This window comes from Halobacillus faecis (genome assembly GCF_007991335.1).
GTDB lineage: Bacteria > Bacillota > Bacilli > Bacillales > Halobacillaceae > Halobacillus > Halobacillus faecis.
In genome coordinates this window covers 1-57,671 of the sequence record NZ_BJYD01000003.1, presented here as the reverse complement: position 1 = coordinate 57,671, position 57,671 = coordinate 1, and the positions used below count along the sequence as shown (strand labels likewise).

The following is a 57,671-nucleotide window of genomic DNA, read 5'->3' as shown; positions in this document are numbered from 1 at the left end:
TCTTCAAAATAATAATCACTGAAAACTTCCGCCATAACATCTGCCGAACGGTACAATTCGTCTAAATGATTATAAACACCACCAAATTCAATGAGTATGGCATTCGGATGTAAGTCCTGGTTATAGATGCCATCTACACCTGAACCCTTTTTCGTTATAACACCTCGGCTGATCCCTGGATATTTCTCCTCCAAAAGCTGATGGATTTTGGATGCGAGTTGCAAGTTTTGTTCATATTGGGGGTGTTCAGCCCCTATGACGAAGGCAAAACGCGCGTAGTTCTTACCATTGATCGTCGTTGTGGTGTGTTCCTTGGAAAGGGAATCCCTATGAAGGTCAAACAAGTACTGGATGCCTCCATTCTGACTGATGGCTTCTTCCACCACAGGCCTCATCGCATCGTAAGATTGATAATATTTCATGCCTTTTTCATTTCTTAAAGCAGCTACATCTGTCGTATCAACAATTGCTCCAATCCCTCTTTTTTCTAACCCTGCACCAAGACGTTCTCCGATAAGAGTAATATTCACTTTTCCATCATGGTCCGTGGACTCATCCGGTAAGTGTGGATAGAAGGATTCTGTGTTATGGGTGTGGTAAATATAAACACGATCTTCACCCACCGGCCTCTCTTCTTGCTTTCCTTCATCTTCGTTTGTTTCTTCCACCTCTCCTTCCTCTCCGCGGTCATCTACAATCATAGGAGGTTCTGACTCAATAGGGAGTGTAGAGTAGTCTGTCCCTTTACCAGCAATGATAATTTGACTGTTATAAGAAGATAATCCCGGAATTTCTCTTCCTAGGAGGCTTCTTGGATCATTGGGTGTAAGGCTTGTAAGTAATTGAAAAGACAATGTCGTTAGACTAGGGATTCGATTCCCTTCAGGGTGGGCATCTTTGAATGCGCGGTTTTCCATTTCAAAGAGATATAAAAAAGCACTGCCTTCAAGCTTGGTTGTCCATTCTTGTATCGTACTTGAATAAATACGATAGGTCGTTTTTGCACCTGTAAGAATACCAATACCAATAAACAATAAAAGCAAAACGGTGACTGCGATGATGGTCCATCTTGTCCCCTGCTTCATATAGCTTTTCTTATTTTTCTTCATAATTGGGTAACGAGACATGAAAAATCCTCCCCCTCATCCACTATCTAGTAAATGGTATGAGAGAGAGGAATTTAATAGAACCTCTCTATTAAATCATTATTAAAAATTAGATTGTGCTTCGCCATCTTCTATACCCGGATGCAAAGCCCCATTGATCCCCTTCGCGATGACATGCGCCATATCCTGAATGAAGCTGTCCACCTCTTTAGGGGTAACCATCAAATTATGGCCAAGTGGGGTCAGCACTTCCTTAATCAGTTGTTTCTTTTCCACCTCTTCTAATTGGCCAAACATGCCCATAACCGCTTTGCTTTGCTCCTCATTCGGATGGTCTTCATCTGTCAGCGTCTTTCTTTCAAACGGGTTCATGGCGGGCGACAATGCATTTGAAGGGCGATCTTTTTCCCGCCACTCTCTGCCAAAATGTTTTAACACATAATCAATGGCATCACTCGTAATTGTCACGGCATCTACTACTGTTGGCACTCCAATGGAAATCACAGGGATGCCGTATGTCTCTCTGCTGATTTCTTTCCGCTTGTTGCCTACCCCGGACCCAGGATGAATCCCTGTATCAGAAAGTTGTATAGTCGCATTGATACGATTGATCGAACGTGAAGCAAGGGCATCGATGACCAAAACAAAATCCGGCTTCGTCTGTTCAATGATCCCATGAACCATATCACTCGTCTCAATACCTGTTACGCCCATAACCCCGGGAGTGAAAGCAGAAACAGGTCGGTAACCATCAGATACGGTTTCGGGATGAAGCTCAAATAAGTGGCTCGTAACATAGACTTCTTCTGTCACTAATGGTCCCAGAGCATCTGGCGTCACATTATGATTACCAAGTCCGACAATTAAACCCCGGTCCATTTCTTTTATTCCACATTCATTCATTAATTTCCTTAACTGTCCGGATAATGTCTTTGCTAAGTTCACTTGTAATTGCTGATCCTGCTTACGAATAGCGAGTGATTCCAACGTGACATAATGCCCCGCCTTTTTCCCGATCCGTTCAGCTCCTGCTTCATCTACCGTTACATACGTAATCTTAATATCGTTTTTTTCGTTTTCATGGACCTCCACCCCATCAGAATCTGAGGATCCCGGTTCATCTTTCACATTCATCTCCTGAGCTTCAAGCGCCAGGTCCGTTCTTAATGTGTAGTCGAAATTTTCCTCCATTCAACTCAACCTCCTTAAGAAAATCTTCTCCCAAGCAGATAAAAACTATGCAAATGAAGGGATTCATATATAGATAAGTATTGAAAACAGCGTACCGCTCTGGTAAAATGTCTCTTGTTCGATATGAATGAGTCTTTTGTTTTTACCTAGGAGGTGAAACTATGCCTAATATTAAATCAGCGAAAAAACGTGTACGTACGAATGATGACGCTCGTTCTTTGAATGCAGCTTTCAAATCTGACATGCGTACAGCGGTTAAACGTGTAGAAAAGCTTGTTGAAAGCAAGGATGTGGAGAACGCGAAAGAAGCACTTCCTACAGCGGTTAAGAAAATCGACAAAGCTGTTCAACGTGGTGCCCTTCCTACAAATACAGGGAACCGTAAAAAATCCCGCCTAACAAAACTAGTCAACGCATTATAATTCATTCGTAATTTATGACCAACAGACGATCCTTCTTTTTGGAATGGGTCGTTTTTACATGAACGAAGCCCTCCGAGTTATCGGAGGGCTTCTTTTCATTATTTTTTCACTGACAAATTATATTGGAGACACAGCTTTTAGAGAAGAAAGTTCAAAACGATCCGCCCAACTCCAACTCACAACAAAATTTTAATTCGTCCGATATGGAGATTACGAAGAGACAGGGGTGTTTTGCTTAATGTTGATCAATCGATAGAGGAGCATTTCAAAAGCCAAGGCTTTCTCCATTTTCCCCTGTTTCAGGTTGTAATCCGTTTCTGCAAGTTGATTCATAATTTGATCCAGTTCCTGTTGAGTGAAGGCACGCTCCCTTTTCAACGCCATTTTTATGACGTATGGATGGGCCTTGATATAACTTTTCATTTGATTCTGGCCGTACCCTTTTTGCTTGAGGACTTTCGCTTGACTGATAATCCTGAATTGAGATGCAAGAAGGGCCGTTAAAGCAATCGGCTCTTCATTCAGTTTTTCCAGATCCTTATAAATCCGAATGGCTCGGCCCAAATCTTTTTCCATGACGGCATCGACAAGTTTAAGCCCTGATGCTTCTGCACTGTGGGAAAGAAGCTGTTCTGCGATTTCTCTTGTGACTACTCCGCCTTCTCCGACATACAAAGCCAGTTTTTCCATCTCTTTTCTAAGCGCCATAAGATTTGCACCAATCTCCTGAGTGAACAGTTCATGAATTTCCGAGGGGACGGTGATATGTAAATCGTTCGCTAAAGTTTGGATCCATTTGTCAACGTCCCATTCTTTCACCGGCTGGCAACTGATGGCTTCTCCATTCTTTTTTAATTGTTTAAAAACTTTTTTCCGTTCATCCAGCTTTTCATATGGAGCAATTAGAATTAACACGGTGTATTCAGCAGGATTTTGAAGGTATTCCAAAAGTACTTCCGTGTCATGTTCAAACGGAAGTTTATCCGGTTTCGCCTTTAAAAAGACGGGGTGATTGGCAATGACAATTTTCCCTTCACCAAGGAATGGAAAGGTTTCTGCATCTGTAATGACATCCTCGATGGGGGTCTCCTCTAAATCATACTGGGAGATGTTAAACTCCCGATCTTCTTTCTTTAACGTTTTTTCAATGATTTTATTTTTATGCTCCTGAATTAAATAGGATTCTTCTCCATATAATAAGTACACTTGTGATTGTTTTACATTGACCATAAAGTGGTTGTCCTTCCTTTATAAAAAAAGAGTACGGCGCCCCATAATGGGGAACTCAGTGTCACCATTTTATGTTTCTTTAGAAATTCTGTCAAAATGGTGTGCTGATGTCGCCGTATGAACCATCTATATAAACGCCATTCCAAAAGCCCCGGGAGCTCTTGGAGAGGACGATGTTGTTCCTCTCTTGCGTTTAGTTTGACCGCTTACAGGAGAATTATCTGTGACAAGTCTTGCTAGGAGTGGGAAAGGTATGAATCATCGATAAAATTCGTTTTCATGCCCGGTAAATGTAGATTTTTGGTTAAAAATGGACTATACTTAATAATTGATATAGGAGGGGTAACAGTGAACGAGTTTAAAAACGATATTCAATCCAAAACTAATGATGTGATCGACTCTGGGTTAGGGTTTGTATTTTCATTTGTTTTCTTCTTCGTCATCTTCTTCATCGGTGTTTTGTTTTCTTTTCTTGGACAGTAATGAAATGCAAAACCGGAAGGCTGCTGTTTTCGGCAGTCTTTTTTTATTCTCTGCTCGCATTATACGGGATAAACGTTGAAAACGTTCCACTTTGCCCAGAAAAAATGTATTGAACGGAACCATGCCGATTGGTCTGAAGCAAAATGACCCCGTGTTCGGATAACCTTTCCACGACCTCTTCGTGAGGATGGCCGTAGCGATTGTCCACTCCCGCAGAAATCAAGCCGATTTTTGGCTGCAGCCCATTCAGCAGTTCCTCTGAAGTGGATGTATGGCTTCCATGATGAGCCACTTTTAAGACATCTGTCTGCAACGACAATTTCCTCTTTACGATGTCCTTTTCAATCGGAGCAGATATATCTCCTGTAAAGAACCACCACTTCCCTCCCAACAGGCTATTCAACACGAGTGAATTGTCGTTTGGGTCCCCTTGGTCTTCACCCTCGACCGGATGCACCACATGAAATTCATACCCTCCAATCCAAATGCTCTGTCCTGAGCTTACTTTCTCAATGCCAACTCCGTATTCCTCTGAATGAAAAGGACTTACATAAATGCGGCCAACACTCATTTCATCAAGGATGAAAGGGACACTTCCACTGTGATCAGAATCTTCGTGAGTAATGAACAGAGCATCAATTTGCTGAATACCTCTTGATTTTAAAAACGGTAGAATCACCTCAATTGCCGTTTTTTCTTTATTCGTAGAAAAAACCGGTGGCCCCGCCGCATCAATCATAATGACTCCATTTCTCTGTGGAAGCTCTATCACAAAGGAATCCCCCTGCCCCACATCCAACATGGTTACGACTCCTTCCTTAGTAAAATATGGAATCAAACTATAATAAACAAATACAAAAACAACGGCCAGGGATGCCAGGAATGCTTTCCCCTTTTCCTTCCGTTCCCATTTTTTCATCATAATTACGAAAAAGGCTGTGTACAAGAAGATGTATATGGAGGGAAGCTCACCAATGACCCATGGGTAATCGAAAGGATCGGATTGTGTGATGAGGAAAGATACAACAAATTCATGAATGATTGAAAAGGCATCGGAAAGGAATGTGCATAGAGACGGAAGTAAAAAAGAAAGGAGAAAAATAGCCATCAATAGGGGGATGACAAAGAATGAAAAATACGGGACAGCAATCATATTAATCCATAAAGAAAAAGGCTGAAACTCATAAAAATAATGGACCTGTAGAGCAAGGAGGGAGAGCTGGCTCACCAACCCTATAATCGCAGACTGCATCCACTTACTCTCATATTGCTTCAACACCGGAGTTGTAAGCAATAAACTGAAGGTGACTAAAAATGAAAATTGAAAACCTAGATGATAAAAATATGAAGGGGAAGAAATTAACAAGAAGAAACAGGTGAAGGATAGAAGGTCAATAATAGGGATCTTTTTTTGGAATGAAGCTGTGGAGATAAGAAGAACACCCATAAGTCCAGCACGCATGACAGATGGAGCACCACCTGATATAAACATGTAAAAAGGTAAAAGGGCAAGCAAGAAGAGCTTGGATTGCTTCTTTGTTGCTATGCCTGTCCGGTAGAGAAGAAAGTAAGTCCCTCCAAGTGTCAGTCCAACGTGCAATCCTGATATGGCGAGGATATGGGATAAATTAAACTCTCTAAACCATTCAATTGTCGAAGAATCGATCAGCCTGGTATCTCCGAAAATCAGAGCCTCCATCCATACATAAGTAGTTGGGTGGACACGCTCCTTCACAGACATTTTTAATTGTTCTCTTGTGTCATACAAATGACTGATCCACGATTCTCCTTGACACTGTAGAAACGCTTCATCTTGGAGTAGAATCTGAACATAAATTCCTTTGCCTGCCATATGAGCACGATAATCGAATTGACCCGGATTGCGTGCACTATCGAAAGGCTTCACCTCTCCTTTCACCTTACAGAGAGCCCCATGTTTCAAACTTTCGGGGGGAGGATCATTTGGTTTTTCTTTCACATACCGAATGAGCATTTTACCAGCATCCCCTTCCAATACGACGGTGAAAGCATGAGTACTTTCCGTCACATCAGATACAATTTCACCTTCCACGGCATCGTCATCAAGGGATTGAGGAGAAAAAGGAGAGGAATCAAGTGAGAGGTGGAAGTACCCACCTATCCCGAATAGAAGGAGGAAGAAGAGAAAGAGGAGGTTTCGACGAAAACTGAACAACCAAAAAACAAAAACAATCCCAACGACATAAAAAGGAAAACCTTGTTGAATAGATAACACCCCGCCAAGCACAAAGGCTATGACGGGAAGATGCCAGGACCCTCTCACGATGATCACTGTTTGTCCAATTTTAAAAGTTGTGAAGCTTCGTGTACGAGTTGTTCTGACTCAGGGTCGCCGTTCGACTCGAGTTTCTCAAGCATTTGCCGTATGAGAAGCTTTTGTTTCTGTTGGAGTGGCTCCGTTTCTACAGGGACCTTTTGCATACGGACACCTGCCTGTTGCAACACCTCAATCGCATAGGGGTCATTTTTATAATCTTCGCTATAATAGACGGCTTTCATTCCTGCTTGAATAATTGCCTTCGTACAGTGCAAACATGGAAAGTGAGTGACATAGATCTCTGCTCCTTCTGTAGCAACACCGAACTTGGAACACTGAAGGAGTGCGTTCATCTCAGCATGTATGGTACGGACACAATGACCATCCACAACATAGCAACCCTCATCGATACAATGTACCCCCCCTGAGACGCTTCCATTGTATCCCCCGGCAATCATACGCTTATCTCTTACAATGACCGCTCCTACAGCTAACCTTTGACAGGTACTGCGTGATTTTAATAAATAGCTTTGTGACATGAAGTATTGATTCCAAGTAATCCGCTCCATTATGTAACCCCCACTTTTTTCATCAAGTTTACTCTGACCTCTGGATTCCGTCAAACTTATGGAACAGTGATCAGCTCCTTTAGGCTTTCTAACGTTTTCTCACCGATACCAGGCACATTCACAAGATCTTCCACAGAAGAAAATGGGCCATTTTCTTCTCTATACTTAATAATACTAGCAGCTTTTGAAGGACCAATTCCATTTAAAGTTTCCATTTCACTGGCTGAAGCTCGGTTGATACTCACTTTTTCTTCGGTTAACGAATCCACTTCAACTGATTTATTCGATGACGATTGGTGAGAGGCTATAAAAATCACCATTTCATCCTGTATTTTTTGCGCAAGGTTTACACTGGTGGGATCCGCTTCATCTGTCATGCCTCCAGCTTCAATAATCACATCATCCACTCTCGTTTCTTCTGGCATTGTATAAACACCAGGGTTGTGGACTTCCCCTTTCACATCTACTTTTACAGTACCGAAACCAGCATTTTCTTCAACTGTATCCTCAATCGTCACTTCCTTCACCTCCGTCATTTGGGAACCTTCATCATTTGATGGATTTAAAAAATACAGGACGCCAATCACTGCGATAATCAAGATCATCCAAGAGTATCTTTTTAATACGCTCATGCTCTGACCTTCTTTCATAATTATTGTTTTTCAGAATAAGGATATATAGGTAATCAATAAGGAGGGATTCCAATGAAATGGGGAATCATCGGCACAGGGAATATGGGAAGTATGCTCATTTCTACGCTTATAAAGAGCGGAGCCGTACCTGCTGAGCAGTTGACGATTTACAATCGGACGTTAGAAAAAGCGGAGAAGATCCAAGAAGAATTTCCAAACCTTAAAGTAGCGCAGGATTTAGCCGCACTCCAAAATAACAGCGATATCATTTTCATCTGCGTTAAGCCGCATCACTACAAGAACATTATTGATGCACTAGAAGGAAAATGGTCTGAAGAACAATGTCTTGTTTCCATTACAAGTCCGGTCGCTGTTGAGCAGTTAGAAAAAGTCACCCCCTGCCAAGTGGCGAGAATTGTTCCATCCATAACAAATCATGCTTGGTCTGGTGTAAGTTTGTTCACGTTTGGATCTAAAATAAAAACCGAAAATCGAGAATTATTGAAGCGGACTTTCCAGCATATCTCCACTCCCATTGAAATCAAAGAAGAGCACATACGTGTAGCGTCCGACATCGTATCATGCGGCCCTGCATTTATTAGCTATTTGCTCAGCCAATGGATTGCAGCTGCTGGTGATGTTGCGGGCCTTCCTAAAGATAAAGCTACCTCGTTGACAGAAAATATGATGGTTGGGTTGGGAAACCTCTTGGCACAGAAAGTGATGACTTTGGAAGAATTAATGGAAAAAGTTACGGTGAAAGGCGGAGTTACAGGTGAGGGATTGCAGGCTTTAGAAGATCACATTGGACCTTTGTTTCAAAAAATGTTTGAAGCGACCCAAAAAAAACATAAAGAGGATAAAAAACATATTGATTTATAATCATATATTCGACAGAAATTCACATTATCCTGCATAAAGTTACCCTAAGCCCAACGTTTAAAAAAGCTCAAAAAAAGAGTCCGATATTTACGGACTCTTCCATGATCTCTATTCCTTTGTACAAACAAACAACCAGCGTTCTCCGTCTAAGGATGGCTCATCACTAAAATCAGAGAACACCCCTTGGACCTTAAAACCTGATTCAGAGAGCCAGGAATGCAAAACCTTATGGTCATACCCTCGCTGTTCATGAATTTCATCAAATCGTTGATACTTCCCGTCATCTTCAACAAAAAATGTCAAATCGTGTATGAGACTGTTTTCCAGTTCTCCCGAATCACAAAACCAGATGAAAGATAGATCATCACGGACTTCAGCAAATGTTGCACCACTAAGATCCTTGTGAATATGATCTATAGAGTGTACATCAAATAAAAACACTCCCCCTTGAGTAAGGGTTTGGTAAATAGAATCGAAAGCTTGCTGCACCTTCTGATCATCAGTTAAGTAGTTGACGACATCACAGTAACTGATGACGCAATCATAGCCTGACAATCCTTCCAATGCTGTCATATCCTGTTGAAGCCATTCAATTGAAGCTTGAGGGTTTTTCTGTTGCGCAACGGTTAGCATATCAGAAGACAAATCGATCCCCGTCATTTGATACCCTTCATTATGCAGGCGATGGGTAATTTCCCCTGTACCACAACCTACATCGAGGATCCTTCGACCTTCCGATTGATTTTGTTGAAGCATTTGCTTCGTGAAATTCACCCACTGTTCATAGGGTGCATCCTGCATGAGAAGATCGTACACGCGCGCCATATCCCCGTAGCTCATTTTAGTTTTCTAATCCTTCTACAACCACCGTATCTGCATCGCCCCAAAGTCTTTCTAGGTTGTAATAATGGCGTTCATCTTTGTGGAAGATGTGACAGACGATATCGTTAAGATCGACAAGTACCCAGCGTGCCTGCTCAAATCCTTCCATTCGCTTCACTTCTATCCCGTGTTCTTCTGCTTGATTTTTCAACTCTCTAGCTATTGCTTGCACTTGTCGTTCGTTGGACCCTTCGCAAATTAAGAAATAGTCCGCAATCAGAGAAACTTCTGACATATCTAAAACGACAATATCTTGTGCTCTTTTCTCATCACACGCTTGTGCTGCTAAATTTACTAATTCTTTACTTTCCATGGGTTTCCTCCCTATTTCATCTCTATCTTTTCCATGATCAAAAGATCATATTAAATCATTATATGCATGAAACGTGTCCGGATAAACGGTCCTTTCCTTACCAATAAGAAAAATGATTGTATTTTTCAAAGCTAAAGCGCATGCTTCATCCAAATCATCTTCAGCTTTCTTCCGTACTTGATCCACTCCGGGAAAATCACGACCAGGTTCGATATAATCAGCTAAAAATACAACTTTATCCAAATTAGACATGTGCTTTTTTCCTGTCGTGTGGCAGCTGATAGCAGAAATGACCTCAGCATCCATAAGACCGACCTCCTGTTCAAGCATCAAAGCACCTACTGGACCATGCCAAAGCTCATGATGATAATCCAGCAGATCTTTAGGAAGACGACGGTCACTTTTAATCCATCGTTCCATAAGCTCCAGCGGTTTATATTTCGCATAATCGTGGAAAGCAGCGGCCAGTTCCGCCTTTTTAACATCTACTTGAAACCTCTCAGCAAGTTCAACCGCCTTGTCTGTTACCCTCACTGTGTGTTCGTATCTAGAGTTTTTCAAGGCAGGACGTACATATCCTAGTGCCTCTTCACGATTCATTTTCATACAGGTGATGCTCCTTTATAAAAGAATCAACAACTTCCGGCAGTAAATACCGGACGCTTTTTCCTTGTGAAATACGTTTCCGTATCATAGTGGAAGAAACATCGATTGAAGGAATATCAACAAAATGGACAGGAATGTCATCGTTCCACCCATAACCAGGCCTCTCAACTCCAATAAATTGGACCATCTCTGAAAGATCTTCGACCCGGTGCCACTTTGGTAAATGTTCAACCATGTCGCCTCCAATGATGAAGAAAAACTGATGGTCAGGGTATTGATCGACCAAATCAGTCATCGTATCAACCGTAAAAGATGTACCCTTCCGTACTAATTCCACATCACAAATTCGAAATTGTGGATGTTCCCTGATGGCTGTCTGCACCATAGCCAGTCGTGTTTCCGGATTAGTAGTAGACTCCTGTTTATGTGGTGGGATATAGGAAGGCATGAACCACACTTCATCAAGGTCCATAGCTTCACGGGAAAACTCGCCCATAATCAAATGACCTTGGTGAAGAGGGTCGAACGTTCCACCAAGAATTCCGACTTTTTTCATTGACCTTCCCCTTTATGGTAACTCGATTTGTTTATTTTCTTTGGACTCTTTATAAAGGATGATCGTATTTCCTATCACCTGGACAATATGAGCATTTGTGGCTTCAACAATCTCATCTGCAACGACATGATTGTCTTCAAAGCAGTTTTGTAAAATGCTCACTTTTATCAGTTCCCTCTTTTCAAGGGCTTCATCAATTTGTTTCGTCATATTTTCATTCACGCCGGCTTTCCCTACTTGAAAAATCGGCTGTATATTATGAGAAGCCGCCCGTAAATGCTTCTTCTGTTTACTTGTTAACATTCTATACCCCTTTCAATTTCTGTTCGAATTCATTGAGCAGTAGCGTAGACTCAGGCTCGGTGTCTGTCCATATTTGAAAGGCATAAACAGCTTGCTGCAGCAGCATTTCATGTCCAAAATGGAGCCGCGCTCCTCTTTTTTCTGCTTCGTTTAAGAATTTCGTTTTCATAGGACGGTAAACAATATCGCTTACAACAGTCCCTTTTGTCAAGTGATCCAGTGATACGATCATTTGATCATGATCAGGGTTCATCCCGACCGTCGTGGTTTGGACAATTAAGTCGTAATCCATGAGGGTGTTTTTCGCCTGTTCAAGTGTTAGAGCACCAGCATACGCCTTTGAAGGGATGTCCTGAATAACGTCTTCCGCCCTCTTCAACGTACGATTGGCTATGTCTACACGATTGATGGTAGATCTCGTAAGAGCTTCAAATATTCCTCTTGCCGCTCCTCCGCTTCCTAACAATAAGGCTTTAGCGTTCTCGTGAAAAAGATCAGGGTAACGGTTTTTCAGAGAATGAACGAACCCTCTTCCGTCAGTGTTGTACCCAATCCAACCGTGATTTGTGTGATGAACAGTGTTCACTGCGCCCAAATGCCGGGCGCTGTCATCCAGACCATCAAGGTAAGGGATAATTTTCTCTTTATATGGCACGGTTACATTGAAACCATCCAGCCCTTTTTCTTTCAATAAATTGATTTTTTCATCAAACTCATCCGGCTGGATTTCCAGCAGTTCATACTTCCCTTCGATCCCCTGCTGCTCCATTAGTTTTTCATGGATCCATGGAGACATGGAATGACCAATCGGGTGGCCGATCAATCCTAGTTTGTACAAATGATCCCCTCCTATATGAGTGACTCTCTCAAGGACACTTTCACTCCTTCAGGCACATGGGCAGTAACCGTGATGCCACCTTCTGGAACCGTGACCCAACCGAGTCCAGAAAAGACGATATCCGTTTTGTCTTCTTTAATCTTTAACGTATGACCTTTTAACGGAGGGAGCTTTGTCATTGTATCTGGGTCTGGGGGTGATAAAAGTTCCCCTAAATGATTTTCATACAGTTCATCTGCTTTTTCCAATTTTGTTCGATGAATATTCAATTCATTAGAGAAGTGACAGACAAAAGAACTACGTTCGCCTGTCTCAAAATCCAGACGGGCAAGACCGCCTACAAAAAGCGTCTGTTCTTCATTCAACTGATACACTTTCGGCTTAACTTCTTTCCGTGGTGTAATAAGTTTCAGATCCTTATCAGACACATAGTGAGCCATTTGATGGCGCTGGATGACCCCAGGTGTATCATATAGTGAGCTTGTTTCGTCTAGAGGAATATCAATAAAACCTAAAGTCGTACCAGGAAAATACGAGGTCGTAATGGCATCCTTAACGCCAGATGTATTTGAAATAAGGGTATTGATAAAGGTTGATTTCCCAACATTCGTCGTACCCACCACATATACATCTCCACCTTCACGATATTGTTCGATGGCTTGTGACAATTGCTGAATCCCTTGATTCTTCTCAGCTGAGATTAAGTACACATCTTCAACCTCTAAGCCATTCTCTTTAGCAGAACGTTTTAACCAATGTTTGACTTTCCCGTGGTTCACTGACTTTGGAAGTACGTCCATCTTGTTTCCTACGAGAATGACAGGGTTGTTTCCAGTCAAACGCTTCAATCCTGAAATAAAACTTCCATTGAAATCGAAGATATCTACTAGCTGTACAACCAGCCCTTTCGTATCACTGATCTGGTTCAACATCTCAAGGAAGTCATCATCTTGAAATGGAACGTCCTGCACCTCATTATAATGTTTTAAGCGGAAGCACCTCTTGCAAATGATGTCTTCCCTTTCTAGTGCTGACGCAGGTGCATATCCTGCTTCTTCTGGGTTTGTCGTTTGAATGACGGCTCCGCATCCTTGACATTGTATTTCACCCATCACTGATCTCTCCTCTGCCATGTAATCTTCCCTTTTCTTCGCATCCAATTTAATATTCGCCTTTCAATCTTTCTGTTGAACTTCGTAACAAATCCGTCCGTTTCCACGATAGGAACAACTAAGATTGTATGGAACCCAGCAGAATTCCCGCCCAGGACATCGGTGAGCAGCTGATCTCCAATAACAGCGACTTCATCCTTCTTGAGCTTCATCTGCTTCTGAGCCTTCTTGAAAGCCTTCGATAATGGCTTCCTGGCACTATGGATAAACGTAGTATCCAGAGGTTCAGAAAAAAGCTTCACTCGAGCTTCATTATTATTAGAAGCAATTGTAACCTGAATGCCGTGCTCGCTCATTTTATCGAACCATCCTTTGATGGCTTCTGTTGCATCCGGTTCATCCCAGGCAACAAGGGTATTATCTAAATCGGTAATAACACCTTTGATTCCTTTTTCTTTTAAATGGTCCGGGTCGATATCAAAAACGCTCGGCACATGTTCATCTGGTAAAAAGTTTTTTAGCATCTATCAGTTCATCTCCTCATACAACCGCAAAATCTCCTTCACCATCATATACAAAATCGAAGGATGTTTCAAAAAGACTTACGATAAGAACAAAAATCGTTCGACAATTACCGACAATAATAGGTTGTGGATAAGTTTATTCACATATTCCACACAGTAACTTCTTTGTTATCACTCATCTAAACCTCTTTTTTCAAAAAGTTATCTACAATTTTATGTAGATAACTTCCATATTGTGGCGAAATAAGGGTCGTGATAAGGTAAGAATACATTAAAAATTCGAACGTTCAATGATTCAATTCAAGCGGGAGGTGACTGTCACATGTGTGACAGCGGCATGAAGCAATTATCGGATTCCCTACTAATACAATCTTACCACAAAGCCATTGAACTCAATCTTTCAGATGAGTTTATAGAACAAATTAAACGTGAAATAAACTCGCGGTCCATCCAGCACCTTTTAGATAAGCATATCTCACATGTAGGCTGACCTTTACATTTCACGACAAATAATGACATTTCTTCCCATGAACACTCGTCCATCCAGCAGAGGACGAGTTTTTTTATGACTTTTTTTATTTAACTAAATGATGTCTTCCTTCTTATTTATAAGGACAGACTAAATAATGCCTACCGCCACATATCCCCGGTATGCTACAGTTGAATAATGAACCTTTTTTTGATTACAATTGAGTGAACACATTGTTACGAACATCCAAAATCCAATTAAAATATAGAGGAAAGTTACGTCAAAGGAGGAACATACCACATGTTGGTGGCTGTATTATTGCCCTTTATCATTGCAATTTTTATCCCATTGTTAAGTAAATGGAAAGAAAAGATTCACACAGGATTCTTCGTTACGATTGTACCTGTGTTGATTTTTATTTATTTTGCCCGCTTTTTAGGTACTGGTTTCGAACCGGTCGTCCATGAATATTCCTGGATCCCGTCTCTGGATATGAATATGGTCTTTCACCTGGATGGACTAAGTTTACTATTTGTTCTATTAATCAGCGGAATTGGCGCCCTAGTTGCCTTCTATTCGGTTTTTTACCTACATAAATCGGAGCAACTGGGACATTTTTATGTGTACTTTCTCATATTTATGGGCTCTATGTTAGGAGTTGTATTGTCTGATAACGTATTTGCCTTGTACAGTTTTTGGGAATTCACTTCTCTATCATCTTTCTTATTGATCGGATTTTGGAACTATAAGAAAGAATCCAGATACGGTGCATTAAAATCAATGCTTATTACCGTCTTTGGTGGGTTAAGTCTATTGGGCGCTCTTATCTTTATGAGTGTCTTGACGAACACGTCAAGCATCCGAGGAATGATTGATCAGCAACAATTAATTCTTAACAGTGAATTCTTCCCACTGATCCTCGTTCTTTTATTGCTTGGTGCTTTTACAAAGTCTGCTCAGTTCCCATTCCATATCTGGCTGCCGGATGCTATGGAAGCTCCAACTCCGGTGAGTGCTTACTTACACTCAGCAACAATGGTGAAAGCAGGTATCTATCTTGTGGCCCGCTATTCCCCGATGCTTTCCGCAAATGAATGGTTCTTCATCATTGTATCGATGGCAGGAATTATCACATTATGCTGGGGTTCTTATATGGCTGTAAGACAAACAGACTTGAAAGGAATTCTAGCATTCTCAACAATCAGTCAGCTTGGAATGATTATGGCTATGCTCGGATTCGGCACAAAAGCAGCAATCTTTGGGGCTGTTTTCCATATTCTTAACCATGCCACGTTCAAAGGTAGTCTATTTATGGTTGCCGGTATTGTGGACCACGAAGCAGGAACGAGGGACATCCGTAAACTTGGCGGATTGATGACGTTCATGCCGATGACAGCTACTCTTGCACTGTTTGGCTCGTTCTCTATGGCTGGCGTACCCCTGCCATTCTTAAACGGGTTCTATAGTAAAGAGATGTTCTTTGAGTCTTCGTTACATTTGGAGGCAGCTAGTACCGGCATTGCTGGAATATTGCAAACGAGTGTGCCTTACTTAGCTGTATTCGGCAGTATATTCACCTTTGTATATTCCATGTACTTCTTCTTCGGCACTTTCCGTGGTCAATCACACCTGAATGAACTGCCTAAAAAGCCGCATGAAGCTCCCATCGGTATGCTCATATCACCGATTGTTCTTGTAGCAGGTGTAGTGGTCATTGGCTTGTTCCCAAGTGTGATCAATGAGCCATTTATTGCCCATGCTGCTGAAGCTGTCAAAGGTGCCGCGTTAGAAGAGAAACACATTTATTTCTGGCATGGATTTATTCCACCATTCATTATGTCCCTTACTGTTCTCGTCTTTGGAAGTATCTTAGCCCTTTCCAGAAAGGTATGGGCGCCGGTGTACAATGTTGTGCCCGGGGTGCTAAGTATGAATAAAGTTTATGACGGTACCGTTGATCGAGTTGAACGATATTCTACGACAATCACAAAAGGATATATGAATGGTTCTCTTGGAAGATATGTCAGACTGATTCTAGCGGCGATCATCGTCATTTCATTTGCCTTTATGGCCATAACGGGCGGATTTACATTGGATACATCGAATGTAGCTGAAATTACGGCTGCTGAAATACTTGTCGCTGTTACAATGGTTATCGCAGCCATAGGTACCGCTCTTACCAATAACCGAATTGCCGCAATTCTTATATTAGGTGTCGTAGGTTATGGATTATCGATGCTATTCGTCCTTTACCGAGCACCTGATCTCGCTCTTACTCAGTTGATTGTAGAAACAGTAACTGTCGCTTTGTTCTTGCTTGTTTTTTATCATTTACCGAAGCTACGTAAAAAAGAAGAACCCGTAAGTACCAAGGCACTTAACCTCGTTATATCGATCGGTTTTGGTGCGTTGATGACGATGGTAGCTATTTCTTCTCACAGCAGTAAGTTCTTTGAGTCTATATCTGATTATTTCACAAAAAATTCTTACAAGCTTGGCGGAGGGGACAATATCGTAAACGTCATCCTTGTAGACTTCCGTGGATTGGATACATTGTTTGAAATTGTTGTACTAGGGATTGCCGCTATGGCAATTTACGGATTGATCCGTTTTAGAAAGAACAAGGAGGAGGAATAATACATGGAAATTATTATGGCCGTTCTAGCCGGCATTCTCTTCACTATGGGTGTCTACAACCTCCTTCAGAAACAATTGTTACGTATTATCATAGGGACAGGCCTCATTTCCCATGGGGCCCACCTGTTCATCCTGACAATGGGAGAGTTGAAAACAGGAGCACCACCAGTACTGACTGAAGGAGTAGAAAACTACACGGATCCACTCCCGCAGGCATTGATCTTGACTTCAATCGTCATCAGTTTCGGTGTAACAAGCCTACTACTTGTATTAGCTTATCGTGCTGCAAAAATTAACGGCACTGATAATATGGAGCAATTAAGGGGTAACGATTATGAGTAATTTAGCTGTATTGCCTATCCTGCTGCCTTTAATAGCAGGCATCTTCTTAGCTTTCATACACAAAAAAACAAAATTAGTCCGCATTCTTTCCAAAGCTTTCGCGATGATTAATCTTCTCGTTGTCGGGTTGATTTTCATGCAAGTGAGAGAGAACGGGAACATCGTTCTTGAAATGGGTAGCTGGCAGGCACCCTTTGGGATCGTCCTTGTCGCTGATCTACTAGCCATGACGCTTGTTCTTACGACAAACATCATTGCGGTGGCCAGTGTTTTCTTTGCACCTCAATCCTTATCAAGAAAAGAAGAGTCTTTTTACTTCTATACTTTCTTCTTTATGCTGATTTCCGGAGTCAGTGGTGCATTTTTAACTGGGGATTTATTCAACCTTTTCGTATTTTTTGAAGTCCTTTTGATGGCTTCCTATGGATTGATCGTACTTGGGAATGGGAAGGCACAACTTAGGGAATCGATTAAGTATGTATTGATCAACTTATTTTCTTCCATGTTGTTCGTAACGACCATTGCCTTTCTCTATTCGGTTGTAGGAACAGTCAACATGGCTCAAGCCGCTCAGCGTGTCCAGGAAGTGGACCAGCAAGGGATTTTGACGACCATTGCCATTTTGTTCTTTTTTGTATTTGCAACAAAAGCGGCCGTCTTCCCTCTCTACTATTGGCTGCCACGGCCTTATATATCTCCAAATCCGGTCGTATCCGCTTTGTTCGGAGCGCTGTTAACAAAAGTAGGGGTTTATTCCATCTTGCGGACGTTCACCTTGATCTTCAATCACGAGGTGGAATTGACCCATACCTTGTTCATTTACCTAGCAGCTTTGACTATGATTTTTGGAGTTGTTGGTGCTTTGTCCACGAACAATATCAAGCTGATCGTTGCGTATAATATCATACCAGCCGTAGGCTTTATGCTTATGGGGATTGGAATCTTTACTGAGGTTTCCATAACCGGTACGATCTATTATCTTGTTCATGATATGGTGATCAAAGGAGCTCTCTTCATCCTTGTGGGAGCCACTGCTTATGTAGCGGGCACATCTGACCTTCGTAAAATGGGTGGCTTGATCCATCATTATCCCGTCCTCGGATGGCTTATGTTTCTAGCCTCTTTAGTGTTGGCCGGAATACCACCATTTAGTGGTTTCATCGGTAAACTATTATTGTTGCGCGGCGGCCTGGGCGAAGAAGAAATTTTCATCGTCATTATCGCTCTTATTTCAAGTCTATTGATTCTGTTCTCGATGATCAGAATTTTCATTCGAGGGTATTGGGGAGAAAAAATGGACATTCCTGTTCCTGATCGGGAAAAGAAAGGAAAACGAATGGCTATTCCTGCTGCTGGGCTACTTACCGTTTCCATCCTCCTCGGCGTAGGTGCTGAATGGTTCTTCCCGACAATAGAAACCATCGCTCAATATATAATGGATCCAGAACTCTATATTGATTCTGTGTTAAAGGAGTAGAAGCTGATGCCTTTACAAATCGTACTGAACATCATCATCGCTATGATGTGGATGTTCCTGAGTGAAACATACAATTTCACAACTTTCTTTGTCGGATATATTTTAGGAATCATACTTCTCTTCGTCCTTCAGCGTTTTATACCAGATTCATTTTATATGAAACGGGCGTGGAAGTTTTTCCTTCTCATTCTTTTGTTTATACGAGAGCTTGTCCTTTCCAACATCGACATTGTCAAGCATGTGTATAAGCCAAAAATGGATATGCAGCCAGGGATATTCGCATTACCAATTGACGTGAAAACAAACTTTGAAATTACACTTCTTGCCAACTTGATTTCTTTGACTCCCGGGACATTGTCGGTGGTCGTGAGTGAAGATCATACGAAAATCTTTATTCATGCGATGGATATGCCGGATGTTCAAGAATCTGTCAGTGAAATTAAGAATTCATTTGAAAAGCGTATCTTGGAGGTGACCCGTTAAATGGAAGATATCCTTGATATGACACAAACATGGATCCAAATATCAGCTACCATCGCTGTTGTAGCTGTAGCAATCTCCGTGATCCTCCTTTTATATCGCGCAATTCTCGGCCCGACGAATCCGGACCGTGCGGTTGCCCTTGATATCATTGGAATCAATCTTATGGCCTTAGCAGGACTAATCGCCGTCCTGCTCGTAACAACAAGGTTTAATGATGTCGTCCTGCTGATTGGTATTCTTCTCTTCATCGGTACGGTCGCACTGGCGAAATTCTTAGAAAAGGGTGTTATCATTGAGCGGGACGTGGATTAATTTAATTTTCGACATCACCATATGTCTGTCTCTATTGATCGGTGCCTTTTTCCTTATCTCTGGTTCTATCGGTATTTTGCGTTTCCCTGATGTTTACACACGTCTTCATGCAGCCACAAAAAGCTCGACCCTCGGTGTCGCTGGAATCATGATTGGTGCCTTTCTATTTCACTATGTTGAACATGACATCGTGAGTGGTAAACTGCTTCTTGGCATATTCTTTGTCCTGTTGACAGCCCCTGTTTCTGGACATATGATTTCAAGAGCTGCCTACCGTGCCGGAGTACCTCTTTGGGAAAAGAGTGTAAAAGACGAATACGCAGAAGTCTTAAAAGAAGAACAGAAGCGACAAGCACCCGATTCATAAATCGACATGCCTCCATTCTAATGGGGGCATTTTTTTACCTTTATGAACATTATTTTTAACGACAGACAAGCACAGACGACTTCTTAAGGACATAAGTATGTTGTAGGCATTTGCCTAATCCTTGAGGAGGTGCGTCCTATGAGCAGTCTCATCGCTTCCATCCTTTATTTTTTCAAAGAGTCTCTCTTCTTCATGTCTTATGTTAAGAACCAGGCTTTTCCGAACCCCCTGCCTCCAGAAGAAGAAGCCAAACAGCTCCAATTAATGGCAGAAGGTAGTCATGACGCCCGGAACAAACTGATTGAACATAACTTGCGACTTGTCGCACACATTGTGAAGAAGTTTGAAAACACGAAAGAAGACTTTGAAGACCTTATTTCTATTGGTACGATCGGTTTGATCAAAGGAATTGAAAGTTATTCGACAGGAAAAGGAACGAAACTTGCCACCTATGCCGCACGCTGTATTGAGAACGAAATTCTCATGCACCTCAGGTCGACGAAAAAAATGAGTAAGGATATATCACTCCAAGATCCGATCGGTCATGATAAAGAAGGAAACGAATTGAACCTTCTTGATATTCTACAGGCGGATGTCACGGATATAGTGGAGGAAATCCAACTTCATATGGAATTGGAAAAAATCAAGGATTTCATTACTGTATTAGATGAGCGGGAAAAAGAAGTGATTATCTTCAGATATGGACTGAATCAGACAGAAGAAAAGACTCAACGTGAGATTGCAAAAGAACTTGGTATATCGAGGAGTTATGTATCAAGAATTGAAAAGCGTGCATTAATGAAGATATTCCATGAATTCTACAAGCAGAGTAAACAAGGGAAGAATGGATAAAAAACAGCCACTACCATCTTATTAGAATGGAGTGGCTGTTTCATTCAGTCCTCTACGAGTTTCTTTTTCCATTTTCTAATCTTCCAAGTCATGACGCATGCTGTTACAAGGGCTATACCCATGACAGGGTACAAAAACAAGTAAGCTTTTGTCCCGTATTCATAGAGACTGATCAGTGTGCCTATATAGAGATAAGTGCTCATGATTAATAGCGTAATCACGAACCGTTTATAATCCGATATTTTTTCCTTTAACCATTTGGAAGTATCCAACAAGGTCCACCTCCTACTATGAAAATCTTAACATATGAGAATCATAGTGTCGGTGGAAATGATTGTCATTCGTAATTCTTAACCATTTCCATGATCATGACGGCTGCATTTTCGGCAGCTTTCGGTAAAAATTGATCAAATGAAATAGAGGATTCCTTACCAGCGATATCGGACAACGCCCGAATGACAACAAAAGGTGTTCCGTACTTATAACAAACCTGGGCGATCGCAGCGGCTTCCATCTCTGCTGCAATCATCTCAGGAAACTTACCTCGAACAAAATCCACTCTCGATTCCTCTTGCATAAAGGAATCACCTGTAGCGATGATCCCTCTCGCTGCTTTTGCATCTGTCTTCTCAATAGCATCCATCGCTTGTTGCACAAGACTTTCATCCGCTGCGTACATGGCAGGCATTCCCGGAACTTGACCATATTCATACTCAAAAGCGGTCACATCCACATCGTGGTGTGTCACTAAGGAAGAAATGACTACATCTCCTACCTCAAGATCCTTGGCAAATCCACCAGCTGACCCTGTATTGATGACGGCATCAATTTCATATTGCTCATGAAGAATCGTCGTAGCCATGGCTGCATTGACTTTACCAATGCCCGACTTTAATAGAACGACTTTCTTTCCATGCAAAACGCCATCAACAAAAAGACTGCCCGCAACCTCTCTCACTGACGCTACATCCATATTCGCTTTTAATAATTCTACTTCTTCATCCATAGCTCCAATAATTCCAATTGCCATAACCGAACTTCCTCTCTCAACCGTTTTTATTTTTTAGAATCTCAAGTTTGACTGGTTTATACCCTTGTCCTTCAATCCAGTCAATCTGTACCCTGAGGTATCCTGTCTTATTTTTGTCAGAGACCGTTGCCTTAGCTTTTTGATGGTGACCTCTATTACTTACATCCCAATAGATAATATTGTCCTCAGAAAGGCCGACAGCGCTTCTGATCGCCTGTTTTAACTCTTCATAGTCCTGAGTACCTGATTGGTATGTGATTCCATGTTCACCGTTCGTATCCATCTCTGTAGGAATAACCGGCCAATCCTTTGTGATGACACGTTCTACATTAGGGTCATCACTTTTTTCAATTTTCAATCCTTTTTCGTCTTCAATTGGCTTCAGCTCTTCAAATTCTCCAATAGAGACCTGTTGCTTTTCTGGTTGTTCCTCCGTATCTTCAGCTTGTTTATCCGTTGCTTCTTTATCTTTTTCTTCACTGTTCTCGTCGGCTTCCGCCTGAGAATCATCATTCTGACCTTGATCTTCCATTGAAACTTCTTGACTTTTTGTATCCTTTGCTTGTCCTTTTTGATCCTCTCCACCGAAGATCATCAATCCAACGAGTAACACCATGAAAACACTGCCTGCCCCTACAAGCCAAGTCAACACCTTCGTACTACGACGCTTTTTCTCATAACGACCTGAGCGGGAATAAGGGGATTGTTTGTTAGACATGATTTTTCTGCCTCCTTTTTACTCGCCGTTTATTATACATGAAGTTTTGACTGTTACCAATGCTTTCTTTTTCCTATCTCATTTCCCGGGCTATATTCCAAACCTCACTATAGCTCCCGATTGTTGAAGACTCAGTTTCGAGGCGTTTTCGGGGTTCGTTACCCGGGTTGAGCGTTAGGGATGGCTGGGAAGCTACTCGTCCAGCTCCATCGCCCCTGGGAGTCTCGCAGCTTCCCAACCACCCCTTTCAATGTATGTGAGAGACGAACTCCTTTCCAAGTTGGATTGTCTTCCGCTATCCCGATTGTTAAAAGCATAAAGCGCTCTGTATTAAGCTCTCAGAATTTGTGGAAATCTTAATCTTATTCTCCAATCAAACCGAATAACTGTTTATTCTGGAGGTGGTTTCGAGACTCTTATATAACAAAGGGACGGAGTGGAATGGCGAGACTCCTGCGGGAAAAGAGTGCTAGGTGAAACCCCGCAAGGCGGCAGCCTGAGGAGGCTCAAGAGATTAGAGGAAGTTCGATTAAGTTCGGCATGTCCTGTGCCAACATCGAACGACCCCACTTCGTGTGCGGCCCCGCGGTAAGCGAGCTATTCCCCGTAGCCCCCATCCATAAAAAAAAGTCTCGAAACTGAGTATTCAAGAATCCTCTCATATTCTCTAAGGTAATCAATATGTAGGCATAAAAAAAGACAGGGGATGCCCCTGTCTTTTTTTATTATTCTACTGTGATGATTTTTACGTCGATTTCTCCGCCTGGTGTCGCAACTTTAACCTTGTCACCAACAACATGTCCAATTAAGCTTTGAGCCATTGGGGAGTCATTTGAGATTTTACCTTCAAATGGGTCGGCTTCTGCACTTCCGACAATCGTGTACGTCTCTTCATCTCCATCCGGAAGCTCTTGGAACGTTACAGATTTACCCATCGTCACTGTATCAGGGTTTTCATTATCGTTTTCGATGATGACTGCATTGCGTATCATGTTTTCTACTTGTGTAATACGCGCTTCTACAAATGCTTGTTCATCTTTCGCTGCATCGTACTCAGAGTTCTCTGATAGATCTCCAAAACCGCGAGCAATCTTAATCCGTTCTACTACTTCTTTGCGTCGCTCTGTTTTTAAATGATGCAATTCTTCTTCTAACTTTTGTTTACCTTCTTCCGTCATATAATAACTTTTTTCTTCTGCCATGGTCCGAATACACTCCTTTAAATACAAGAAAAAATGATGTCCTTAATATAGGAAATGAGCAGTACGACTGTACGCTCATTAAAGATGATTTACTATACTTTACCCGAGGACATTATGCTTTAGAACTACTAGTGAAAACTATGCCAGATTTTTGGTAGTATTTCAACTATTTTCTTTCGTCACTGTTTGTCCTTTTTCGTAAAGCACCGTTTGAATTTTTGTTGCCATAAGATCAATGGCCACGTGGTTTTGTCCACCTTCAGGGATGATAATATCCGAGTATCGTTTGGTCGGCTCTACGAACTGCAAGTGCATAGGACGTACAACATTGATATATTGCTCAATAACAGAGTCGAGTGAACGGCCTCTCTCATTAATATCTCTCATTAATCTACGGATAATTCTCACATCTGCATCTGTATCTACAAAAACTTTAATATCCATGAGATCTCTGAGGCGTTCGTCCTCTAAAACAAGAATACCCTCAACGATAATTACTTCTTTCGGTTCGACATGAATGGTTTCATTTGAGCGGGTGTGCATCTTGTAATCATAGACCGGTTTTTCTACAGGTTTTTGATCAAGAAGTTGCTCTAAATGCTCAATGAGAAGATCATTATCGAAAGCTAGAGGGTGATCATAGTTTGTCTGTAACCTTTCCTCATACGGCACATCACTTTGATCCTTATAATAATAATCTTGTTCTAGCATTAGTAAAGTCTTATCTGTAAAGCGCTGGATGATCGAACGAGTCACACTCGTTTTCCCTGATCCTGATCCTCCCGCTACTCCAATCACTACTGGTTTATCACTCATGCTCCTGGGTGCTCCTTTCATCCATTCCATTCTTATCTATCATTGCTCTTAGGATTCCTTCTTTTTCGTAATAGCAACCCCATCTCCGATCGGGACGATGGTTGTATAGTAATCAGGATGTTGAACAAGCCATTCATTGAAGCTCCTGATTTTATTAGCGATTTTCGCCATTCTTGGATTTGCTTCTGAATCGTCAGCAACAAAACCTTTGAATAGTACATTGTCAGAAACAATGACGCCTGCATCGGACACCATCGGGGAATACATATGGAAAAATTGTTCATATTTCCCTTTAGCTGCATCGATAAATAATAAATCAAATGGGCCTTCTTTTTCAATGGTAGATGCTACCTCTAGAGCATCTCCATGTATGACATGGATCTGTCCCTCGGCGTTCAAATCCTTAATATTTTTCAAGGCATCCTTGTACCGTTGTTCATCACGTTCGACCGTTATTATTTGACTACCTGGACAAGCTTCCAGCATCCGTAGGGCTGAATAACCAATGGCTGTACCAATCTCCAGGATTCTTTTGGGTTGTTGGATCCTGAGAAGCTGCATAAGAAAATCAATCCCCAACGGTTCCATAATGGGTACTCGATGTTCTTCTGCCTGGGATTCCATTTTCTTCACAGCTGTGGAGGGCTTTGAAAGCAATGACTGTAAGTATTCTTCTTGATTCATTCTGTTTCACCCTTCCCATCATTTTTACATCCGATTTACAACCCCATTATTTTAACATAAAAAAAAGAAGGAATGCGAGTATCTTTTTGCATTCCTTCTAAAAACATGTTAATTGATATACTCATTTTTCAGTTTGTTATGTTCTTCCAGTGAACTTGCGTAATGGATCTCTCCACTACTATCAGCTAAGAAATAGAAATACTCGTGTTCTTTTGGTTTAGCAGCAGCCTGGAGAGCGTTCTCATTGAAGTTTGAAATCGGCCCTACCGGGAGCCCGGTTATATAATAAGTGTTGTATGGGGATTCGATTTCAAGGTCTTCATACAGGACCCGGTCTTTATGCTCACCGTGGGCATAAAGGACGGTCGGATCTGTTTGAAGCTTCATATCTTTATCCAGGCGGTTTTGAAACACGCCGGAAATCATTTTACGGCTTTCTGCTGTTCGAGCTTCGTTTTCCAGAAGGGATGCCATCGTGACGAGATCATGAACATTTTCAATCCCCTCAAGGTCCCCTATTTGATTCACATAAGGAAGGACAACCGCCTCAGTTTTATCCAGCATCTTCTTCACAAGCTGATCAATGGTTGGATCCTCGACATACACGTCATAGGTCGCAGCAAACAAATATCCTTCCAATGGGTGGCGGACTTCTTCGTTTAAAATATCCTCTGTGAGTAGCTGAGGATATTCAGACATCTTTTCTTTTACATAGGATTCATCATTCACTTTTTTCATGAATTCTTCTTTTGTAAATGGTAAGTCTTCTGCGTAAACCTCTGCAATCTGCTCAAGATTACGTCCTTCAGGAACCGTCACTTTATAAACCGGTTCTTTCACAAGCTTCCCCGTTTTTAACGTCTCAATGATTTCATTTAACGTCATGGAAGAGGTAAATTGATAATTTCCCGCTTGGAAACCTGATTCGTTCTTAAATTTTGTATAAAAACGGAAGATTAAATCGTTTTTGATGACATCATTCTCTTCAAGGATCCTTGCAATCGAAGAAGTTGAAGATCCCAATGGTATATCGACATTGATCTGTTTATCATTCCCTGGCTCTACGGGATCTAGAGCAGACTTCACGTAAAAGTAGCCAGAAGCTCCGCCAATCAAAAGAGCAACGATCAAGACCGTGAGAATGATGGACACTATTTTTCTCACTGTACTCGCTTCCTCTATTCTATTTCTCAATCTTTTTTTATATTGATTTTTAAAGTCAGAATTGGACAACAGACTTCCCCCTTTCCACCGGTTCATTATACTATAAAGTGAAAGAACCTTTCTACATATTCCCTTAATTTTCTACAAGGAGCGAGACTCTACGGGTTTTGTTATATGGATGAAAAGACGAATGTAGTTACGGGTATTGTTCCTTCTTAAAGAATAATAAAAGCCTGCAGCGGATTGCTGCAGGCTTGGGAGTCATGTTAAATCTTCATCTGTCAACGTGTTCAACATTTCTTCAACCATTTCCCATTCATCCTCGGATTCGATTTGGAAGAGTGCAAGATCATCCTCTTCGTTCCCTTTTTCTTCATACCGGAAGGCGAAGACTTCTACTTCTTCCCCATCCTTTTGTTCAGCTGGGACCACTGCAATGTAGGAATGTCCTGTTTGTTCAACATCGAATGTGAACAGGACTTCAAATAAATGCTCTTCCCCATTTTCATCCGGAATGATGATGCGCTCTTCTTTTTCTAGTGCCATATAAAACGTCCTCCTTATTGTTTCGAATCCAAATAACTTTGCAAGATCATGACAGCTGCCATTTTATCAATGACTTTCTTCCGTTTTTTCCTGCTGACATCTGCATCCAGCAGTACGCGTTCGGCTGCCATAGTTGTTAAACGTTCATCCCAAAGGTGTGTTTGGAGATGAAATTCTTCTTCTAGCCATGAGGCGAAAGTCTGGCTCGCTTCTCCTCGGGGACCGACCGTACCATTCATATTCTTCGGAAACCCTACGACTGCTTCCGTTACGTCATGGTCACGTATGACTTCTCTTAGCGGCTCTTTAGCCGTATTGTAGTCCTGCTCGTCCCAACGGAGTGTGGTGAGGCCTTGGGCCGTCCAGCCCAAAGCATCCGATATGGCGATGCCAATCGTTTTTTCGCCCACATCCAATCCTATTTTTTTCATTCAATGCCCTCTTTATTCTCTTTGATGTAAGATTTAACCAGCTCTTCAATCAACTCATCACGCTCAATTTTGCGGATCAAGTTTCTGGCATCCTGATGACGAGGAATGTATGCAGGGTCGCCTGAAAGCAAATATCCGACAATCTGGTTGATCGGATTGTACCCTTTCTCTTGTAATGCTCCGTAAACAGATAGAAGTACGGATTGGACATCTTGATCAAACGGTTCTTCAGAGAAGTTGAACCTCATCGTTTTATCCATTGAACTCATTACAGTCACCTCGCACTTTGTAGTATTTACTCTATTATATACCTAATTCTTCTATAGGAAAAACTAGGCGTTTTGACTTGCATATTCCTTAGCATATTGTAGTGCTTCTGGAATTTTAGAAGCGTCTTTACCACCCGCTTGTGCCATGTCTGGACGGCCTCCACCGCCGCCACCACATCGGGTCGCTGCTTCTTTGATTAATTGACCGGCATGATATCCTTTTTCTACTAAGTCCTTCGATACTCCTGCAATCAATTGAACTTTATCTCCATTCGGAGCGGCTAGAAGGATCATTCCGGAGTCAAGTTTCTGTTTCAGATCATCAACCATGGTTCTGAGAGCATTCATATCTTTCACATCCACTTGCTTCGCAAGAACCTTCACACCGTTGACTTCCTCCACTTCATCCAGAATATTGGAGGCTTCCATGTTTGATAATTTGGCACTTAACGATTCATTTTCTTTTTGAAGATCTTTCATTTCTTTATGAAGGGCTTCAATTCGTTCCGGCACTTGCTCAGGCTTCGTTTTCAACTGCTGTCCGGCTTTTTTCAGCAACGCTTCTTTGCCATTCATATACAAATAGGCATCCTTAGCTGTGACAGCTTCAATTCTTCGGGTGCCTGCACCAATTCCAGATTCTGAAATAATCTTAAACAAGCCAATTTCAGCTGTGTTCATGACATGACAACCACCGCAAAGCTCCAAGCTGTAATCGCCAACCTGAACGACTCTGACTGTGTCGCCATATTTCTCACCGAACAAGGCCATCGCGCCTTTAGCTTTAGCTTCTTCAATGGAATTGAGCTCAATGGAGACCGGAATAGACTGCCATACTTTTTCATTGACGATGGCCTCAATTTTCTCCATTTCTTCGTTCGTTACAGAACCGAAATGTGAAAAGTCAAAGCGCATGCGATCTGGAGCTACAAGGGAACCAGCCTGATTGACATGCTCGCCGAGCACATCTTTTAATGCTTGATGCAGAAGGTGTGTCGCTGTATGGTTTTTAACAATAAAGGAACGTCCACTTTGATCCACTTCTGCTTTGACTGTGGCTCCTTTTTCTATAGAACCTTGTTTAACGACCGCTTCATGCATATGCTGACCATTTGGTGCTTTTTGAACATTAGTAACTTCGACTACAGCAGACTCTGTTCTCAGGAAACCGCGATCGGCGATCTGACCACCACTCTCGGCGTAGAAAGGTGTTTGGGATAGGAAAAGGTAAATCGTGTCGCCTTCTTCTGCATAGCCACTGAACTCTTTTCCTTTAATCAATTCTACAATTTCCGTTTCGACTTGAAGTGTGTCGTAGCCAATGAATTCACTTTCGACGTGAACGTCACCCAGTACTCCATCCTGGACTTGCATGGAATCGGTCTTCTGACGAGCACTCCGTGCGCGCTCCCGCTGCTTCTGCATTTCGTTTTGGAAACCTTCTTCATCAATAGTGAAGCCTGCTTCTGCTACGTATTCTTCTGTCAGTTCTTTCGGGAAGCCATACGTATCATATAAACGGAAGACTTCCGTACCAGGGAACACATTGCTTCCTTTCTCGGTTTCCTGTTTGATGATGGTGGAAAGAATCTGTAGCCCATCATTCAATGTTTCATGGAAACGTGCTTCTTCTGTCTGTATGACGTTTTGAATGAAGGCTTCTTTCTCCTTCACTTCAGGATAGAAGTCGACCATGATTTTAGAAACTTCGGGCACTAGTTTATACATGAACGGTTTGTCAATTCCAATCTGCTTAGCAAAACGTACAGCTCTGCGCAGCAGACGACGCAACACGTAACCACGTCCTTCATTTGAAGGGAGGGCTCCATCACTTACAGCAAATGTCACGGTTCTCATATGGTCTGCAATCACTTTGAAAGAAGCATCTGTATCGAAGCTGTCCCCATAGTTTTTGTCCGCCATTTTTTCCGTCGCTTCAATGATTGGAAGGAATAGATCGGTCTCAAAGTTCGTTTCCGTTTCTTGAATGACGCAAACAATACGCTCAAGCCCCATCCCTGTATCAATGTTTTTCTTAGGAAGTGGTGTATAAGTATCGTCCGGATTGTGGTTGAACTGAGAGAAAACAAGGTTCCATATTTCCAGATAGCGTTCATTTTCACCACCTGGATATAGTTCTGGGTCATTCATGTCATTTCCGTATTTCTCTCCACGGTCATAAAAGATTTCTGTATTCGGGCCGCTTGGTCCCTCTCCGATATCCCAGAAATTCTCTTCGATGCGGATGATTCGCTCTTCATCCAGTCCAATTTCATCTTTCCAGATTTGGTAAGCTTCATCATCTTCCGGGTGCACGGTTACAGATAGCCTTTCTGGGTCGAATCCAATCCATTGTTCACTTGTAAGGAACTCCCAAGCCCATTCCATGGCCTCTTGCTTGAAGTAATCTCCAATAGAAAAATTACCAAGCATCTCAAAGAAGGTATGGTGTCTGGCCGTAAATCCTACATTTTCGATATCATTCGTACGAATGGATTTTTGCGCATTGACAATGCGCGGGTTTTCGGGAATGACGCGACCATCAAAATATTTCTTTAAGGTTGCCACACCACTGTTGATCCAGAGCAGTGTAGGATCTTCGTGAGGAACAAGTGATGCGCTGGGTTCAACGCTATGTCCTTTTTCTTTAAAGAAGTCAAGAAACATTTGACGGACTTCCGCTGATGTTAATGATTTCATATTCAATAACCTCCTCAGTTTCATCGATAGTATTAGAGACCGTTCCGGACGAAGAAGGAACAAAAAAACCCCGTCCCTGCCTTTAGATCGGCAGGGACGGGGTTTTTTCCGCGGTACCACCCTGGTTATAGACATCCACGTCTATCAGCTCGAATGCCTGTAACGTGGCATGACCCCGGCGGGAATTAACCGCACTCCGGAATAGCTTTCAACGACCATCATGCAATGCGTTTTTCAGCCCTGGAACGCATCTCTCTGCTCATGAACGAGTCGTCTACTTTTTTCCTTCATTGTATTCTTTCGTCCTTATAGTCTTTGCTAAGCGTAATTATAGATAACTGTCGTTCATCTGTCAATGTTTAACCTTCCTGTACGAATTTCCGCCGCTACTACTTTTAAACAAGTCAATACAGGAACAGCTAAAATCAGTCCTGGGATGCCAGCTACTTCTCCACCGACCAGCAACGCCAAGATAATAAACAAGGGATGGATATGGATACTCCTCCCCATGATATAAGGGGATAGGAGATTACCCTCAATCAGTTGAATAATCAAAATAACAGCTAATGTAAAGAGCAGTGTATTCACACTGACGGTAAGAGCAACAATGCCCGCAGGGCCTGCTCCAAGAAGAGGGCCGAAATAAGGGATAATATTCGTCAGACCAGCAACCAAACCTAAGACTAAAGGGTAAGGGAGGTCAATCAACCAGAAACCTGCAGTAGCTAATACACCGACAAATAAACTGATCAATAGCTGCCCTCGAATATAGCCTCCCAGGGAATGATTCAACTCTCTAACCAACCTCTTGGATTCCTCATGCCATTTAGAAGGGAGGATGGACACGAATGTCTTTCCTATGCTCTTGTAGTCTTTGAGAAAATAAAACGTCATAACAGGCACAACGGCAAGGAGAACAACCATGTTGAAAATACCACTGAGGCCAGCTAGCACGGCGAGTACTCTTCCGCTCACCCACTCTTCAAAACTTGCAAAACGCGCATCCACTTCATGATGCAACCCATCCGGCAATTTCTCAGTTTGAGCATACAGCTGTTTTGTCCAATCCTGATATGACTCCACCAAATAAGGCAGATGCTCATTTAAAAGCTTCAATTGATCGAGCAAACGTGGGATCCCTTTGTATAATCCAAAAGCTGTCAATGAAAAGAACACGACAAAAATTACAAGGATGCTGATCGTACGAGATAGACCGAGATCCTCGATCACGTGTACGAGAGGGTGCAGCAAAAGGGATAATACGAGTGCAAGTAAAAACGGCAGGACCACTTTCCCTATGACAATGAGGACACCGTCATAATAAGGGAACAACCAGGCTAACAATAAGAGAGAAAGTAGGATAATAAAAAAGATGGTGAATCTCCGCAACCATTTAGAGGAGCGATCACTCATGAATCATCAAGATCCTTGTTGATAAAATATATCATTCAAAGAACTTAAACTGCCATCTTCCTCAATTTGGTTGATATTCATTTTCCCATCTTCAATCGTTAATTCAAGGCAACAATTCCAACAATAATATTGTTCGTTGCCGATCTTCCCGAGGTTCTTATTATTACAGTTCGGACATCTCATCGGACATACTCCTTTTTTACCAAATAGTATGTCCACGATCATGAGATTCATACATTACTTGAGTTGTTGGGTAACCCATTCGATCCCATCATCGACATCTTTTCCAGAAGGGTTTGTGTGCGGGGTGTGTTCGAGTATGAAATATTTGTCCCTGCCCTTAGCCAGAAGCTCTATACAAGGCGCCATATCAAAAGCCGTGCCTTGTTTTTCAAAATCCCGGTGAATGGGTGTCCAAATATAAGCTTCATCAGTGAACCGGACGTTATGCATATGTACGACTTTTGTAAATGGAAGAAGCGGTTCGATGTACTCTCTCCACTTGTCTTCCACTGCAATCCTATAATCACCGATATCGATACAAATACTCAGACCGTATTCTTCCCAGAGTTTCATAGGGAAGTCATACAAGTACTGAATGCCTGCAGGTGATTTATTTTGGCCGAGTTTTGGTTCACACACAATCGGAATGTCATACAATTCCTGTAAATGATGTAAAAACTGCAATCCTTCCTCTATCTTTTCGTTCGTAAACTCCGCCTCACCTTTAAAGTAAGGAAAATGAACAAGAACATAGGAAGCCCCTGATCGAGCCGCTTCTTGCACTTCCTTTACAAACAATTCCCTCGCAAAGGTGGGTTCCATTTTCACTTCTTCTAAAAGGTCATACTTGCTGTTTTCTCTGAAGTGAGGAACATGAATACCAAAACTTACCTTGTTCTCTCTTGCTAAACTCAAAAAGGAGAGATAGGAATCTCTGTCCCCAAACTCTCCTATTTCAACATGAGGCAATCCTTTATCAAACAGCTCAGGAAGCCGGTCACGATTGGACAAAATGGTACTTCCAGACATCCCAATAGAATGAGCCAAAACGTTCCCTCCTACATAAAATCATATGGTGACAACTGTTCTTCCTCTTCTTCTGTGTCCATTTCAGGGGCTGATTCTTCCTGCAGTTTCTCTTTCAACCTGGTATATCTCGTATTCGTATCGGTTGTTCCCACACCGTCAAGAAATGCTGCCGGGTCGCCGCAAATGATGAGAGACTGTTTAGATCTTGTAATAGCCGTATAGATTAGATTCTTTCTCAACATTCTACGGTAGCTTCTTACGATTGGTAGAATAACGATGGAAAACTCACTGCCCTGAGATTTGTGGATCGATGTACAATAGGCATGCATGATGCTGTTTAAGTCTTTTTTTGGATAGACGACTTCTTTTCCTTCAAAATCAACGACTACCTGCTCAACCCCATCGACATTTTCTTCCGCACGGAAAATCGCTACGATCTCACCGATATCTCCATTATAAACACCATCTTCAGGCTGATTCACCAATTGGATGACCTTATCCCCTTTTCGATAAGTCACATCGAAGTGCCTCAAATCGCGTTTTTGCTTACTTTTCGGATTAACCGTCTGCTGGATGCTTTCATTCAACTTATGAATCCCGACATCTGTACGGTACATCGGTGCAAGCACTTGGATATCTTTCAATTCATTCCCCTTGTCCAAAGCTTTTTGAACAATGTTGGTGACAAGATCACTTAACTGGTGTTCTCTTGCTGAGATAAAGTTAAAATCATGATCCTTTTCAAGAGAGGCCGACGTACAGGCATCCTTTTTTATTTCGTGAGCAAGTTGGATGATCTTCGAACCTTCCTTTTGACGATAGACTTCCGTCAACTTTACAGAGGGAAGCGTTTCAGAAGCCAGGAGGTCAGCAAGCACTTGTCCAGGTCCTACCGATGGCAGTTGGTCTTCATCTCCCACAAGCAAAACCTGCATATCATCAGGTATGGCACGGAACAACTGATTAGCAAGCCAGATATCGACCATCGAAAATTCATCAATGATTAATAAGCTTCCTTCTAGTGGATTGTTCTGGTTGCGTTCAAAGGAATCATGTCCATCCCAACCAAGCAAACGGTGGATCGTGCTTGCCGGCAGCCCTGTCGATTCAGTCATCCTTTTAGCCGCTCTCCCTGTAGGTGCGGCAAGGACGAATGGAAAAGGTTTATCACTATCATAATCTTCCGGATGGATTGAAAAATCGTTCAATTCTGCATACGTATGAATGATACCTTTAATGACTGTTGTTTTCCCCGTCCCCGGTCCACCTGTTAAAATCATCAATTTGGAATGAAGGGCTTTTTCAATGGCTGCGAACTGATCTTCCCCATAACTCATCGCTTCCTCTTCTTCCAGGTCTCCGATAATTTTCATCAAGTCTGCTTGTGTATGCGTTACATCGACCTCTTTTTCTTGAATACGTTCTACATGGCTGCAAAAGCCATTTTCGGCAAAATATAGAGTGGGTAGGTAGATCCGTTCCTCTTCAATATACACAAATCGTTCTTCACCGAGGTGGATCATTTGCTCAGATAGCTGTTCGAAAGTAATAGCAGGTTCGGAACCCTGATTCAACAGCTGTTCAACCTGAACAAGACACTCTTCTGTCGGCAGATAGACATGTCCAGCACTCATGCTTTTTTGCATCATATACAAGCATGCTGCTCGTATCCTTGTCGGATGATCATGCGATAGGTTCTGCATCTTAGCCATTTCATCCGCTCGATGAAAACCGAAACCATCCACATGGAAGACCAGTTGGTATGGATCCTCTTCAATGATGGCCATCGTTTGATCTTTAAAGGCTTCATAGATTTTTTGTGCCAGCTTCAAGCCAAATCCATATTGGGATAAGTGGATCATCACGTGCTCGAACCCTTGATGCTCTTTCAAAGCCGCATGTAATTGATCTGCTTTTTCTTTAGGCAGCTTTGGAACAGCATCCAATACATCACGGTTTTCCAATATTCGTGATATCGCTTGTTCTCCTAACTCATCAACGATTCGTTCGGCCGTCTTCTTTCCGATGCCGTGAAAAAGGTCACTGGACAAGTAGAGGACGATTCCATCTCTCGTTTCCGGCATGACACGATTGTACATATCTACTTCATACTGCAGACCGAATTTTTTATGGTTTTGAAATTCCCCATAAAACATATAGGTTTCGCCTTCCTCCAAAGGAGAAAAATGCCCCTTAATTACAAGGGACTTTTCCTCGAAAGCCTCATTCGTTTCCTTCACATGAATGGAAGCAATTGAAAAATGCTCGGATTCATTGTGAAAAATCATCCGACTCAATTCCCCTTTGACATATGGACGTTCTTCATTCGATTCTTGAAAGAGCGATTGTTGAGTCATGACCATCGAACTCCTCTACTCGTTTAAAGCTTGCTCCACTTGCCCTTTGGCGTGAGCTGCCAGCATATGCTCCGGATTGATTTCTAATGCTTTAGAAAAATGCTCCAGTGCTTTTTGAGCGTTCTCCTGGTGGAGAGCAACCACACCAAGGTTGTAATGCGCATCACTATGTTGTTCTTCTAATTGTAGCACATGGTTCATCACATGTTCAGCTTGATCAATCTGTCCATTTTGAGCCAGGCACAGGCCATATTGGAATTGGACATCAACATCTTCCGGGGCGAGTTCTGAAGCTCTCAAAAGATAAGGTAAAGCAAGCTTCACATATTCTTGATGAATAAATGTCATACCTAACATAAAGTGAACATCTGCTTCATCCAATCCTTGTTGAATCGCCTGGATGAACTGTTCCTGCGCTTTCGTGTACTTTTCCTGCTCATAATAAACATTTCCCAAACCATAGTAGGCTGTTGCGGCCGTATCATCCAATTCGATGGCACGATGAAAGAAGCGTGCTGCTCTTTCATGGTCATTCATATGTGTAAGCAAATTACCGAAATTGATATACCCGACAGGCTCTTTTGGATTCTCATCAATGGCCTCTGTAAATAGCTTCGCTGCTTCCTCATAATTGTGGTTTTGCATCTGTTCAATACCTTGTTTTAACTTATCCATTCTTTAAAAATCTCCTTCCCAGATTCTCTTCTAACGACACTTTCATGTCATCAACCATATTTCTCTTCAGGCGTGTCCTTGCACTCTCATACGGACAACCGGACTGGAATCCTTCTACTCATAAAAAAGTCATGTCCAAAAAATACGGACATGACTTTTTCATTCTATCCTACATAAGTGATCGCTTCATCCTGTTTGAGCACGACATCGATTGTCGCCCCGCCGAGGCAAACTTCTCCATCGTAAAAGACAACCGCCTGGCCTGGAGTAATAGCACGTTCTGGTTCGTCAAACATGACTTTCCACGTTCCATCCTCCATAGGGTAGACCGTCACTCCACTATCTTCTTGACGATAACGGAATTTAGCGGTGCACTTGAATGACTCAGTCGGAACGTCTCCTTTTGTCCAACTCGCTTCAGAAGCGATGAGACCGTCAGAATACAGAGCGTCATGATGGAAACCCTGTCCCACGTAGAGAATATTATCCTTCACATTCTTACCTACGACGAACCATGGGTCTCCAGCGCCTCCAATCCCTAATCCTTGACGCTGCCCTAAGGTATAGTACATCAACCCGTCATGCTTCCCTTTCACTTCACCATCAAGTGTTTCCATATTCCCCGGTTGTGCAGGTAAATATTCACTTAGGAATTCCTTGAAGTTACGCTCTCCAATAAAGCAGATTCCTGTAGAATCTTTCTTCTTCGCTGTAGCAAGACCATGCTCTTCCGCAATGGCACGCACTTCTTTTTTCTCAAGATGACCTAGTGGAAACATAACTTTAGCAAGTACTTCCTGTGATAGTTGGTTCAAGAAGTAGGTTTGATCTTTGTTGTGATCGACTCCACGAAGCATTTCATACGTGCCATCGTTTTCACGAACCTGCGCATAGTGGCCCGTTGCCAAGTAGTCTGCGCCAAGGGACATCGCGTGGTCCATGAAGGCTTTGAACTTGATTTCTTTGTTACACATGACATCAGGGTTTGGAGTTCGGCCTTTTTTGTACTCATCAAGGAAATACGTGAACACTTTATCCCAATACTGTTTCTCAAAATTTACTGCGAAATAAGGGATATCCAACTGGTTGCAGACACGGATGACGTCTTCATAATCTTCCGTAGCTGTACAAACACCATTTTCATCGGTATCATCCCAGTTTTTCATAAATATCCCCACGACATCATAGCCTTGTTCTTTCAAAAGAAGAGCTGCGACGGATGAATCCACCCCGCCACTCATACCAACAACTACGCGTGTATCTTTAGGATCTTTCATTCCTTTCACCTTCCTTTATCAAGCCAGCCGTTTAATAATTTGGCTGACTCTCCTTGCTGCTTCTGTTATATCTTCTTCATTATTTGCGAGTCCAAAACTAAATCGTATCGAATTTGTCGTTTTTGGATGGTCGGAACCAAACATTGCTGAAAGAACGTGTGAAGGCTCTACAGACCCTGCCGTACAGGCACTTCCGCTGGAGGCAGCGATGCCAGATAAATCAAAATTGGTAAGCAGAGTTTCCACGTTCATTCCAGGGAAACTGATGTTTACAATGGATTCTATCGTTTGTTCATGGGACCCATTCACTTCAAATGAAATGTTCTCCTCCTCCAAGGTTTGAAGAAAAAGTTGCTTATAATGAAGGTATTTTTCTTTATATGTCGAACGCTCAGCTTCCATAATCTCAACAGCTGTCTTCAGCCCTTGAACGGCTGGAATGTTTTCTGTACCTGCTCGTCTTTTCCGCTCCTGTTCTCCTCCATATTGGAGAGATTCGATCACCGTGCCTTCACGGATATACAAAAAGCCTATGCCTTTCGGGCCATTAATCTTATGACCGGAAACCGCCATTAAATCGACTCCCAGTTGTGAAACATCCACAGTCATCAGACCGTATGCCTGGACGATATCAGAATGAAAATAAGCCTGGTGTTCCTTTAACAAAGCAGCTATTTCTTCAATCGGCTGAATCGCTCCGGTTTCATTATTCACCATCATGATGGACACAAGTATGGTATCCTCACGAAGGGCAGCCTTAACATCATCCACTTCTACGATTCCATCAGCATTTACAGGTAAATAAGTCACTTCAAAATCATTAGACTCCAAGTATTCGACTGCATGTAATGTAGCATGATGTTCAATTGAAGTGGTAATGATATGCTTACCCTTGGAACGATTGGCTCTTGCCGTACCAATGATTGCTAAGTTATCCGCTTCGGTTCCACCGCTTGTAAAAACAATTTCTTTTTCGTTCGCACCGAGGCCCTGTGCAATTCTACTACGCCCTTCATCCAGGATCCGACGGGCTTTCCTCCCAAACTGATGAACACTTGACGGATTACCATATACATCTTTGTAAACAGGTATCATTTCTTCAATCACTTTGGGATGGACAGGTGAAGTCGCTGCATGGTCCAAATAAATTGATTTCATCTTTTCACCTCCAACCATTAAATATAAAACATATAAGCATCCTGAGTCTGATCATCGACATGATCTTTCAAGTCTTCAAGTGTCGTGGTATCAAGGACATCTTTCACCGCATCTCTGACTCTCTTCCACAACGCTTGCTTGGCAGGCTCTTCATTTTCAATACCTTCAACAGGGGTGATTGGTCCCTCTAATACACGGATCACATCTCCTGCTGTAATCTCATGAGGAGCTTTTGTCAGCATGTAGCCACCATAGGCTCCCCGCACGCTTTTCACTAGACTTGCATTTCGCAATGGAGCAATCAGTTGCTCCAGGTAATGTTCAGACAAATCATTGTCCCTGGCAATCTGTTTCAAGGAAATAGGACCGTCTCCATATTTCCTTGCCAGTTCAATCATGATGGTTAGCCCGTAACGGCCTTTGGTAGATATCTTCATACATGTCACCCTTCATTATTAAAAACTGTAGCCATGTTTTCGCCTGAGGTAAGGTATATCCAACGAATGTACCTAGAAACAGAGCGATAAATACTGTTCCTGCTCCTACAGGGCCTCCAAGGGCAAAGCCTAAAACGGCTACGATGATTTCAATTCCATTTCTAACACTCGACACTTTCCATCCTGTTGCCTTTGTAATCAATAACATGAGACTATCTCGTGGTCCTGCTCCAATTTCAGGTGCCACATACACACCAATTCCTAGAGCAATGACAAACGTTCCTGATATAAAAATAAACAATTGCATAATCAATGTTTCAGGTTCTGGCAATAGCCAATTAAAGAAATCAATAAAAACACCGATGAGGACCATATTTAAGATTGTCCCAACCTGCGGCCACTTCTTTTGTAAAACCGAACTGGTTAGAACAATCAGCAATCCTGCGATAATCGACCAGGTTCCAACGGTGAGTCCAAGTTGTAGAAACAACCCATAATGAAACACATCCCATGGTCCAATTCCAAACTCTTTCACCTGCATCGTCATTGAAATACCGAGGCCCAGGATGACTAAACCAATAAAGAAAAAGCTCCAGCGAATGAAGTTTTCGCGCTTTTTCCTTTGTAAATGAGTCATGGTCATCTTCCTCTCTCTATTATACCAAACGCTATTATAGCATGAATGGCAAGTCCCTTGCATTTTCCTAAGAATCATTCTACGCTTACATTCATAACTGTCAAAAGGAGAATGTTCTATGAGTCAGCAACCACTTGCTTTTCGATTGCGACCAGCTAATATAGATGAAATTATCGGACAGTCCCACCTCGTCGCCGAAGGAAAAACCATCAACCGTATGATCAAGGCTGAACGCTTGGCATCGATGATTTTATTCGGACCACCAGGTACAGGCAAAACTTCGATGGCGACGGCCCTTGCCAAAAGTCTGAATATCCCTCATAAGACGTTGAATGCGGTCACAGATAAGAAGAAAGACATGGAAATTGCCGTTGAAGAAGCAAAAATGCACGGGCAGCTTGTGTTAATCCTTGATGAAGTCCACCGCCTGGATAAAGCAAAGCAGGACTTCCTTCTTCCTCACCTGGAAAGCAACCGTTTGACCATGATCGGTTGTACAACAAGTAATCCCTACCATTCCATCAATCCCGCGATTCGAAGCCGATGCCATTTATTTGAGCTATTTCGATTAGATAGCTCTCACGTCAAACAGGCCATTTCCAGAGCATTGGAAGATCAGGATAAGGGACTGGGTCACATGAGCATCCAAATCACGGATGAGGCTCTTGACCATTTTGCTCAATCTTCTAATGGCGACCTGCGCGCCGCTTTGAATGGGTTGGAGCTAGCCGCTTTTTCTACACCTCCCGATGAAAATGGGCGTGTACAGATCAACTTAGAGGTTGCCGAAGAATGTATGCAGAAGAAAAGTTTCTCACATGATAAAGATGGAGATGCTCACTATGATGTCCTCTCAGCGTTTCAAAAATCGATTCGCGGCAGTGATGTCGACGCTTCCCTTCATTATTTGGGCCGGTTAATTGAGGCTGGGGACCTTGATAGTATTGCTAGAAGATTAGTAGTCATTGCATACGAAGATATTGGTCTAGCTAACCCCCAAGCAGGCCCTAGAGCCCTGTCCGCCGTGGAAGCAGCAGAAAGAATTGGATTCCCTGAAGCACGTATCCCATTAGCGGTGGCTGTGACAGAACTTGCCCTCTCTCCGAAATCCAACAGTGCTTACAAAGCACTTGATGCTGCTCTGTCTGATATAAGGAATGGGAAAAGCGGAGAAGTTCCTCAACATCTGAAAGACTCTCATTACAAAGGAGCAGAAAAACTAGGAAGAGGGCTCGATTACAAGTATCCTCATAATTATGAGAATGCATGGGTGGACCAGCAATACCTTCCTGACCTCATTCGTACACGTCAATACTATGAACCGAAACGGACGGGGAAATTCGAACAAGCTCTTGAACAGGTTTATAGCAAAATCAAAAAGCAAAAGTCTACTTGAGTATATTTCCACATCTTATTGGCTACACTACTACTAAATCTGACAAACTATTATCTTTAAAGATAAAATTAGGAGTGGTGAATATGCCTAAAGTAAGACAAGATGCCTGGTCTCATGAAGATGATCTTTTATTAGCTGAAACCGTTCTGAGACATATAAGGGAAGGAAGCACACAATTGAAAGCTTTTGATGAAGTCGGTGATATTTTGAACCGTACTTCAGCTGCCTGCGGCTTTAGGTGGAATGCAGAAGTCCGGCAAAAATATGAGCAGGCCGTTGAGCTTGCGAAGAAGCAGCGAAAAGAGAAGAAAAGGAAAGAAGCGAAGCAGCAACCCGTCTATCAAAGACCTCAGGCTCCTGTTGTGTATCAAGCAGAAATACAAGAAGAAGACTACCTCCTACCAGAGCCCGCTACTTCGGAAATCCATGAGGAGAAACAGACTCATCAGGAGCTTGGTTTAGAAGACGTGATTGCATTCTTGACAAACCTTAACCAAGAAAGCAAACAATCGGGTTCTCTTCAAAACCGTCTCTCAGAACTAGAGCGTCAGAATCAAGAATTAATGGAACAGAATCAACAATTAAATGGACAGCTTGAAGCCATGACTGAAGATTACCAAGCCTTAATTCAGATTATGGATCGTGCTAGAAAAATGGTCATGTTTGATGATTCTGATCATGCTTACAAACCTCAATTTCGTATGGAGAAAAACGGAAATCTTGAAAACCTTGCACGCTAATGTAAAAAAGCGTTTCCCTACACGGGAAACGCTTTTTTTATGTATTCTATTGAGTCTTATTTAATATAGGAATTAAAAAGACCAATCCCAATTGTGCCGTCGTATCATGAGTTTTGAACCCGCTCTAGGCAGGTGGGTGCCCTGTTCCACATTTCTTGCGTCCTCCCATCAGTGATGGTTATGAGGCATGCATTCCATATGAAAACACCAGGCTCCCGTTTCAAAAATGTTCGGTCAAAACGTACATTCGAACAACGTACACATCAGGATTGGTCTCTTTAAGTTTGTAATGTAATCTTAGCATATAACCAAAACAGAATCAACAATTAACCGACAACATTATTCACCTGAGTCAGACTGACTAGATGGTTTTAACTGTAGGTGCAGTTCATCCAACTGTGATTCACTAACAGGTCCCGGAGCGTTTGTCATTGGATCTTGAGCTGATGCTGTTTTCGGGAACAAGATCGTGTCACGCAAGTTCGTCCGGCCGGCTAAAAGCATGACGAGCCTGTCCAGTCCAAAGGCAATTCCGCCATGTGGCGGGGTACCATATTCTAGTGCTTCAAGGAGGAAGCCGAACTGTTCATTCGCTTCTTCCTGGCTGAAGCCAAGCACTTCGAACATTTCCTGCTGCATATCTTTTTCGAAAATACGCAACGAACCTCCACCCAGTTCGTAACCATTGAGGACGATATCGTAGGCTTCTGCACGGACGTCTTTCGGATTCTTCTTAAGCTCTTCCATATGACCCCCCGCAGGCATCGTGAACGGGTGATGGGCTGCATGATATCGACCTTCATCTTCATCATACTCAAATAGCGGCCAGTCTGTAACCCAAAGGAAGTTAAACTTGGTCTCATCAATCAGGTCTAAACGACGAGCAAGCTTTTGTCTTAAAGCTCCTAAACTGTCATGAACAACGGAGGTCTGATCTGCTACAAAGAGAAGAAGGTCTCCGTCTTTTGCAGCCATCTTTTCTTTGATCGATGCGGCTTCTTCTTCAGAGAAGAATTTGGCAATCGGCCCGTTGAATTCCCCGTTTTTCACTTTCAGCCATGCCAATCCTTTGGCTCCATAAACTTTGACATCCTCCGTCATTTTATCGATGTCTTTACGGGAGAATTCATCTGCCTTCCCTTCCACATTGATGGCACTTACTTGCCCGCCGGAAGCAACCGCACCACTAAAGACTTTAAAACCGGAATCCTTCACATCTTCTGAAAGATTCACCAATTCAAGACCGAAACGGGTATCAGGCTTGTCAGATCCGTACCGTTCCATCGCTTCATCATACGGCATACGTAGGAAAGGTGTTTCAATTTCCTGCCCTTTGACTTCTTTCATAACGCGTTTCATCATACGTTCGGTCATCGTCATGATCTCTTCTTTCGTCATGAAGGACGTTTCAACATCGACTTGTGTAAACTCAGGCTGTCGGTCTGCTCGCAAGTCTTCATCACGGAAACAACGCACAATTTGGTAATACTTCTCAAACCCTGACATCATCAACAACTGTTTGAAGAGCTGCGGAGATTGAGGCAATGCATAGAATTCACCTTCATGAACACGGCTTGGGACGAGATAGTCACGCGCTCCTTCTGGTGTGCTCTTCGTCAACATCGGTGTTTCCATATCAAGAAATTCTTCTTCATTCAAGAAATTACGAATCGACTGGGTCGTTTGGTGACGCATTTTGAACGTCTCCTGCATTTCTTTTCTTCTCAAATCCAGATAACGGTATTTAAGACGAAGATCTTCAGATACCTCCGATTGATCCTCAATCATAAACGGTGGTGTCTTTGCTTTGTTAAGGATCGTCAACTCTTTTGCAGCTACTTCAATCTCTCCTGTACCCAGGTTGCTATTTACGGTTTGGTCGTCACGGGCAACTACAGTCCCTTTCACCTCAAGGACATATTCGCTGCGGACATTCTCAGCCTTTTCTAACGCTTCTCCGGAAGTCTCTGGATTGAAAACAACCTGTACTAAGCCTGAACGATCTCTCAAATCGATAAAAATCAAACCACCTAGATCACGTCGTTTTTGTACCCATCCTTTAAGAGTGACTTCTTGTTCCAGATGGTCTCTGCGTAAAGATCCACATTTCGTTCGTTCCATCTTATTTGCCTCCTGTCAGTTCATTCTTCATATGCTCGATGATGCGATCAAGAGCTACCTCTTGCTGCTCGCCTGATGCCATGTTTTTAACATTAATGACCCCATTTTCAAGTTCCTGATCACCAAGGACAAGTACAAATTTACTGCCAAGACGATCAGCCGCTTTAAACTGAGCTTTCATTTTCTTACCTAAGTAATCCTTGTCGACTTGAATACCAGCACGGCGTAATTCGTCTGTTACCTTCACAGCTGTACGATTCGCCTCATCGCCCAAAGAAACAAAAAATACATCTAATCCCTCATCCGTAGGAAGTTCTACATTTTCTGCTTCTAAAGCCATCAACAAGCGCTCAATACTCATGGCAAAGCCGATTCCAGATGTTTCAGGACCGCCTACTTCTTGAACTAACCCTGTATAACGACCACCGCCGCTCAGTGTAGTAATGGCGCCGAAGCCTTCTGCTTCACTCATGATTTCAAAAGCGGTGTGGTTGTAGTAATCAAGTCCGCGAACGAGATTTGGATCAACAACATAATCGATGTCCATCACATCCAAATACTGTTGGACTTGTTCAAAGTAATCCTTGGAATAATCATTCAAGTATTCAAGAATGGAAGGAGCTGTTTCCATTGCCGGATGTTCACGGTCTTTCTTACAGTCCAGAACTCTCAGTGGATTTTGATCGAGTCGCACTTGACAATCTGCACAAAGTTCCTCACGGTGTGGATCAAAGTGACGGACCAAAGCTGCTCGGTGTGCTTCCCTGCTTTCCTGGTCACCAAGGCTGTTCACCACTAGTTTCAATGATTGCAGCCCTAGTTCTCTGTAAGAGTTTAAAGCAAGTGAAAGTACCTCTGCATCAATAGCTGGATCGTCACTGCCTAAGGCTTCGATACCAAACTGCACAAACTGCCTCATTCTTCCTTGTTGAGGTCGCTCATATCGGAACATAGGGCCCATGTAGAAGTATTTGGTCGGCTGGTTCGGTAAACCATAGACTTTATTCTGTACATATGAACGAACGACAGAAGCTGTTCCCTCAGGTCTTAAGGTGATGCTTCTTCCTCCTCGATCCTCAAACGTGTACATTTCTTTTTGGACGATGTCTGTGCTATCCCCGACACCACGTTGGAAAAGCTCGGTATGTTCAAAAATCGGTGTTCTGATTTCTTTATAATGATAGCGACGGCATAGGTCAGCTAATTGTTCTTCTACATACTGCCATTTTTCAGATGTACCAGGCAGAATATCCTGCGTACCACGAGGGGCATTCATACTCATTTATAACTCCTCCTAACGAATAAACCATTTTTTACCACAAAAAAATCCCGTCCCTTTTCCGCGCTTGCGAAAAAGGGACGGGATTACCCGCGTTGCCACCCTGATTTGAGGCTGTTAGAGCCTCCACTCAAAACAGTTAACGCCTGTGTACGTCTACACCTACTGTCATTTCGATGTAGAACCTAAGAAACGTCTTTCATCAGAATATAACGATCGAATGCTTTCAGCCTAAGGCATTCGTTCTCTGTCCGCATGGAAACTGACTACTTTTTTCCTCAATGGTTTTGTTCGAATCATTTTAGAATTGATTATAATCATATAATCTCCGTTCACCCTATGTCAAGTTTATGACCACAAATAAATGAGATCAATCTTTTTTCAATGGAGCAGGAAATTGGTCGCATTTGTCGAATAGTGAAAGGAGACTATAGAGGAGGTGGAATATTTTTTGAAAAAAGGAATTATTTTCTTCATTTTTATTCTAGGAGTTCTTAGCTTTTATGAAACTCCTTCCGTGTATGCAGACAAAGCGGTCATCCAGGTCGATCACTTGAATGTAAGGAACGGACCTGGAACAGATTACGACCGTATTGGAAAAGTCCATACAGGGGAAACGTACACAATCTTAGAAGAGAAAGACAATTGGCTCAAGATTAAGCGAAGCGGTAAGGACGGATGGGTCGCCAAATGGCTGACAAAAGTAAAAGCGGAACAAGCCACAAGCGGAAGCTATTCTTCCAAGTATGATTATCTAAGAATTCGATCCGCACCGAATTTAGATGGAAAAATTGAAGGCTACTTGATGAAAGGCGATGTCGTAGAGCCAAAGAAAAAAGACGGGAAATGGGTTTATGTACAAAAAGGTAATACGAAAGGCTGGGTGCATGGGGACTATCTGACAAAAGACAATAGAGAAACTCATGAACCTCCAAAAGAAAAGGAAGCAGATGAGGATCAGTCATCAACTGTCAAGGGAACTGTGAAAGTTGGAACAGCCGTTCTTAATGTCAGAAGTGATAACTCTACTAGAGGTCGAATCCTTACCACAATACGTAAAGGTGAAACCTATGAATACATAGCGAAGAAAGACCGCTGGTATCAAATTAAATACAGCAGCGGAAAGACAGGTTGGGTAGCCGGTTGGCTTGTAAATGAAACAGACAATAACCAAACAAACACCCCTACTTCAAAAAATACCTATGTATCTTTAAGCTATAACGGCACGAACTTAAGATCAGGCCCATCGACTAATTACAAAATTGTCGGCCGCGGCAACAAGGGTGACCGATTTGAAATCATTAGCAAGGAGGGGCAATGGTACAAAATCTCATATAACAGTAAAACAGCTTATGTGGCTGGATGGATTGTAGAAGAGGTTAATCATGAAAGTGTCTCCACGGCCCCGAAAACTTCAAACTCCCTTAAAGGGAAAACCATCATGATTGATGCTGGACACGGTGGACGTGACCCCGGAGCAGTTGGAAGAAGTGGAAGCTACGAAAAGACACTGACGCTGGATACGGCTTTTATACTTAAAAGTCAACTTGAAAGCAATGGGGCTAAAGTGCTGATGACGAGGACGAATGATGAGTACATCTCCCTTTCCATCCGTTCGTTCCATTCGAACCGATCCAATGCCGATGCTTTCATCAGTCTGCATTACAATGCAGCACCAGTGAATGTCATTGCCAGTGGACTTAATAGTTACTATTACTCCTCTAAAGACAAGGCACTGGCAGATTCCTTACAGGCTTCAATCGTTGCACACACAGGATTGAGGGATCGGGGAACGAAAAAAGGCAACTTCCATGTCATCAGGGAAAATAATAAGCCGTCGGTCCTATTAGAACTTGGCTTCCTATCTGATGCAAGGGAAGAACAAACCGTAAAAACGCGTTCCTATCAGACGAAGGCCAGTCAAGGAATCACAGAAGGTTTAATCCATTACTTCAACTAGCAATAATTGTTCAAGGAACCTTTATCATACGAATTAAAAAAAGCTGTACTCGAGTTGAGTACAGCTTTTTATTATCGTTCTTTACTGTCAATGATTAATGTCACAGGTCCTGAATTCGTCAGTTGAACGTCCATCATAGCTCCAAATTGGCCGGTTTCCACTTTAACACCTTCATGCTCTACCATCTGATTAAAGGATTCATACAACTGTTCAGCTTGGTCAGGCTTTGCTGCCTGCATGAAGTTTGGACGGCGCCCTTTACGGCAGTCGCCATATAAAGTGAATTGGGAAATAGACAACATCTGTCCCCCTAAATCAACAAGTGAATGATTCATTTTCCCATCTTGATCTTCGAAAATCCGCAAATATGGAATCTTTTTGGCTAAATAACGTGCATCTTCTTCCGTATCCTCATTGGTGACACCTAATAATACGACAAGGCCCTGGTCAATGGTACCTACGGACTCTTTCTCAACGGTGACAGAGGCGTTTACGGCTCTTTGAACCACTGCTTTCATCGTAGATTCCCCTTTACCTTCTATTGCATAACACGACGAACCGTGTACACTTCCTGAATTTGCTTGATTCGTTCAACAATCTTACGTAAATGGCTCGTATTCTGTATCAAGATAGTAATATGAATGGTCGCCATTTTGTTTCGATCTGACTTTCCTGATACTGCGGTAATGTTCGTCTTCGTTTCATTGACCGCTTGAAGTACTTCATTGAGAAGACCGCGTCGATCATATCCCCAAATTTCAAGATCTACATGATACTGCTTGGAATCTGTGACGGATGTCTCCCATTTAACAGGTAACAGACGTGTCTGTGCTTCTTCGGTATGGACATTAGGGCAGTCGCTTCTATGGACAGACACTCCTCGTCCTTTTGTAATATAGCCGACAATTTCATCTCCTGGTACTGGATTGCAACACTTGGATAGACGGACAAGGAGATTGTCCACCCCTTCCACTCGTACTCCTGAATCTTTTTTACCTGTTTTAGCCGGCGTTTTGATTTCAGTTGTACTCACATCAGCAAGCGTCTGTTCCAGGTCTTGTTCCTGCTGCTTCTGCTTCCTGATTTTCTCTGTTAATCGAGTAGCAATCTGAGCAGCTGTAATTCCCTGATAGCCTACAGCTGCAAACATGTCCTCTTCGTTTGCAAAATTGAATTTATCAGAAACACGATTCAGGTTATCTGTCGTGTACACATCTTTCGGTTGAATACCAAAATTACGAATTTCACGCTCGACAAGTTCTTTCCCTTTAGAGATGTTCTCATCTTTTTGCTGTTTCTTGAAGAATTGTTTGATCTTGTTCTTCGCCTGTGATGTCTGTGCAAGCTTTATCCAGTCTTTGGAAGGTCCATAGGCATGTTTAGATGTCATGATATCGACAATGTCTCCGGTTTTCAATTCATAATCCAGAGGTTCCATCTTGCCATTCACTTTTGCACCAATCGTTTGATTTCCAACTTCGGTATGGATTCGATAGGCGAAATCCACGGGTACTGAACCAGAAGGAAGCTCGATCACGTCTCCTTTTGGTGTGAAAACATAGACCATATCTGAAAACAAATCCACTTTAAGGGATTCCATGAACTCTTCGGCATCATGTGTTTCACTTTGCCATTCTAGAATTTCACGGAACCATGTAAGCTTCTCTTCAAAGGATTGTTCTGCCGACGTCTGCTTTCCTTCTTTATAAGCCCAATGTGCCGCAATTCCATATTCCGCAATTTCATGCATTTCGTGTGTACGGATTTGGACCTCAAGAGGGTCTCCTTTAGGTCCGATCACCGTCGTATGAAGCGATTGATATAAATTCGGCTTCGGCATGGCTATATAATCTTTAAAGCGACCGGGCATCGGTTTCCAACACGTGTGTATGATCCCGAGTACGGCATAACAATCTTTGATACTGTTGACTGTGATTCTAACGGCTAACAAGTCATAAATTTCGTTGAACTGCTTATTTTGAAGAACCATCTTCCGGTAGATACTGTACAGGTGCTTCGGCCGTCCAAATAAGTCCGCATCAATGTTGACTTCTTTTAATTGAGCTCGAATCTCCTCAATGACTTCCTCAATATAGTGCTCCCGCTCATTCCTCTTCTGCTTCATCAAATGAACAATCCTGTAGTATTGCTGAGGATTTAAATACCGAAGGGCTGTATCTTCCAGCTCCCATTTAATTGTGGAAATACCCAGTCGATGAGCCAGAGGTGCAAAGATCTCCAGCGTTTCATTTGATATCCGGCGCTGTTTTTCAGCTGGAAGATGCTTCAAGGTACGCATATTATGAAGCCTGTCTGCAAGCTTAATTAAAATGACGCGCATATCTTTTGCCATAGCCACAAACATTTTACGATGGTTCTCTGCCTGCTGAGCTTCTTTGGATTTATATTTGATCTTACCTAATTTCGTTACACCATCTACCAGCATGGAAACTTCTTCGTTAAAGGCTTCTTCGATCTCTTTTAGCGATACATCGGTATCCTCAACGACATCATGAAGAAAACCACCTGCAATCGTCTCAGGATCCATCTCTAAGTTCACAAGAATACCTGCTACTTGAATGGGATGGATGATGTAAGGTTCTCCCGACTTTCGGAACTGGTTGCTATGGGCCTTTTCAGCAAATTCATAAGCACGACGAATAAACGCCAGATCTGACTCGTTCAAATACTGACTCGCTTGTTCTATGACTTCTTCCGCAGTTAGAACTGTATCTTTCGCCATTCAATCACCCTAGTTTCTTTAGAACTTTCAAAATATATTTGATTAACATTATCAAAAAAAGGACTCTTCTTGTAAAGGGAAAAGCCCGATGATCAATTGTAAAACAAAGAGCGCCCCTAAAAAGGGCACTCTTTCCATTAATATTGCATTAAAGTAAGGACATCATGTCCGTCCAATTTGCTACGGCCATCTAAGTATGTGAGTTCGATCAGGAACGCACACCCAGCTACTTCCCCGCCCAACTGCTCGACAAGGTCGATGGTCGCTTCAATGGTACCACCAGTCGCAAGAAGGTCGTCGACAATCAGTACTCGTTGACCTGGCTTAATTGCGTCTTTATGAATCGTCAATACGTCTTTTCCGTATTCCAGACCATAATCCACTTTAATTGTTTCGCGTGGAAGCTTTCCTTCTTTACGCACAGGTGCAAAGCCAATTTCCAATGCATAAGAGACAGGGCACCCGACGATGAATCCACGTGCTTCCGGTCCTACTACAATATCGATTTCTTTGTCTTTTGCGTATTCTACAATTTCATCAACCGCTGCTTTAAATGCCGGGCCATTGTCCATCAATGGAGTGATGTCCTTAAATTGGACACCTTCTTTCGGCCAATCTTCAACGATTGCAATATGCTCTTTATAATCCATTCGTTACTTCCTCCTTGACTTGCTTAAAACGCTGGTTCATATATTGGTCAAACCAACTCTTCAATTCTTTATATGTGGAATAATACAAGGTACGTTCAATTTGCAGCTGTTCTTCCCGTTGACGATAAAGCGAAGATTCGCGTAAATCTTTTTGAGAAGGTTCGGATTCTGCTGTAATAATCCCGTCTTTTATTTTAACAAAGTCGAGTTCAAAAAACACCTCAGAAATAAATTCCACCATGGACTTGTCCCATCCCTTACGATTGGCAAGTAAATCTGCTTCTTCATGAAGGTTGAACCGACCACGCTTCAATAGCATACCATAAAACCATTTGAAGTGGTCCCTCGAAGGCCATGTTTTTAGAAAAGTACTCTCCTGTATATGATAACAGACAAAGACTTTACGAGTTTCCAGTTTAGATAAAAGATCTGTCATATCCGACATACGCTTTGGAAGGTCGATAATCAGAAGTCCATCATAGGATTCTCCATGCTCCACTTCCTCTGCCTGGAGGACGGGAACATCGCATGGTGCTTCTTCTTTTCCTTGAAAGCTGACAGCTGCAAACGTTTGGTTTGGCGGAATGATCAAATTTTTCTCTATATGCTTAGAGCCTCTGTGATCAAATAACTGCCAATCTTTCACACGGAGATCCTTGATCATCACTTGCAAATTTTTTCGGCCGTTCCATTCGTTGACACCAAGTTCTCCTACAACATCCAATGCCGCTTGGGGGGATATCTGCTGATAAAGATCTCCCATCCCAAATGCAATTCCATCTAAACGTGATTGCTGACTTTGGAATTGGAACTTCAGATGATTTTTCTTACTGCCAATTAACCGTACTTCTTTTGGGGTGTGCTTGAGATGAAACAAAGGTTTCGGGTTCCCCATTCCAAATGGGCGGAGCTGGTTCACTTCCTCGATTTGTTTCAGAGATATGTCTTCCAGCTCAACCGTTGTTTCAATATCAAGGACTTGTTGATAGTCATCATCGGATAGCTTTTCCTCAGCTAAGGAAATTAAATCGCTTCGCAAACCATCAATCTGATCAAGGGCCAATGTCATCCCTGCCGCTTGAGCATGCCCACCAAAGTGTATAAACCGTTGTCGTATTTCCATACAGTTGGAGAATAAGTCAAAAGCATCTATACTGCGTGCTGAACCTTTAGCTTCCCCTTTTTCTTCATCAATGGCCAGGACAATCGCCGGGCGGTCAAATTGGCGGACGAGCTTGGAAGCGACGATTCCAAGAACGCCTGGGTTCCAACCCTCTTTAGCAACCACAATGACATTCTCAGCTTCCCCATTTTCAACGGAAACCATTTCTTCGGCTTCTTTCGCAATGGCAGCAACAATTTTCTGCCTTTCCTGGTTCAACTGGTTAATAAAGCTTGCTATTTGTGCAGCTTCTTCTAAATCCTCTGAAAGCAATAAATCGACCGCTGGTGTTGCATCCTGCAATCGCCCTACAGCATTGAGGCGGGGGCCGATTGTAAAACCGATCGTCTCTTCATTCATATCCCCCTCAATGTTGCACACTTTTCTCAACGCCTGAATTCCAGGGCGGGACGAGTGGGAGATTGCCTGTAGACCAATGGAAGCAAGCACCCTGTTTTCCCCTTTCAGGGGTACAAGGTCGGCAATTGTACCGATTACAGCAAGGTCAAGAAACTCTTTTGGAAACCGTCCTAATAAAGCATGTGCGAATTTAAATGCAACACCGACACCAGCTAATTCTTGGAATGGATAATCCGCTGAAGTCTTAGGGTGGATTATGGCATAGGCATCAGGAAGAACCTCCTGGACTTCGTGGTGATCTGTAATAATCAAATCCAGACCCAGATCTTTCGCGAATGACGCCTCTTCTATAGCGGCAATACCTGTATCCACCGTTATGATCAGCGCATAACCGGAGTCATAGGCAAATTGAAACGCTTCTTTATTTGGCCCATACCCTTCTGTAAAACGGTTCGGAATATAGAAGTCGCAGTCCGCTCCTGCTTTTCGGAGCGCTTCCACCATGACAGATGTAGAGGTAACCCCGTCCGCATCATAATCACCAAACACAAGAATAGACTGATCAGATGCGATGGCTTCCTTCACACGAGCCACGGCAATATCCATCCCCTCCATGAGCATCGGATCGTGAAGCTGATCAATCGAAGGGTTTAAAAACCGGTCCGCTGCTTCCGCGCTATGCACCCCTCTTTTTTCTAAAAGCTGCTGAGTAAGCGGAGTAACACCTGGAAGGCCTGTCGAACTTTCTTCCGAGTTTCTATATGTAAATTTCCATTTCATCTTGCTTTGTATCATAAGTTCACCCCTGACCCATCTATTATACAAGAGGGAACCAGGGGGAGCAAACGCAATTATGTGACTTTCGAAGAAGAACTTTCCTCTTCAGGAGCTGCTTCCTTTTCTTCTGTCACATTCCCATTTTCTTCTGTGAAGTTGTCAGAGGAGGAGGCTTCTGATTTCAACCTGCTATTTTCTTTCTTTAATCTGTAATAACGTAAAGCTCCTGCAGATGCTGTAGCTAACCCACCTAATAAAACCGATATAAGAATGACGAGAATCAGTGGTGCTTCCCCTGACCCAAACAAGTAATTGACCTGGACAGGATCTACGTTGATGACGGCAAAAATAGCAATCACTAAGGCGAAAACGAATGCCAAAATAAGATAGCTTTGTCCTTTCATAACTTACACACTCCTTCGCAGATAAAGGTTTCTTCCTATTGTTCATATACCCTGAAAGAGTCTGTAATAACCAAAGAAGACCATCCTCATGGAGGATGGTCTTTGCATGCGGCCGCTCTAACCTTACACTTGAGGGCCGTCAGTATTTTTCTTTTTCACATAGTTAATCGGATTATCTTTGATGTTTCGGCCACGCCATATGAGCCAAAGTTGAGACGCAATGAACAGGGACGAATACGTTCCTGCCAATAGTCCGATGACTAGAGCGAACGAGAAGTTTGTAATGGATGATGCTCCGAAGAATAACAACATGACAGCCGCAAAAATGACAGTAATGACTGTGTTGAAACTACGAGCAAGCGTCTGCATCAAGCTATCATTGACAACTTTAGCAAGTTCCTTGAAGGACTTGACTTTCTTCTTCATCCTCAAGTTTTCCCGAATCCGGTCGAACGTGACAATTGTATCGTTCACCGAGTAACCGACAATGGTCAGTATGGCTGCAATGATGGTAATATCAAATTCCAATCTTGTCAGACTGAAGAATGCAACAATGAAAAAGGCATCATGTAGCAGTGCGATAATGGCTGTGAGAGCAAAGAAGATTTCAAACCGGATCGTCACGTAGATGATAATTCCGATTGATGCATATAACACAGCCAGGGCTGCATTTTTAGCAAGCTCTTGCCCAACAATCGGTGATACAGTGCTGACGTTCGGTGTGTTACCGAACTCTTCTTCATAATAGCTTTGGATTTCACCGATTTTATCTTTGCTCAGTTCATCATCAAAACGAGCGACTGCAATTTCACTGTTGTCCCCGGATATGATGACCTGTTTAGGATTGACATCAAATTCTTCCTGCATGGTTTGTTCCACTTGTTCGGATGTGATGTTCCCATCAGACAAAATGGAAACTCTAGAACCACTTGTAAAGTCAATTCCCAAATTCAAGCGGAAGAAAGCAAGAGCTAAGATTCCCGCGATGACGAGAACAATAGAAATCGTGAAGAATCGCTTCCGAAGCCCTACGAAATCGAATTTCCGATTCATAAAGGTCGCTTCTACTTCTTCTCCTTCAGCAATATCATGGATATCCTCTGGTTTTACTCCAAACCATTTCGGTCGCTTATTCAAGAAGCGGCTCTTCACCCATAAACTCATGAATAATCGCGTACCATAAACTGCTGTTATGAAACTGACGAGAATACTCACAATCAACATCGTTGCAAAACCTTTGACTGAACTTGTTCCGAAAATGAATAGAACAGTGGCTGCAATCAAGGTGGTAATGTTCGCATCGAGGATGGTTGCTAAGGAACGTTTGTTTCCTGCCTTATAGGCTGAGAGAAGAGATTTACCTGATTTCAATTCTTCCTTAATTCGTTCATACGTGATGATGTTGGCGTCTACCGCCATACCGACACCCAAAATCAAGGCGGCAATACCTGGCAGTGTCAAGACACCATTCATCAATTCGAAGACCACGAGAATCAGGTAGATGTAAACACTCAATGTAAGTGTTGCAATAATCCCAGGGAAACGGTAATACGCAATCATGAACAAGAAGATCGCTGCGATTCCGATAAAGCCTGCAAGGATCGTTTTATTCATGGCTTGCTCACCAAATTGAGCGCCCACAGATGTGGAGTAGGTTTCTTCAAGGTTGACCGGCAAGGATCCAGCGTTCAGAATATCTGCTAATTGCTTGGCAGATTCCTGCGTGAAATCTCCACTGATCATAACTGAATTGCTACGAACAGGCCCGTCAGAAAAACCTGGTGCTGAAATATAAGCCGGGTCTTCTTTCCCCCACTCTTCAGCGAAGGAAGTATCTTCATTATAATCCAACCATATAACTAAAAGATTATCCGGATATGGTGTGTTTGGATCGTTCGGAGTGTTATAAATTTCCTCTGAAACATCATAAAACTTGGAAGCACTTTTAACCTTCAGCGTTACGATGGGTTCATTCGTGTCTGGATGATAAGACTGCTGAGCACTTCCTTCAACCAGATCGGCACCATCCATATACAACTTTCCATCCGTGCCCCGGAAAGAAAGTTCAGCAGTTGTCGAGAGCAGTTCTCTTGCTGTTTGCTGATCTTCCACACCAGCAAGCTGTACTCGAATTCTTCCCCCATCTTCAATGGTGATGTTCGTTTCACTGATACCCAATGTATCCACACGCTCTGTCAATGAACGTGCCGTAGCCTCGAGAACTTGTTCATTCACTTCCTGGTCCTCATCTAACGGCTCCACATCGTATAAGATTTCAAAGCCACCCTGTAAATCCAATCCTAACTTAATATCTTTTGTAACTCCTGTTATGGTCGTCCCAATCGTAGCAGCCAGTAATAAAACCACGATAAAAAAGGCTACTATCCGCCCTCGTTTCACCATACTGTCCTGTTCCTCCTTTATGTACGAACACATGCGATGATCCATCGACTATATGTATAAATGATAATAGACAATATTTGATAATCCCCGTACCTATTCTACTACTTTTTCAAACTTTCGCAACAATAGGAAAAACTTTACGTTGATCACCATAAAGATCTCATGCCTTATTCATATTCTGAAGTTCCTTTCAGTGCTTCAATGGAAGATAGAAGATCATCATTCTGATAGGCCTCTGTAGTCAGATAACTCGTGTATGTATGTGTCTGCAAGTGTAAGATATCCTGGACCATTTGGTGCAGCCTCTTTTCTGGTTCGCCATTCCAAACTTTCTTTATTAAACAATCCCACACTTCTTCTTCGGTCGCACGTTTATAACCTAATAAGTGTAACTCCTCTACTTTGCTTTGCAAGACTATTTTCAGTTCATTTCTCCAGCTTGTGACCACTTTTGTCTGATCCATTAAGTTACTCCTCACTCTAAGGTTTTCGTAAACGGGTGTCATGCCTTGTCCATCCTTACGCATATACTTCATTGTAGCGGAATTTCATTTCTTTGAGAAGGCGGATCAATCATATGTCAAAACAAACTTTTTTACATGGTGCACTGATTCTGGTTGCTGCTGGACTGATCACCCGTTTACTCGGTTTCGTTAATAGGATCGTTGTTGCCCGCGTAATGGGACCTGAAGGTGTGGGGCTTTACATGATGGCTTTACCTACTTTGATTTTAGCCATTACCATCACACAGTTCGGTCTTCCTGTAGCCATATCAAAGAGAGTGTCAGAAGCAGAAGCGACTCGGAACGAAAGTAAGATCAAGCGAATTTTATTAGTTTCGCTTGCAATCACGGGCTCGTTAAGCATCTTGTTCACAATCGGACTCTTTCTTTTAGCCCCAGTAGTAGCCACCTACTTTCTCACAGATTCAAGAGCCTTGTACCCATTGCTAGCCGTCACTCCCATCATCCCTATTATCGCCATATCATCTGTGATTCGAGGATATTTCCAGGGCAGACAGAACATGAAACCACAGGCGATCTCTCAAGTTATTGAACAAATCGTCCGAATTGGTTCAGTCGTGATCCTTACTAAAATGCTTTATCCCTATGGCGTCCAATATGCAGCCGCTGGAGCCATGGTATCTGCAGTGATAGGTGAATTTGTTTCTTTGATGTATATGTTGAGACAATTCAACATCCACAAAAGCTTCCGTTTGCGGAAATCGTGGAAAAAGCATATCCATGAGGGCAAGAAGACGCTTAATGAATTAATGACAATCGCTCTTCCAACGACGGGAAGCCGCTTTATTGGTTCCTTAACGTATTTCTTTGAACCGATCCTCGTCGCACAAAGCCTGGCTATTGCAGGAATTACGGCTATTGAATCTACCAAACAATATGGAGAGCTCACGGGCTATGTACTGCCCCTGCTCTTTTTGCCGACTTTTTTAACTCATGCTCTGTCTATTGCTCTTGTTCCGTCGATCAGTGAAGCGGCAGCTCAAGGTAAAAACGAAACTATTGCTTACCGAATCATGCAGTCAATCCGATTATCCATTGCGTCCGGAGGGCTGATCACGATTGTGTTCATGATCTTCCCGGCTGTCATCCTTACGACGGTGTATGGGACGAGCCAGGCCTCTTTCATGCTTCAGTTCATGGCACCATTCTTTCTACTTCATTATATCCAGACGCCTCTTCAAGCAACCTTGCAGGCTTTAGATTTAGCCCGACCGGCCATGTGGAACACGCTGATTGGGGCTATCATCAAGTTTATTGTTTTAGTCGGGTTAAGTTCTCGTCCTGAATTCGGCATTCATGGAGTGGCGCTTGCCATCGTAGTCGGTGTCGTTGTGGTTACCCTGCTTCATTTAGGTGTACTTATGAAATATAAAGTCATCACCTTCCCATTACAGATGTTCATTAGATTCGGTCTCGTAATCGGCGTGATCGGGATTGTAGGGTTTCAATGGAAACACAACTGGCTTCTTGAGAGCAAACCTCTTTCGCAGTTGTTGACGATGGGTATGGGACTTACTGTTTTGTACATTGTACTGTTATTCATTTTCCGTTTAATCCGAATGGAAGAAGTCAAAATGATCCCCTGGAACCGCCTCTTCCACAAAAAATAACCGCCCTAAAGCGGTTATTTTTTATTCTCTTTTTTATTTTCCCATAAAACGCTCTGTATTAAGCTTTCAGTGTTAAATACCTAGGCATGGGGGTTTTAATCTTATTCTCCAA

58 protein-coding genes, 1 other RNA gene and 1 other annotated feature (1 of these 60 running past the window's edge) are annotated in these 57,671 nt (G+C 42.5%); of the genes, 15 read left to right on the top strand and 44 right to left on the bottom strand.

Going from position 1 to position 57,671, the window contains the following annotated elements; translation table 11 throughout:
* On the bottom strand, positions 1-1,127 hold the 5' portion of the coding sequence (gene spoIIP / locus HFA01_RS01340) for a stage II sporulation protein P (protein ID WP_146812794.1). 22 nt of this gene lie to the left of the window's left edge; only the first 1,127 of its 1,149 coding nucleotides appear in the window; its start codon is at positions 1,125-1,127; the stop codon falls past the left edge of the window.
* An 81-nt stretch (positions 1,128-1,208) separates the two neighbouring features.
* Positions 1,209-2,297 carry a GPR endopeptidase gene (gpr, locus tag HFA01_RS01335; RefSeq protein WP_146812793.1) on the bottom strand — a complete coding sequence of 363 codons (1,089 nt, stop codon included), beginning with the start codon at positions 2,295-2,297 and terminating at the stop codon, positions 1,209-1,211.
* 161 nt (positions 2,298-2,458) lie between these two features.
* Between gpr and rpsT the strand changes: the two genes are divergently transcribed.
* The gene (gene rpsT, locus HFA01_RS01330) at positions 2,459-2,719 is read left to right on the top strand and encodes a 30S ribosomal protein S20 (RefSeq protein WP_146812792.1); all 261 of its coding nucleotides are present in this window, start codon (positions 2,459-2,461) and stop codon (positions 2,717-2,719) included.
* A 210-nt stretch (positions 2,720-2,929) separates the two neighbouring features.
* Here the strand turns inward: rpsT and holA are convergent, their stop codons facing one another.
* Complete coding sequence (holA, locus tag HFA01_RS01325; RefSeq protein ID WP_146812791.1) at positions 2,930-3,949, bottom strand: DNA polymerase III subunit delta; 1,020 nt, start codon at positions 3,947-3,949, stop codon at positions 2,930-2,932.
* Positions 3,950-4,297: 348 nt separating this feature from the next.
* Between holA and HFA01_RS01320 the strand changes: the two genes are divergently transcribed.
* Positions 4,298-4,432 (top strand): YqzM family protein, encoded by a 135-nt coding sequence (locus HFA01_RS01320; RefSeq protein ID WP_089654323.1) that lies wholly within the window; start codon positions 4,298-4,300, stop codon positions 4,430-4,432.
* A 43-nt stretch (positions 4,433-4,475) separates the two neighbouring features.
* On the opposite strand, the gene HFA01_RS01315 is transcribed toward HFA01_RS01320, so the two are convergent.
* The 3 genes from HFA01_RS01315 to HFA01_RS01305 are packed head-to-tail and all read right to left on the bottom strand — an operon-like array spanning position 4,476 to position 7,929.
* Positions 4,476-6,743: a DNA internalization-related competence protein ComEC/Rec2 gene (locus tag HFA01_RS01315; RefSeq protein ID WP_167506125.1), complete on the bottom strand. Its 2,268-nt coding sequence runs from the start codon at positions 6,741-6,743 to the stop codon at positions 4,476-4,478.
* Positions 6,740-7,297 (bottom strand): ComE operon protein 2, encoded by a 558-nt coding sequence (locus HFA01_RS01310; RefSeq protein ID WP_146812789.1) that lies wholly within the window; start codon positions 7,295-7,297, stop codon positions 6,740-6,742. The genes HFA01_RS01315 and HFA01_RS01310 overlap by 4 nt, the downstream gene beginning before the upstream one ends.
* A gap of 56 nt (positions 7,298-7,353) precedes the next feature.
* Positions 7,354-7,929 (bottom strand): helix-hairpin-helix domain-containing protein, encoded by a 576-nt coding sequence (locus tag HFA01_RS01305; RefSeq protein WP_146812788.1) that lies wholly within the window; start codon positions 7,927-7,929, stop codon positions 7,354-7,356.
* A gap of 72 nt (positions 7,930-8,001) precedes the next feature.
* Between HFA01_RS01305 and comER the strand changes: the two genes are divergently transcribed.
* The gene (comER, locus tag HFA01_RS01300) at positions 8,002-8,811 is read left to right on the top strand and encodes a late competence protein ComER (protein WP_146812787.1); all 810 of its coding nucleotides are present in this window, start codon (positions 8,002-8,004) and stop codon (positions 8,809-8,811) included.
* 108 nt (positions 8,812-8,919) lie between these two features.
* Here comER and HFA01_RS01295 read toward each other — a convergent pair whose 3' ends face one another.
* The 8 genes from HFA01_RS01295 to HFA01_RS01260 are packed head-to-tail and all read right to left on the bottom strand — an operon-like array spanning position 8,920 to position 13,945.
* Complete coding sequence (locus tag HFA01_RS01295; RefSeq protein WP_246139236.1) at positions 8,920-9,651, bottom strand: class I SAM-dependent DNA methyltransferase; 732 nt, start codon at positions 9,649-9,651, stop codon at positions 8,920-8,922.
* Position 9,652: 1 nt separating this feature from the next.
* Positions 9,653-10,006 (bottom strand): ribosome silencing factor, encoded by a 354-nt coding sequence (rsfS, locus tag HFA01_RS01290; RefSeq protein ID WP_146812786.1) that lies wholly within the window; start codon positions 10,004-10,006, stop codon positions 9,653-9,655.
* A gap of 45 nt (positions 10,007-10,051) precedes the next feature.
* Positions 10,052-10,612: a bis(5'-nucleosyl)-tetraphosphatase (symmetrical) YqeK gene (gene yqeK / locus HFA01_RS01285; protein WP_146812785.1), complete on the bottom strand. Its 561-nt coding sequence runs from the start codon at positions 10,610-10,612 to the stop codon at positions 10,052-10,054.
* A complete protein-coding gene (locus HFA01_RS01280; RefSeq protein ID WP_146812784.1) occupies positions 10,596-11,168 on the bottom strand; it encodes a nicotinate-nucleotide adenylyltransferase in 573 nt (190 codons plus the stop codon). The genes yqeK and HFA01_RS01280 overlap by 17 nt, the downstream gene beginning before the upstream one ends.
* Positions 11,169-11,180: 12 nt before the next feature.
* Complete coding sequence (yhbY, locus tag HFA01_RS01275) at positions 11,181-11,471, bottom strand: ribosome assembly RNA-binding protein YhbY (protein WP_146812783.1); 291 nt, start codon at positions 11,469-11,471, stop codon at positions 11,181-11,183.
* Position 11,472: 1 nt separating this feature from the next.
* Complete coding sequence (gene aroE / locus HFA01_RS01270; RefSeq protein ID WP_146812782.1) at positions 11,473-12,309, bottom strand: shikimate dehydrogenase; 837 nt, start codon at positions 12,307-12,309, stop codon at positions 11,473-11,475.
* Positions 12,310-12,320: 11 nt separating this feature from the next.
* Entirely contained in the window at positions 12,321-13,424 is a 1,104-nt protein-coding gene (yqeH, locus tag HFA01_RS01265) for a ribosome biogenesis GTPase YqeH (RefSeq protein ID WP_146812870.1), read from the bottom strand.
* Positions 13,421-13,945 (bottom strand): YqeG family HAD IIIA-type phosphatase, encoded by a 525-nt coding sequence (locus HFA01_RS01260; protein WP_146812781.1) that lies wholly within the window; start codon positions 13,943-13,945, stop codon positions 13,421-13,423. The genes yqeH and HFA01_RS01260 overlap by 4 nt, the downstream gene beginning before the upstream one ends.
* Before the next feature lie 322 nt (positions 13,946-14,267).
* Between HFA01_RS01260 and HFA01_RS01255 the strand changes: the two genes are divergently transcribed.
* From HFA01_RS01255 to sigK, 8 genes are all read left to right on the top strand, one after another.
* Positions 14,268-14,435: a sporulation histidine kinase inhibitor Sda gene (locus HFA01_RS01255; RefSeq protein ID WP_371860299.1), complete on the top strand. Its 168-nt coding sequence runs from the start codon at positions 14,268-14,270 to the stop codon at positions 14,433-14,435.
* A 279-nt stretch (positions 14,436-14,714) separates the two neighbouring features.
* Positions 14,715-17,051 carry a Na+/H+ antiporter subunit A gene (locus tag HFA01_RS01250; protein WP_146812780.1) on the top strand — a complete coding sequence of 779 codons (2,337 nt, stop codon included), beginning with the start codon at positions 14,715-14,717 and terminating at the stop codon, positions 17,049-17,051.
* A 3-nt stretch (positions 17,052-17,054) separates the two neighbouring features.
* The gene (locus tag HFA01_RS01245) at positions 17,055-17,393 is read left to right on the top strand and encodes a Na(+)/H(+) antiporter subunit C (RefSeq protein WP_089654337.1); all 339 of its coding nucleotides are present in this window, start codon (positions 17,055-17,057) and stop codon (positions 17,391-17,393) included.
* Positions 17,386-18,870 carry a Na+/H+ antiporter subunit D gene (locus tag HFA01_RS01240; RefSeq protein WP_146812779.1) on the top strand — a complete coding sequence of 495 codons (1,485 nt, stop codon included), beginning with the start codon at positions 17,386-17,388 and terminating at the stop codon, positions 18,868-18,870. The genes HFA01_RS01245 and HFA01_RS01240 overlap by 8 nt, the downstream gene beginning before the upstream one ends.
* A 6-nt stretch (positions 18,871-18,876) precedes the next feature.
* Positions 18,877-19,353, top strand: a complete 477-nt coding sequence (locus HFA01_RS01235) for a Na+/H+ antiporter subunit E (protein WP_146812778.1) — start codon at positions 18,877-18,879, stop codon at positions 19,351-19,353.
* Positions 19,354-19,665: a Na(+)/H(+) antiporter subunit F1 gene (locus HFA01_RS01230; RefSeq protein ID WP_146812777.1), complete on the top strand. Its 312-nt coding sequence runs from the start codon at positions 19,354-19,356 to the stop codon at positions 19,663-19,665.
* Positions 19,646-20,032 (top strand): monovalent cation/H(+) antiporter subunit G, encoded by a 387-nt coding sequence (gene mnhG / locus HFA01_RS01225; RefSeq protein WP_089654341.1) that lies wholly within the window; start codon positions 19,646-19,648, stop codon positions 20,030-20,032. The genes HFA01_RS01230 and mnhG overlap by 20 nt, the downstream gene beginning before the upstream one ends.
* Before the next feature lie 138 nt (positions 20,033-20,170).
* Complete coding sequence (sigK, locus tag HFA01_RS01220) at positions 20,171-20,884, top strand: RNA polymerase sporulation sigma factor SigK (protein WP_146812776.1); 714 nt, start codon at positions 20,171-20,173, stop codon at positions 20,882-20,884.
* 44 nt (positions 20,885-20,928) lie between these two features.
* Here the strand turns inward: sigK and HFA01_RS01215 are convergent, their stop codons facing one another.
* The 20 genes from HFA01_RS01215 to HFA01_RS01125 all read right to left on the bottom strand — a co-directional run bounded on the left by HFA01_RS01215 (position 20,929) and on the right by HFA01_RS01125 (position 39,436).
* Positions 20,929-21,156 carry a YrhC family protein gene (locus tag HFA01_RS01215; RefSeq protein WP_146812775.1) on the bottom strand — a complete coding sequence of 76 codons (228 nt, stop codon included), beginning with the start codon at positions 21,154-21,156 and terminating at the stop codon, positions 20,929-20,931.
* A gap of 65 nt (positions 21,157-21,221) precedes the next feature.
* Positions 21,222-21,914 carry a 5'-methylthioadenosine/S-adenosylhomocysteine nucleosidase gene (gene mtnN / locus HFA01_RS01210; RefSeq protein WP_146812774.1) on the bottom strand — a complete coding sequence of 231 codons (693 nt, stop codon included), beginning with the start codon at positions 21,912-21,914 and terminating at the stop codon, positions 21,222-21,224.
* A 16-nt stretch (positions 21,915-21,930) separates the two neighbouring features.
* Positions 21,931-22,632 (bottom strand): YrrS family protein, encoded by a 702-nt coding sequence (locus HFA01_RS01205; protein WP_146812773.1) that lies wholly within the window; start codon positions 22,630-22,632, stop codon positions 21,931-21,933.
* A 725-nt stretch (positions 22,633-23,357) separates the two neighbouring features.
* Positions 23,358-23,834: a transcription elongation factor GreA gene (greA, locus tag HFA01_RS01200; protein ID WP_146812772.1), complete on the bottom strand. Its 477-nt coding sequence runs from the start codon at positions 23,832-23,834 to the stop codon at positions 23,358-23,360.
* A 162-nt stretch (positions 23,835-23,996) separates the two neighbouring features.
* Positions 23,997-24,650, bottom strand: coding sequence for a uridine kinase (udk, locus tag HFA01_RS01195; RefSeq protein WP_146812771.1), 654 nt, complete (start codon positions 24,648-24,650; stop codon positions 23,997-23,999).
* A gap of 48 nt (positions 24,651-24,698) precedes the next feature.
* Entirely contained in the window at positions 24,699-25,334 is a 636-nt protein-coding gene (locus HFA01_RS01190; RefSeq protein ID WP_146812770.1) for an O-methyltransferase, read from the bottom strand.
* 108 nt (positions 25,335-25,442) lie between these two features.
* Positions 25,443-26,498, bottom strand: coding sequence for an endolytic transglycosylase MltG (mltG, locus tag HFA01_RS01185; protein ID WP_307725366.1), 1,056 nt, complete (start codon positions 26,496-26,498; stop codon positions 25,443-25,445).
* 261 nt (positions 26,499-26,759) lie between these two features.
* Positions 26,760-27,044 carry a DUF1292 domain-containing protein gene (locus HFA01_RS01180; protein ID WP_146812768.1) on the bottom strand — a complete coding sequence of 95 codons (285 nt, stop codon included), beginning with the start codon at positions 27,042-27,044 and terminating at the stop codon, positions 26,760-26,762.
* Between the two features lie 14 nt (positions 27,045-27,058).
* Positions 27,059-27,475, bottom strand: a complete 417-nt coding sequence (ruvX, locus tag HFA01_RS01175) for a Holliday junction resolvase RuvX (protein WP_146812767.1) — start codon at positions 27,473-27,475, stop codon at positions 27,059-27,061.
* The gene (locus tag HFA01_RS01170; RefSeq protein ID WP_115822523.1) at positions 27,472-27,744 is read right to left on the bottom strand and encodes an IreB family regulatory phosphoprotein; all 273 of its coding nucleotides are present in this window, start codon (positions 27,742-27,744) and stop codon (positions 27,472-27,474) included. The genes ruvX and HFA01_RS01170 overlap by 4 nt, the downstream gene beginning before the upstream one ends.
* Before the next feature lie 63 nt (positions 27,745-27,807).
* Positions 27,808-30,444, bottom strand: a complete 2,637-nt coding sequence (alaS, locus tag HFA01_RS01165; protein WP_146812766.1) for an alanine--tRNA ligase — start codon at positions 30,442-30,444, stop codon at positions 27,808-27,810.
* 345 nt (positions 30,445-30,789) lie between these two features.
* Positions 30,790-31,857, bottom strand: coding sequence for an AI-2E family transporter (locus HFA01_RS01160; protein WP_146812765.1), 1,068 nt, complete (start codon positions 31,855-31,857; stop codon positions 30,790-30,792).
* A 6-nt stretch (positions 31,858-31,863) separates the two neighbouring features.
* Complete coding sequence (locus HFA01_RS18755) at positions 31,864-32,040, bottom strand: YrzR-like zinc ribbon domain (protein ID WP_089652618.1); 177 nt, start codon at positions 32,038-32,040, stop codon at positions 31,864-31,866.
* Between the two features lie 54 nt (positions 32,041-32,094).
* Positions 32,095-32,907: a TIM barrel protein gene (locus tag HFA01_RS01155; RefSeq protein ID WP_146812764.1), complete on the bottom strand. Its 813-nt coding sequence runs from the start codon at positions 32,905-32,907 to the stop codon at positions 32,095-32,097.
* 11 nt (positions 32,908-32,918) lie between these two features.
* Complete coding sequence (gene recD2 / locus HFA01_RS01150) at positions 32,919-35,246, bottom strand: SF1B family DNA helicase RecD2 (RefSeq protein WP_146812763.1); 2,328 nt, start codon at positions 35,244-35,246, stop codon at positions 32,919-32,921.
* Positions 35,247-35,261: 15 nt separating this feature from the next.
* On the bottom strand, positions 35,262-35,921 hold the full coding sequence (locus tag HFA01_RS01145; protein ID WP_146812762.1) for a tetratricopeptide repeat protein: 660 nt from the start codon (positions 35,919-35,921) through the stop codon (positions 35,262-35,264).
* A gap of 164 nt (positions 35,922-36,085) precedes the next feature.
* Entirely contained in the window at positions 36,086-37,198 is a 1,113-nt protein-coding gene (mnmA, locus tag HFA01_RS01140; RefSeq protein ID WP_146812761.1) for a tRNA 2-thiouridine(34) synthase MnmA, read from the bottom strand.
* A gap of 18 nt (positions 37,199-37,216) precedes the next feature.
* Positions 37,217-38,356 (bottom strand): cysteine desulfurase family protein, encoded by a 1,140-nt coding sequence (locus HFA01_RS01135; RefSeq protein WP_146812760.1) that lies wholly within the window; start codon positions 38,354-38,356, stop codon positions 37,217-37,219.
* A gap of 17 nt (positions 38,357-38,373) precedes the next feature.
* Positions 38,374-38,793: a cysteine metabolism transcriptional regulator CymR gene (cymR, locus tag HFA01_RS01130; RefSeq protein WP_146812759.1), complete on the bottom strand. Its 420-nt coding sequence runs from the start codon at positions 38,791-38,793 to the stop codon at positions 38,374-38,376.
* Positions 38,747-39,436, bottom strand: coding sequence for a YczE/YyaS/YitT family protein (locus HFA01_RS01125; RefSeq protein WP_174787797.1), 690 nt, complete (start codon positions 39,434-39,436; stop codon positions 38,747-38,749). The genes cymR and HFA01_RS01125 overlap by 47 nt, the downstream gene beginning before the upstream one ends.
* A 112-nt stretch (positions 39,437-39,548) precedes the next feature.
* Between HFA01_RS01125 and HFA01_RS01120 the strand changes: the two genes are divergently transcribed.
* Together HFA01_RS01120 and HFA01_RS01115 are read left to right on the top strand one after the other, a co-directional pair.
* Entirely contained in the window at positions 39,549-40,826 is a 1,278-nt protein-coding gene (locus HFA01_RS01120; RefSeq protein WP_146812757.1) for a replication-associated recombination protein A, read from the top strand.
* Positions 40,827-40,909: 83 nt separating this feature from the next.
* Complete coding sequence (locus tag HFA01_RS01115; protein WP_146812756.1) at positions 40,910-41,566, top strand: RsfA family transcriptional regulator; 657 nt, start codon at positions 40,910-40,912, stop codon at positions 41,564-41,566.
* Between the two features lie 80 nt (positions 41,567-41,646).
* Here HFA01_RS01115 and ssrS read toward each other — a convergent pair.
* The 3 genes from ssrS to hisS form a co-directional block, all read right to left on the bottom strand.
* A non-coding RNA gene (ssrS, locus tag HFA01_RS01110) (6S RNA) lies at positions 41,647-41,839 on the bottom strand.
* 66 nt (positions 41,840-41,905) lie between these two features.
* Complete coding sequence (gene aspS, locus HFA01_RS01105) at positions 41,906-43,687, bottom strand: aspartate--tRNA ligase (protein WP_146812755.1); 1,782 nt, start codon at positions 43,685-43,687, stop codon at positions 41,906-41,908.
* 1 nt (position 43,688) lies between these two features.
* Positions 43,689-44,969: a histidine--tRNA ligase gene (gene hisS, locus HFA01_RS01100; RefSeq protein ID WP_146812754.1), complete on the bottom strand. Its 1,281-nt coding sequence runs from the start codon at positions 44,967-44,969 to the stop codon at positions 43,689-43,691.
* A 70-nt stretch (positions 44,970-45,039) separates the two neighbouring features.
* Positions 45,040-45,257 (bottom strand) — a binding site (T-box leader).
* 160 nt (positions 45,258-45,417) lie between these two features.
* Between hisS and HFA01_RS01095 the strand changes: the two genes are divergently transcribed.
* Complete coding sequence (locus HFA01_RS01095; protein WP_146812753.1) at positions 45,418-46,926, top strand: N-acetylmuramoyl-L-alanine amidase family protein; 1,509 nt, start codon at positions 45,418-45,420, stop codon at positions 46,924-46,926.
* A gap of 71 nt (positions 46,927-46,997) precedes the next feature.
* Here HFA01_RS01095 and dtd read toward each other — a convergent pair whose 3' ends face one another.
* The 7 genes from dtd to HFA01_RS01060 form a co-directional block, all read right to left on the bottom strand.
* A complete protein-coding gene (gene dtd / locus HFA01_RS01090; RefSeq protein WP_146812752.1) occupies positions 46,998-47,444 on the bottom strand; it encodes a D-aminoacyl-tRNA deacylase in 447 nt (148 codons plus the stop codon).
* 20 nt (positions 47,445-47,464) lie between these two features.
* Positions 47,465-49,669, bottom strand: a complete 2,205-nt coding sequence (locus tag HFA01_RS01085; RefSeq protein WP_146812751.1) for a RelA/SpoT family protein — start codon at positions 49,667-49,669, stop codon at positions 47,465-47,467.
* A gap of 137 nt (positions 49,670-49,806) precedes the next feature.
* The gene (locus HFA01_RS01080) at positions 49,807-50,319 is read right to left on the bottom strand and encodes an adenine phosphoribosyltransferase (RefSeq protein WP_146812750.1); all 513 of its coding nucleotides are present in this window, start codon (positions 50,317-50,319) and stop codon (positions 49,807-49,809) included.
* On the bottom strand, positions 50,309-52,636 hold the full coding sequence (recJ, locus tag HFA01_RS01075; protein WP_146812749.1) for a single-stranded-DNA-specific exonuclease RecJ: 2,328 nt from the start codon (positions 52,634-52,636) through the stop codon (positions 50,309-50,311). Before recJ ends, HFA01_RS01080 begins: the two co-directional genes overlap by 11 nt.
* A 56-nt stretch (positions 52,637-52,692) precedes the next feature.
* Positions 52,693-53,022 (bottom strand): LapA family protein, encoded by a 330-nt coding sequence (locus tag HFA01_RS01070; RefSeq protein WP_146812748.1) that lies wholly within the window; start codon positions 53,020-53,022, stop codon positions 52,693-52,695.
* Between the two features lie 123 nt (positions 53,023-53,145).
* On the bottom strand, positions 53,146-55,425 hold the full coding sequence (gene secDF, locus HFA01_RS01065; protein WP_146812747.1) for a protein translocase subunit SecDF: 2,280 nt from the start codon (positions 55,423-55,425) through the stop codon (positions 53,146-53,148).
* Positions 55,426-55,592: 167 nt separating this feature from the next.
* On the bottom strand, positions 55,593-55,889 hold the full coding sequence (locus HFA01_RS01060) for a post-transcriptional regulator (protein WP_146812746.1): 297 nt from the start codon (positions 55,887-55,889) through the stop codon (positions 55,593-55,595).
* A 113-nt stretch (positions 55,890-56,002) separates the two neighbouring features.
* Between HFA01_RS01060 and spoVB the strand changes: the two genes are divergently transcribed.
* A complete protein-coding gene (gene spoVB, locus HFA01_RS01055; RefSeq protein ID WP_146812745.1) occupies positions 56,003-57,559 on the top strand; it encodes a stage V sporulation protein B in 1,557 nt (518 codons plus the stop codon).
* Positions 57,560-57,671: the final 112 nt, after the last annotated feature.

Bases quoted from the DNA above. Each gene is read 5' to 3' on its own strand.
- HFA01_RS01145 (WP_146812762.1), bottom strand. From the start codon at position 35,921: ATGGATAAGTTAAAACAAGGTATTGAACAGATGCAAAACCACAATTAT.
- HFA01_RS01120 (WP_146812757.1), top strand. From the start codon at position 39,549: ATGAGTCAGCAACCACTTGCTTTTCGATTGCGACCAGCTAATATAGAT.
- HFA01_RS01060 (WP_146812746.1), bottom strand. From the start codon at position 55,889: ATGGATCAGACAAAAGTGGTCACAAGCTGGAGAAATGAACTGAAAATA.
- rsfS (WP_146812786.1), bottom strand. From the start codon at position 10,006: ATGGAAAGTAAAGAATTAGTAAATTTAGCAGCACAAGCGTGTGATGAG.
- alaS (WP_146812766.1), bottom strand. From the start codon at position 30,444: ATGAAATCATTAACATCAGCGGAAGTCCGTCAAATGTTTCTTGACTTC.
- HFA01_RS01280 (WP_146812784.1), bottom strand. From the start codon at position 11,168: ATGAAAAAAGTCGGAATTCTTGGTGGAACGTTCGACCCTCTTCACCAA.
- HFA01_RS01255 (WP_371860299.1), top strand. From the start codon at position 14,268: ATGTGTGACAGCGGCATGAAGCAATTATCGGATTCCCTACTAATACAA.
- HFA01_RS01230 (WP_146812777.1), top strand. From the start codon at position 19,354: ATGGAAGATATCCTTGATATGACACAAACATGGATCCAAATATCAGCT.
- gpr (WP_146812793.1), bottom strand. From the start codon at position 2,297: ATGGAGGAAAATTTCGACTACACATTAAGAACGGACCTGGCGCTTGAA.
- mnmA (WP_146812761.1), bottom strand. From the start codon at position 37,198: ATGAAAGATCCTAAAGATACACGCGTAGTTGTTGGTATGAGTGGCGGG.
- sigK (WP_146812776.1), top strand. From the start codon at position 20,171: ATGAGCAGTCTCATCGCTTCCATCCTTTATTTTTTCAAAGAGTCTCTC.
- recJ (WP_146812749.1), bottom strand. From the start codon at position 52,636: ATGATACAAAGCAAGATGAAATGGAAATTTACATATAGAAACTCGGAA.
- recD2 (WP_146812763.1), bottom strand. From the start codon at position 35,246: ATGACTCAACAATCGCTCTTTCAAGAATCGAATGAAGAACGTCCATAT.
- HFA01_RS01250 (WP_146812780.1), top strand. From the start codon at position 14,715: ATGTTGGTGGCTGTATTATTGCCCTTTATCATTGCAATTTTTATCCCA.
- HFA01_RS01135 (WP_146812760.1), bottom strand. From the start codon at position 38,356: ATGAAATCAATTTATTTGGACCATGCAGCGACTTCACCTGTCCATCCC.
- ruvX (WP_146812767.1), bottom strand. From the start codon at position 27,475: ATGAAAAAAATAGGATTGGATGTGGGCGAAAAAACGATTGGCATCGCC.
- HFA01_RS01070 (WP_146812748.1), bottom strand. From the start codon at position 53,022: ATGAAAGGACAAAGCTATCTTATTTTGGCATTCGTTTTCGCCTTAGTG.
- cymR (WP_146812759.1), bottom strand. From the start codon at position 38,793: ATGAAGATATCTACCAAAGGCCGTTACGGGCTAACCATCATGATTGAA.
- HFA01_RS01310 (WP_146812789.1), bottom strand. From the start codon at position 7,297: ATGGAGCGGATTACTTGGAATCAATACTTCATGTCACAAAGCTATTTA.
- yhbY (WP_146812783.1), bottom strand. From the start codon at position 11,471: ATGTTAACAAGTAAACAGAAGAAGCATTTACGGGCGGCTTCTCATAAT.
- comER (WP_146812787.1), top strand. From the start codon at position 8,002: ATGAAATGGGGAATCATCGGCACAGGGAATATGGGAAGTATGCTCATT.
- spoVB (WP_146812745.1), top strand. From the start codon at position 56,003: ATGTCAAAACAAACTTTTTTACATGGTGCACTGATTCTGGTTGCTGCT.
- rpsT (WP_146812792.1), top strand. From the start codon at position 2,459: ATGCCTAATATTAAATCAGCGAAAAAACGTGTACGTACGAATGATGAC.
- hisS (WP_146812754.1), bottom strand. From the start codon at position 44,969: ATGAGTATGAATGCCCCTCGTGGTACGCAGGATATTCTGCCTGGTACA.
- HFA01_RS18755 (WP_089652618.1), bottom strand. From the start codon at position 32,040: ATGAGATGTCCGAACTGTAATAATAAGAACCTCGGGAAGATCGGCAAC.
- dtd (WP_146812752.1), bottom strand. From the start codon at position 47,444: ATGAAAGCAGTGGTTCAAAGAGCCGTAAACGCCTCTGTCACCGTTGAG.
- HFA01_RS01305 (WP_146812788.1), bottom strand. From the start codon at position 7,929: ATGAGCGTATTAAAAAGATACTCTTGGATGATCTTGATTATCGCAGTG.
- HFA01_RS01180 (WP_146812768.1), bottom strand. From the start codon at position 27,044: ATGGCACTAGAAAAAGAAGAGCGCATCATCATTCCGGATGAAAATGGG.
- mtnN (WP_146812774.1), bottom strand. From the start codon at position 21,914: ATGGCAATTGGAATTATTGGAGCTATGGATGAAGAAGTAGAATTATTA.
- HFA01_RS01190 (WP_146812770.1), bottom strand. From the start codon at position 25,334: ATGAATCAAGAAGAATACTTACAGTCATTGCTTTCAAAGCCCTCCACA.
- holA (WP_146812791.1), bottom strand. From the start codon at position 3,949: ATGGTCAATGTAAAACAATCACAAGTGTACTTATTATATGGAGAAGAA.
- HFA01_RS01125 (WP_174787797.1), bottom strand. From the start codon at position 39,436: ATGACCATGACTCATTTACAAAGGAAAAAGCGCGAAAACTTCATTCGC.
- udk (WP_146812771.1), bottom strand. From the start codon at position 24,650: ATGAGTGATAAACCAGTAGTGATTGGAGTAGCGGGAGGATCAGGATCA.
- aspS (WP_146812755.1), bottom strand. From the start codon at position 43,687: ATGGAACGAACGAAATGTGGATCTTTACGCAGAGACCATCTGGAACAA.
- HFA01_RS01115 (WP_146812756.1), top strand. From the start codon at position 40,910: ATGCCTAAAGTAAGACAAGATGCCTGGTCTCATGAAGATGATCTTTTA.
- greA (WP_146812772.1), bottom strand. From the start codon at position 23,834: ATGGCAGAAGAAAAAAGTTATTATATGACGGAAGAAGGTAAACAAAAG.
- yqeK (WP_146812785.1), bottom strand. From the start codon at position 10,612: ATGAAAATGAATCGTGAAGAGGCACTAGGATATGTACGTCCTGCCTTG.
- secDF (WP_146812747.1), bottom strand. From the start codon at position 55,425: ATGGTGAAACGAGGGCGGATAGTAGCCTTTTTTATCGTGGTTTTATTA.
- HFA01_RS01085 (WP_146812751.1), bottom strand. From the start codon at position 49,669: ATGGCGAAAGATACAGTTCTAACTGCGGAAGAAGTCATAGAACAAGCG.
- HFA01_RS01170 (WP_115822523.1), bottom strand. From the start codon at position 27,744: ATGAGTTCAATGGATAAAACGATGAGGTTCAACTTCTCTGAAGAACCG.
- HFA01_RS01080 (WP_146812750.1), bottom strand. From the start codon at position 50,319: ATGGATTATAAAGAGCATATTGCAATCGTTGAAGATTGGCCGAAAGAA.
- HFA01_RS01235 (WP_146812778.1), top strand. From the start codon at position 18,877: ATGCCTTTACAAATCGTACTGAACATCATCATCGCTATGATGTGGATG.
- HFA01_RS01245 (WP_089654337.1), top strand. From the start codon at position 17,055: ATGGAAATTATTATGGCCGTTCTAGCCGGCATTCTCTTCACTATGGGT.
- HFA01_RS01160 (WP_146812765.1), bottom strand. From the start codon at position 31,857: ATGAGTGATCGCTCCTCTAAATGGTTGCGGAGATTCACCATCTTTTTT.
- HFA01_RS01295 (WP_246139236.1), bottom strand. From the start codon at position 9,651: ATGAGCTACGGGGATATGGCGCGCGTGTACGATCTTCTCATGCAGGAT.
- HFA01_RS01260 (WP_146812781.1), bottom strand. From the start codon at position 13,945: ATGCTAAAAAACTTTTTACCAGATGAACATGTGCCGAGCGTTTTTGAT.
- HFA01_RS01240 (WP_146812779.1), top strand. From the start codon at position 17,386: ATGAGTAATTTAGCTGTATTGCCTATCCTGCTGCCTTTAATAGCAGGC.
- HFA01_RS01205 (WP_146812773.1), bottom strand. From the start codon at position 22,632: ATGTCTAACAAACAATCCCCTTATTCCCGCTCAGGTCGTTATGAGAAA.